The organism is Actinoplanes sp. NPDC026623 (assembly GCF_040638275.1).
GTDB lineage: Bacteria > Actinomycetota > Actinomycetes > Mycobacteriales > Micromonosporaceae > Actinoplanes.
In genome coordinates, this window is record NZ_JBEZXZ010000010.1 from 12,043 (window position 1) to 67,616 (window position 55,574).

Below are 55,574 nucleotides of genomic sequence, written 5' to 3' on the forward strand. Positions count from 1 at the left end.
GGCCGGACAACCGGCCGGGCGGCGTATTCTCGACAGTCGTGAGTGCAGCCGACTTTCCCGAACAGCTCAAGACCCTCGACGCCACCCTGCGCAACATCGAGAACGTCCTCGACGTGGACAAGCTGCGCCGTGACCGGGTGGAGCTCGAGGAGCAGGCCTCCGCCCCCGACCTGTGGGACGACCAGGCTCGGGCCCAGGAGGTCAACTCCCGGCTCTCGTACCTGACCGGGGAGATCTCCCGGATGGAGCGGCTGAGGCAGCGCATCGACGACGCGGAACTGCTGCTCGAGATGGCCCAGGACGCGGAGGACGAGGGCTCGATCGCCGAGGTCGGCCAGGAGCTCGTGTCGCTGACCAAGGCCGTCGAGGAGATGGAGGTCCGCACCCTGCTCTCCGGCGAGTACGACGCCCGCGAGGCCGTCGTGGCCATTCGCGCGGGCGCCGGGGGCGTCGACGCCGCCGACTTCGCCGAGATGCTCATGCGGATGTACCTGCGCTGGGCCGAGCGCCACGGCTACCCCACCGAGGTCTACGAGACGTCCTACGCCGAGGAGGCGGGCCTCAAGTCGGCCACCTTCGCCGTCAAGGCGCCCTACGCGTACGGGACGCTCAGCGTGGAGTCGGGCACCCATCGGCTGGTCCGGATCAGCCCGTTCGACAACCAGGGACGCCGGCAGACCAGCTTCGCCGGCGTCGAGGTGATGCCGGTGGTCGAGCAGACCGACCACATCGACATTCCGGACAACGAGATGCGGGTGGACGTCTACCGTTCGTCGGGGCCTGGTGGACAGAGCGTTAACACCACCGACTCCGCCGTGCGCCTCACGCACATTCCGACGGGCATCGTCGTGACCTGTCAGAACGAGAAATCTCAGCTTCAGAACAAGGCCTCCGCGATGCGCGTGCTCCAGGCGCGACTGCTCGAGCGCAAGCGCCAGGAGGAGGAGGCGAAGATGGCCGGCCTCAAGCAGGACACCACCGGATCGTGGGGCGATCAGATGCGCAGCTACGTCCTGCACCCGTACCAGATGGTCAAGGATCTGCGCACTGAGCAGGAGACGGGCAACCCTTCGTCGGTCTTCGACGGTGAGCTCGACGAGTTCATCGAGGCCGGCATCAGGTGGCGCAAGCAGACCCAGATCAAGGGCTGATCGGCGGGCGACACGCCGCCTGAACGAACGGTCAGGCGGCGCCCGCCGGGACGGTGGACTCGACTGCCCGCATGGAGGACCGCCGCCCTCTGCGACACCCTCCGCGAGAAAATCCAGTGACCGCCGGGGTTGGAGTTTTCGTTACACCGCGTAGACTCACGACCCGTGATTCAGCTTGAGAACGTGACGAAGACGTATCCGAAGGCGTCTCGGCCGTCGTTGGACGATGTCAGCGTCGGTATCGAGAAGGGTGAGTTCGTCTTCTTCATCGGCCCTTCGGGTTCCGGCAAGTCGACGATCATCAAGCTCCTGCTGCACGAGGTGGCACCCTCGCGCGGCCGGGTCGTGGTGAACGCGAAGGATGTCACCACGATGCGGTCGTGGAAGATCCCGCACTTCAGGCGCTCGATCGGCTGCGTGTTCCAGGACTTCCGCCTGCTGCCCAACCGCACCGCGTACGAGAACGTGGCGTTCGCCCTCGAGGTGATCGGCAAGACCAAGGCCGTCGCCCGCCGGGTGGTGCCCGAGGTTCTCGAACTGGTCGGCCTCGGCGGCAAGGAGCACCGCTACCCGCACGAGCTGTCGGGGGGTGAGCAGCAGCGTGTCGCCGTGGCGCGGGCGTTCGTGAACCGGCCGCTGATCCTGCTGGCCGACGAGCCCACCGGAAACCTCGACCCCGACACCTCCATCGAGATCATGCGGCTGCTGGACCGGATCAACCGGACCGGCACCACGGTCGTGATGGTCACCCACGACTCCAACATCGTTAACCAGATGCGCCGCCGGGTTATCGAGATCGAGAGCGGACGGATCGTTCGCGACCAGGCCCGCGGCGTCTACGGCTGACAGCCGGGCCCCGCCCCCCATTGCTTCTTGATGTAAGCCGCGGAGTCCCGGAAGGAACCCCCGATGCGTTTCAAGTACGTCCTCAACGAGGTGCTGGTCGGACTGTGGCGCAACGTCACGATGACCATCGCCATGATCATCACCATGTCGGTCTCCCTGACCATGCTCGGCGCGAGTGTGCTGATGTACATGCAGGTCGACCAGATGAAGACCTACTACTACGGTGAGATCGAGGTGTCGATCTTCCTGCGTGAGGACGTCACCGAAGCGCAGCGCACCGCGATCAACCAGGCGATCGAGACCAACCCCCTGGTGCTCAGCAAGACCTATGAGACGCGCGAGCAGGCGTTCGAGAAGTTCAAGGTGCTCTGGCGTGACTCGCCCGACTTCGTGAAGTCGGTCGGCCCGGACAGCCTGCCGGAGTCGTTCCGGGTCAAGCTGCGCGATCCCGAGCAGTACCAGGGCTTCTCGTCGCAGATCAAGGACCTGCCGGGCATCCAGGACATCGTCGACCAGCGCGAGTTGCTGGACAAGGTCTTCAAGATCTTCAACGCGATCCAGGTGATGGCCCTGGTGGTCGCCGGCTTCATGGCGATGGCGGCGCTGTTGCTGGTCGGAAACACGATCCAGGTGGCGGCCTACAGCAAGCGGCGCGAGGTCGCGGTCATGAAGCTCGTGGGCGCCTCCAACTGGTTCATCCAGGCGCCGTTCGTGCTCGAGGCGGTGGTCGCCGGCCTGGTCGGCGCGGTCCTGGGCTTCGGGTTCATCTTCGTCGGCAAGATCGTGCTGCTGGACGGCAGATTGCAGGCGCTGACGAACGTGCTCACGCCGATCCCGAACGGCAACGTGTGGCTGATGCTGCCGCTGCTGGCGGGAGTCGGCGCCGGCGTCAGCGCGATCACCGCGTGGATCACTCTGCGGTTCTACCTGAAGGTCTGAGGCCTTAGGTTCCCTGATCGCCGCGCGTCCCTTCCGGGGGATGCGCGGCGATTGTGGTTTTCCGGCGTTTAACGGCCCGAACTCGCGAATTGTCACTAATAGTCGGAGTACGGTGACTCTTCGTGGAGCCCTCTCGTCGTCGACACAGCCGGTTCACCGTCGCCCTCGCCACCTGTCTGAGCGTGCTCTGCACCGCCGGATTGGCGCTGGCCGCGCCCGCCTCCGCCGCCGCCGACCCGAAGGACGACGCCAAGCGCGCCAGCCGCGCCGCGAACCGGGCGGAGGCGATCCTCGAGGCCGCCACCGTCACCGCCCGCAGCGCCGCCCGGCGCCTCGAGGCCGTGACCGCCGCACTGCCCGCGGCCCGCAACAAGGTGGCGGTCTCCCGCGGCATCGTGGTCGCCGCCGCGGTCGAGGCCGTGACCGCCCGCCGCCGGGCCGACATCGCCCGCGCCGGCTACGGCCGGGCCGCCGCCCGTTTCGACCAGGCGCAGAAGCGCTTCGAGGAGGCGCACGAGCGGGTCGACGAGATCGCCGCCGCGTCGTACAAGGGCGGCAACTTCGCCCTCATCAACGTCCTCGTCGGCGCCCGTGGCCCACAGGACGCCATGGACCGCCTCGGCCTGGTCGACCAGGTCATGCAGAAGCAGCAGGAGAGCGTCGATGCGTTCCTCGTGGCGAGCCGGGAGGCGCGCATCGAACAGGACAGGGCCGGGCTCGCCAAGCGGGCGGCCGAGGACGCCGAGCGGAAGGCGGCCGCGCAGTTCGTGGCCGCCCGGGTCGCACAGGCCACCGCCAAGCAGGCCCGCGCCGCCGTCATCCGGCTGGCGCAGAGCCGCCGCGCGGCCCTGATCGCCGCCCGGTCCCAGCGCAGCGCCGTCCTCGCCAGGTACGAGGCCGCCAAGGCCGAGGAGGCGCGCATCCAGGACGCGCTGCGCGGCCTCGACTCCAAGACGGGCGGCGGGCCGTACCTCGGCGGCAAGCTGCTGATGCCCGTACACGGGTGGAAATCCAGCGACTTCGGCACCCGATACGACCCGTACTACCGGGTCTGGCAACTGCACGCGGGCACGGACTTCGCCGCCGGCGGCGGCACCCCGATCCACGCGGCGGCCAGCGGCCGGGTCGTGCAGGCCGGCTGGAACGGCGGGTACGGCAACTACACGTGCGTCAACCACGGCCGCAGGGACGGCAGGAACTTCTCCACCTGCTACGGCCACCAGTCCAAGATCCTCGTGCACGTCGGCGAGTACGTCCGGCGCGGCGAGGTCATCGGCCGGGTCGGCACCACCGGCGCGTCCACGGGCTTCCACCTGCACTTCGAGACGCGCTTCGGCGGCACGCCCAGGAACCCGCTCAACTATTTACCCGGATGCCTCTGCTGAGGGTGCGCGGGTAACATTCGAGGGGTCCGGCCGATCGGCCGGACCTTTCGTTTTGACAGCCGCAGGGAGCGCCGATGCCACGCGAACAGGGGCGCAAGGTGGTGGCCTCCAACCGCAAGGCACGGCACGACTACGCCATCCTTGACACCTACGAGGCCGGCATGGTGCTGACCGGCACCGAGGTCAAGTCGCTGCGCGCCGGCCGGTCGTCGCTGGTCGACGCGTTCGGCCACGAGAACAACGGCGAGATCTTCCTGCACGGGATGCACATCCCGGAATACACGCAGGGCACCTGGACCAACCACGAGCCCCGCCGCGTGCGCAAGCTGCTGCTCAAGCGCGACGAGATCCACAAGCTGATGGGCAAGCTCCGCGAGGACGGCCTCACGCTGGTGCCGCTCTCGGTCTACTTCAACAACGGGTACGCAAAGGTCGAGCTCGGCCTGGCCAAGGGCAAGAAGTCCTACGACAAGCGCCAGGACCTCGCCAGCCGGGACGCCCAGCGCGAGATCAACAAGGCGATGGGCCGCCGTAGCAAAGGCATGGACTGACGGGTAATGTCGCCGCGGCCCACCCGTCGCGCGAAGGGACCGCAGTTGTCCGCAAAGCACTCCACCCCCTTTCCCCTGCGGCGATACAGCTTCATCGGCGGCGCGTCCACCCTCCTGGTGGTCCTGGTCGCCTGGGTGGCCGTGCGAGCGGTCGGACCGAGCCAGCAGGACGGCCTCACGCCGCTGATGATGCAGCCGCCGATCGCGGTGGCGGAGAACGAGCCCTCGGTGATCCCCTGGGGCTCGCCGGAGGCGTCGGAGCCGGCGTCGGAGTCCGTGGCGTCTTCCCCGTCCGCGTCGAAGAGCAGCACCCCCACGCCGTCGAAGTCGACGATCCGCCCGTCGACGATCGCGCCGAAGCCGACCGAGAAGGCCACCACCAGGCCGCCGGTGAAGACTCCGCCCACGCCGGCCGCGTCCTTCACCGCGCGGTACACGACGGGGGCAAGCTGGGACCGGGGCTTCACCGCCTGGGTACGGGTGACGAACACCGGCAAGACCGCCCGGAACTGGACCGTGACCCTGACCTACGACTCGGGGGCCGACGTCCGCATCGGCAACGCCTGGAACGCCCACCTCGAACGCAAGGACGGCGCCAACGTGCTGACCGGCGGACCGCTGGCGCCGGGCGCCTCCTTCAGCTTCGGCTTCGAGGCAAGCAAGCAGGTCAGGAACAAGATCAAGCCCACCGGATGTACGGTCGACGGCGCGCAGTGCCAGCTGGACTGATACCGGAGTGAACCTGCGGCCCGGACACGTTAGAGTTGTACGGGTACACAACTTGGGGGTGACTGGTTTCGACTTCGTACGTGGAGACAGGGGAAGCGAGCCGAGGAAGCCGACGTCGTCTCGAGAATCGGTCGTCGGAAATTTATAAGCGCCAAGCAGAACAGCGCTGACTCTTACGCTCTCGCCGCCTGAGGCGAGTAGCGGAGTCTGTCGGTCTGGGAGTACCTCCGGCCCAGTAACCGGCATCAGCTAGGAGGTTGGCCAACCGGACCCGGTCGCGGGGTCCGCACGGCGAGATTAATCAGCGACTGGGCCCGTCACGGCAACTTGCTCACGTGATCGCCGGGGCCGAGTAGAGACATAGTGAGCTGCGCTCGGAGAAGCCCTGACGAAACACCGAAGGACCCGGGTTCGATTCCCGGCACCTCCACGAGAGGCAGGGGCCCCGTGTTCGCGGAAAGCGCGGACCGGGGCCTCTCGTCATGTCTGCTCCGGGGGCCGGGCCCCCGGAGACCCCGCGGTGCGATGGTGGCGGTAGTCGCGTTGGTCGCGCTGCCCGCTTGGTGGTAGTGGTGGTCGGGTCGGTTGTGCTGCCGGCCTGGTGGTTTTGGTCATTGGTGGTGCTGGCGGGTTGGTCGTGGTGACCGCTTGGTGGTTTGGCGGTGGTCATGGTGACGAGGTTTGGTTCAGGGCTGCCTGGACGATCCGGACCGCCTCGGCGGGATCGATGCCAACGCTGGCGATGACCGCCGCGTAATCGCGGGCCGCGCGGTGGGCCTGCTCGCCGGCGGCCGAGACGAACGAGCCGGCCCGCCCGCGGGTCTCGATCAGCCCCGCCTCCTCCAGCTCCCGGTATGCCCGGCCGACGGTGTTCACGGCGAGGCCGAGGTCGGCCGCGAGCCGGCGAATCGTCGGCAGTCTCGTGCCGACGGCGAGCGAGCGGTCCTGGACCGATGCTCCCGCACTGCTCCCGCGCGGTCATTCAGTCGCACCCCGCTCCGCCGATTGATGGGTCGTAATCGGAAGAGTCCCAGCGGGGGGTTGGTGAGTATGACGGCGTCGGGGCCGAGCGGCATGCCGCGCCGTCGCCTGCGCACCGTGCGGGCCGGCGCGACGCTCAGCATGCTGACGCCTCTTGTCTGCCTGCCCTACCTCGCCACCACCTGGTCGCACGGGCACCGCCCGGCGATGGTGGTGGACTGCCTGGCCATGCTCCTGGTCTTCGCCGCGGCCGCCGCCGGCGCGCGCGCCATCGAACGATCGCGGCACCGCGCCTCCGTCGTGCTGGCCGGGCTCATCCTCAACGTCGCCGGATTCACCGTCCTGAGCCTGCTCGACGGCGGGGTGCGGACCCCGCTCGGCGCCCTGCTGCCGCTGCTGGTCATCCTGCTGGCGGTCGGCATGCCGGTGCGGCCGTTCCTGATCGTCGCGGCGCTCGCCGCGGCCGGATACTGGGCGACCGCGCTGGTCGGCGGCCCCGACCAGCTCGGCTACGCACTCCTCTACACCATCCACGTCGGGGGCGTCTCGGCGCTGACCATGCGGTACTCCGCGGCGATGGTGTCGCTGAAGCGCCGCCTCAGCGACCTGTCGCGGATCGACCCGCTCACCGGCTGCCTCAACCGCCGCGGCTTCGAGGAGCGCCTGGCGGCCGAGCTCGCCGAGGCCGACCGCACCGGCGCCGGCGCCGTCCTGCTCCTCGTCGACCTGGACGGCTTCAAGGAGATCAACGACCGGTACGGCCACCAGGCCGGCGACGACCTGCTGGCGTGGACCGGCCGCACCCTCGCCGACCAGCTGCGCACCCACGACGCCGTGGGCCGCGTCGGCGGCGACGAGTTCGCCGCGGTGCTCGGCGGCATCGACGCCGAGGGCGTACCCGTGGTGCTCGAACGCATGCACGCCGCCCTGCAGGACGTGGCCGCCGCCGGCATCGGATATGCCTGCTACCCGAGCGAGGCGAGCACCCCGGAGGCGCTCCGGGAGCTCGCCGACCAGCGCGTCTACCGCGACAAGGCGGACCACGACCGGCAGGTGCCGGCGGAGGCCGCCGTCGTCGGCGCCCGCGTCGACGGCCCGCGGCGCCAGTCGGCCACGGTCTCCCGGTACGAGCGGCGCCGCCGCGCGATCGCCGACTCCGGCCGGGTCACCATCTTCACCTCCGGCATCGCGCTGGTCTACGTCGCGCTGCTGACCGCGAGCCACCCGCACCGCTGGTTCATGGCCGCGCTGCTCGGGGTCTCCTGCTCCGCGGCGTTCGCCACCCTGGCGATCTCGGGCTGGCTGGCCCGGAACCTGGCCGTCGGCAAGATCACGACCCTGGTCGGCGTGGTGCAGTTCAGCCTCTGCGTGGCCGTGATCGGCCTGGACGGCGGCGTCGCCGGCAACCTCGGCTTCGGCATGCTCACCACGATGCCGCTGGTCGCCCTGGTCACCCCCCAGGTTGGCCGCGTCCTGCTGCCCCTGACCACGGCCTGCTACCTCACCACCGCCGTATTCGTCGGCGGCACCACACCCTGGTACGTGGCCGCCCACCTCGGCGGCGCGCTGATCGTGTCGCTGGCCTTCGCCGGCCGGGGCCGCATCGCCGCGGCCCAGCGCCACCGGCTGCGCGAGCTCTCCAGGGTCGACTCGCTGACCCAGTGCCTCAACCGGCGCGGCTTCATGGAGCGCTCCGCCGCCGAACTGGCACACGCCAAGCGCACCCACCGCGACCTGACGCTGCTCATCCTCGACCTCGACCGGTTCAAGGAGGTCAACGACGCCGGTGGCCACGCGGCCGGCGACGAACTGCTGTGCTGGGTGGGTTCCATCCTCAGGGAGCGGTTGCACCCGCACGACGTGGTCGGCCGCCTCGGGGGCGACGAGTTCGTCGTCCTGCTCACGTCGCACGACGCCGACGAGGTCACCGACCTGACCGGCGACCTCGCGACCGCGCTGGCGGAACGCATCGGCGTCAGCGTCGGCGCGGGCACCCTCGGACGCCACGGCGCGGACCTCGACGAGCTTTACGCGCACGCCGACGCGGAGCTGTACCGGCAGAAGCAGGCACGCGGCCGGGGCCGCAGCCGCCGCCCCGCCGCCTCGGGCGGCGGCGTGCTCACCGGTTAGGGCCGGGCACCGGAATCGAGCGTTCCGGTGTTTTCGCGCGTTTGCGTGTTCGCGGGTGCGACCGGACGTCGCCTGGTCGCCTGTTCGCTTAGAGCGTAATTCCGGGGTTGCGGTCCTGCGCCAAGGTGGGCCACCGCGTCACCGCGTGATCAACGGTTCGTTCCACCCGCTGAGTTGTCAGGTAGTCCACTCGGCGAGGAGCCATCAGCACCATGCGTTTGCGCACCGCCCGCCCGATGGCCGTCCGTGCCCTGCTGCCGGCCGCGGCCGCCGCCGTCCTTGCCGCCGGGTCCGCTCTCGCCGCCCCGCCCGCTCTTGCGGCCGGGCCCGCTCTCGCCGTGCCGGCGGCCGTAGCCGGCCGGCCGGGCCCGCGGCTCTCCGTGCCCGTGGGCCGCCTCGCGTCCGCCCTGCACTGCGTCGGCAACCCGGCCGCCAGCGCCCGCGCGGGCCGCACCCCGGTGCTCCTGATCCACGGCACCACCTCGAACGCCCGCGCCAACTTCTCCTGGAACTGGGACCGCGCGTTCGACGCCGAGCGCCGCGCCCGCTGCGACGTCGACCTGCCCGACAGCGGCAACAGCGACATCCAGGTCGCCGCCGAGTACGTCGTCTTCGGCATCCGCCGCATGTACGCCGCCACCGGCTCGCGCATCGACCTGCTCGGGCACAGCCAGGGCGGCATGATCGGCCGCTGGGCGCTGAAATTCTGGCCGGACACCCGCCACATGGTCGACGACTACGTCTCCCTCGCCGCGTCCAACCACGGCACCACCGTGTTCGCCGTCCAGTGCGCGGCCACCCCGACCTGCACGGCGGCAAACTGGCAGCAGCGCACCAACTCGAACTTCATCGCCGCGCTCAACTGGGGCCCGGAGACCTGGCCGGGCATCAGCTACACGCAGATCTACACCCGCCACGACGAAATCGTCACTCCCAACCGCGACGCGACCGGCTCGTCCTCGCTCCCGCCGGCGCGCAACGTCAGCAACATCGCCGTACAGGATCTGTGCCGGTTCGAGACCGTCGAGCATTTCGGCATGGCCTACGACAACGCCGCCTGGCTGCTGGGCATGGACGCACTCACCCACCCCGGCCCGGCGATCCTGCCCCGGACCAGCGCCGCCACCTGCGGCCGGCTGCTCATGCCCGCGGTCAACCCGGTGACATTCCTCAGCGACGCCTCCGCCGCGCTGACGCAGTCCCTCGCCTCAACGGCCGCCGCCCCCATCCTGCCGGCGGAGCCGCCGCTGCGCTGCTACGCGATCCCGGCCTGCCACCGCCCGCCCTTCGCACCCTTCAACGCAGACCGCGGCTGACTCGAACACCCTCGCACCTGCTGGAGCGGCACGAGGCACATCGCCGGTCGCGGCCCGGGGCGTTACGCTCCCTCGCCCCGGCGCCTTTGCTGAAGACCGAATCTGCAAGGGCCGAGAAGACGAACTCTTCAGGATCTCGCGGGCTCGGTCCCGGCCGTCCTTTGTGTGACCGAGCAGAGCGGAGCGCGGATCACCGGCGATCGGTGCCGGGCCACCCACCCGGCTCGGCGGGCGGCCGTACGAGGGTCGGACGTCTCAGGGAAGGTCCTGCGGGAGCTCGATCCCGTCGAGGGCGTTCGGGCAGGCGCAGGTGCGCTCCGTGGGGAGCAGGCTCGCGGCGTCGAGCAGGACCCGCCGGAGCCGTTCAGTGTTCTCGTAGAAGACCCTGAAGACCTCCTCATGGGTGACACCGTGGCCGCTCTCGACTCCGGCGTCCAGGTCCGTCACGAGCGCGATCGAGGTGTAACAGAGCGCGAGTTCCCGGGCGAGAACGGCCTCCGGATGCCCCGTCATGTTGACGACGGTGCCGCCGATCGACGCGAACCAGCGCGACTCCGCCCGGGTGGAGAACCGTGGCCCCTCGACCACCACCATCGTGCCGCCGTCCACCGGGCTGAGCTCCGCGCCGGCGCGCAGGACCGCCTGCCGGCCGGCCGGACAGTACGGATCGGCGAACGAGACGTGCACCGCGCCCGAGTCGTAGAAGGTCTGCTCGCGGCCGCTGGTCCGGTCGATGAGCTGGTCAGGGACGACGAAGGTGCCCGGACCGAGCTCCGGAAGCAGGCCGCCGACCGCGCACGGCGCGATGATCTGCCGTACCCCGAGAGAGCGCAACGCCCACAGATTGGCACGGTAGGGGATCCGGTGCGGGGGGAACCGATGATCGCGACCGTGCCGGGGCAGGAACGCCACCCGCCGCCCGCCGATCTCCGCAACGGTGATCGGATCCGAGGGTGGACCGTAGGGCGTGGACACGTGACGCTCGGTTGCGCCGTCGAGGAGCGCGTAGAGCCCCGAACCGCCGATGACGCCGATGTCCGCCTCTGGGGGTCGCTCGTTCATGCGCAGACCTTATCGGTGGCCCGAAACGCAAGCTAATGTGCGATGCATGGCGTTGACCGAGGGCCTCTCGCGACCAAGGGTGGGCTGCCGTGTTCAGTGAAGAGCAGCGCATCGGAGGTCGGTCTATGGAGTCGATGACCGGTCAGCTACTGGTCGCGACCCCGACCCTCAAGGACCCGAACTTCGACCGCACCGTGGTGCTGCTGGTCGCACACGAGACCGGTGGGGCGCTCGGGGTGGTGCTGAACAGGGCGACCGAGGTGCCGGTGGCCGACGTGCTGGGAAACTGGGGCGAGCTGGCCGGGGACCCGGCGGTGCTCTTCGAGGGCGGCCCGGTCCAGCCCGAGTCGGCGATCTGCCTGGCCCGGACCCGGCCGCAGGTGAAGAAGCGGGTGTCGGGCTTCCACCAGGTGGCGGGATCGCTGGGCACGGTCGACCTGTCGGCGGACCCGGACGGGCTGCGGGACAGCGTCGCGGGGATCCGGGTGTTCGCGGGATATTCGGGATGGTCGCCGGGTCAGCTGGAGGATGAGATCGCCGCCGGCTCGTGGTTCGTGTTCGACGCCCTGCCGGGCGACCCGTTCGTGAACCGGCCGGACGATCTGTGGGCGATGGTGCTCAGGCGCCAAGGCGACATCCTGGCGGCGGTGGCGCACTTCCCGCCGGATGTCTCCCTCAACTGATGGGGCCTGCGCACGGGCGGGTCGGGCAGTGTGTAATATTCCGTGAGTGCCCGGGGAGTTCCGGGGACGGCAAGGGGCTGTGGCGCAGCTGGTAGCGCACCACACTGGCAGTGTGGGGGTCAGGGGTTCGAGTCCCCTCAGCTCCACCCTTGTTTCAGGAGTTCGGACAGGCCATCTATGCCGCATGGGCATGGGTGGCCTTGCTTTTTGCGCCGGGCGTGCACCGCGGCGCCGCTCTGAAGCGGCGCTGCCCATGGGCCGCCGGCACCGCGCCGATGCGCGGGCTACCGGGACGGCCCGTCGCGCGCGGTTTCGCCGAGCACCGTGTCGAGGAGGTCGGCCAGGCCCCGCTCGCTGACAACCGTGGCCGGGTGGTGCTCGTACTGCCGCAGCGCCTGCCGGACGGCCGTCAGCGACGGATCGCGGTCGAGGGCCCAGGTCGCGGCCCGCGGCTTGGAGCAGTGCACCCGGTCCACGGCGAACCGCCAGATGCGGCAGGTCGTGAGCGCCATGAAGGCCGCGTGCGCGGCGTCGTCGGTCAGCGATCGCCACGCTGTCAGCCAGTGCCTGCCGCGGTCGATGACCCACTCGGCCGGGACGGGCGCGATCGTCTCGCCCGGCGGCGCGCCCGCCAGCGCGCGTCCGCCGGACAATGCCATGGACAGCTCGGTGGCCAGGTCGGGGGAGGCCGCCACCCGGCGCTCGACCTCCAGCGTCGGCGACCGGCGATGCCGGCCGAGGTAGAGCTCCAGGGCGGGTGCCCGGGAGGCGGCGCCGGCGGCCTCGGCGGTCACCACGTGCAGGTCGATGCCGGCGGCGGTGCCCGCGTCGGCGCGGCGGACGACGCCCTCGATGGCGGCTGCCTGTGCGTCGGTCAGGCCGCCGTCCACGACGACCAGCAGATCGATGTCGCTGCGCCCGGGCCGGAAGCCGCCGGCCGCCAGCGATCCGTGCACGATCACCGACCGTCCCGCGGTGCCGGCGATGTCGAAGACGGAACCGGCGATGAGGCCGGCGGCGGTCAAGGCGGACGCTTCGGAGCCGCTCGTCACCCGGCAGTTCTATCAAGGATGACGGATCAGTCGGCGCCCGCGCCGAAGCCGGGCCGGCCGGCGGTCCACCGCGGCCGCAACCGGATCGCCCGTCGCGGCCGGGCGCGCTGCTCGATGAGGTGCCGCCGCACCAGCCGGCAGGTGCCGCTCTCGCGGCCACGTACGCGGTGCCGGCCCCGGCCGGTAGCTCCAGGTCCCGCACCGGCGGCATCGACGCCGGTCCCGGTAGACTTCGCTGCCTGTGAGCCGGGTGGAACGGGCTGGATGGTGACGGGGCGACCCAGGGCACCACACGGCGGCGGGGCCGATGAGGGCGGGACGCCGCCGCAGCGCCGTGCATCCGATGCGGACGGACCGGGGCCGCGGCCTCACCCGGTCGGCAACGTGGCCGAGGCGCATGAGGCGGTCGCCCGGATCGCGGAGCACGGGCGGGCCACCCCAGACGGCGGCGCGGGCCCTCGGGACCACGGCCCGGCCCCGCAGCCGGACGACGTCGCGCTGGCCGAGGTCATGCGCCGTCGGGAGCAACTCGGCGATGAGCCTCCAAGGTTCAATATCGCGGCCAATGATGACGCATACGGCTACCTGGATGCGCACACCGACGACCGGCACGGCCCGGGCATACCGTTGCCGAGGGTTCCAGGCAGGAAGACGGTGGAGGGCCGGATCCACGGTGATTGGCCTTGGCACAAACCCGAGAACTGGTCATTCCGATGGTCCGATCCGTCGACCATGAATCGGACCGTCAACGACTACGTCGAACGGAACTGGGACCGGATCCGGGACGATTTGGCACTCGACGGCGGGCACGACGGCACGTTTGACGCAGGGCACCGCGTTGGTCAGGGGTACTACAACGACGGGATGTTCGGGGTCGGGCCGCGGAATTCGCACTATGCCGAGACCAGCTACGTCAAGATTAGGATTCGGCTCGTCCCGGACTCGGATCCGGCGGAATCCTACATACTCACGACCTTCCCGCTGGGGATAATGTGAGCCTATGGACATCTCCCGCCTACCCGAGCCGATGCGTGCGCGAGTGGAGGCACGGAATGCGCTCTCCTCGCTCGACAGGGTTCGCGAGTTCCTCGGTAGCCATGTCCTGGACGCTGACAGCCTCGACGAAGTTCGCGCGGACCTCCGGCGAACCGCACACTTCAGCACCATGCGGCATCGCGGTGACCTGGCCGCCCTCGAGGCCGTCGCGGCCGAGCAGCATGCGCCGGGCACGCTGGCGCGGCTGGTCGGGTGGGAGGCCAACTGGGTGCTCGACGATCCGTCGGACGCCGGTGCCGCCCAGTTTCTCCGGGAGCTGGCCCAGCTGCTCCGCGAGGTGATCGACGACGCGGAGCGCTAGCCGCCGCCTCCGACGTGGACGGCCGGTCAGGGGTGGCGCCGCAGCCGGCGCAGCGCCAGGGCAAGCTGCAACCGCAGCCGTCCCTGCGGCTCCCGCACGTTCCAGCCCAGCAGCTGCTCCGCGTACGTGACGCGGTCATGCAGCGTCGAGTGGTGCACGCCGAGCAGCTCCGCCGCCGCCCGCAGGCTGCCCGTCGAGGCGAGCGCGTGCAGCGTCGTCAGCATCCACGGTGCCGCGGACGCCGCGTGTTCCAGCGCGTCCGCGTCCGGCAGCGCCGGGTGGTCGCCCGCCGCCGCCAGCAGCGCCAGGCCGCCGAGCTCCTCGGCGTGCACCACCCGCGGTCCGGGGTCCTCGTCGGTGCCGTCCGCCGCGAAGCGCAGCGCCACCCGCGCCGCCTCCCAGGAGGATGGCAGGTCCGGCAGCGGCGTCGCCGGGCCGATTCCGGCGCGCCCGGACAGCGGCGGCAGCGGTCCGGACAGCACCCGGATCCTGTCGTCGAGCGCGATCACGTACGCCGTGCCGGCCAGGCCCAGGCGGCGGGCGGCCCGCAGGCGTACGTCTTCGGGGGCCGAGGCGTCCACGACCAGCCCGAGCGCGGCGGACGCGGAGGCGGAGGCGCGGGTCCGGTCCAGGACGGCCCGCACGGCGTCCGCCGCCCTTTCCAGGAGCATCGCCTCGACGGGGCCGGCGGGGCCGGGCCGCTCCAGCCACAGCGTCGCGGTGCCGACCGTGGCCGACATCCAGCATCCGTCCGGCGGCTCGTCCCGCCATTGCGAGCGTCCGTCCTGGGTGACCCGGATCCGGACCCGGCGGGGCGGATCCTGCAGCCGGGCGGGGCAGTTCGCCAGGATCGCGGCGCCCCGCACGATCGGCTGCAGGCCCGCCTTCGCCTCGGCCAGGGCGTCGAAGTACGAGATCACCCGGAGCGCGGCGCCCGCGTCGACGTTGATCGCGGCCAGCCGCAGGGCGAGGTCCGTCATGCTGCCGACGCTAGACCAGGGTTTCGGGCGAGGGGCGGGTACGCCGACAGCGAAACCCGGTCGCGGGGGCCGGTCCGCCGAGCGGAATGGGACCAGAATCGCGAAATGGCCGACTTCGCGCTTCAAGCTCAGCCCACCGACGCCGCCGACTGGCTGGACCTCGCCCGTCGGGCGGAGGAGCTCGGTTTCGACACCCTGACCGCCGCCGATCATCCCGGCTCCTGCGCCGCGCCGTTCGTGGCGCTGGCCGCGGCCGCCGCCGTCACCACGCGCATCCGGCTCGGCTCCTACGTGTCGAACGCCGCCGTCCGCGAGCCGATCCTGCTGGCCTCGGACGTGGCGACGCTGGACGTGGTCTCCGGCGGCCGGGCGGTGCTGGGCCTGGGCGCCGGGCATACGCCCGCCGAGTGGGACGCGGTCGGCCTGAGCCGGCCGGACGTGCGGGGGCGCGTCGCCCGCTGCATCGCCGTCGCGGAGGCGACGATGGCCCTGCTGGCCGGGGAGAAGGTCACGGTCGGCACCCCGGAGCTCACCATGTTCGGCGCCGAGCTGGAGAAGCCGCGGCCGGTGCAGGAGCGGATCCCGCTGACGATCGGCACGGCGAATTCGCGGCTGCTGCGCTGGGCCGGCGAGCACGCGGACACCGTCGGGCTGACCGGCTTCGGCCGCACGCTGGCCGACGGGCACGGTCACGAGGCCCGCTGGCGGCTGGCCGACGTCGACGCGCAGGTGCAGCTGGCCCGCGACGGCGGCGACGCGACCCTGGAGGCCCTGGTGCAGCAGTTCGAGATCACCGACGACGCGGGTGCCGCGCTCGCCGAGAACGCGGGCGAGCTGGGGATGAGCGTGACCGACCTGCAGGCGGTGCCGTTCGTGCTGGTGGGCACGGCGGATGAGATCGTCGCTGCGGTGCGGTCGCACCGCGAGCGGTGGGGGATCACCCGTTACGCCGTACGCCGCCCGGCGATGGAGGCGCTCGCCCCGCTGCTGCCGCGGCTGGCCGAGGCGTAGCGGGTCCTAGTCGAGGAGGTGGCGTTCGACCTCGGCGCGGTAGTCCACATAGATCTGGCGGTAGCGCTCCAGCGCACCGGCGGCGTTGCCCGCGTCGAGCAGTTTCAGGATGTCGTCGTGGCCGACGATCCAGGTCTGCCAGAGCCTGTCCTCCGAGCCCGCCAGGATGCGGGTGGTGCGGGCCACCACCAGGTCGAGCATCGCCTGCAGCTCGCGGTTGCCGCTGGCCTGGATCACGATGGTGCTGAAGTCCGCGCCGGCCTCGCCGGCCGCCAGCACGTTGCCGCTGCGCAGGCCCTCGACGAACTCCTTCTGGCGCTGGCGCATCAGGTCGATGTGGGTCTCGGTCAGGTTCCACACCCCCCATTCGAAGCCGGCGCAGGCCAGGACCCGCATGACGTCGATGAGCTCGAGCGCGTTCTGCTGTGTCACCTTGGTGACGTGCCGGGTCCGGTTCGGGGCGATGTCGATCAGGCCCTCGACCGACAGCTGGGCGATGGCCTCGCGCACCGGCGTGATGCTGACCCCGAGGCGGCCCGCGAGCTCGGCATCCTTGATCAACGTCCCGGGAGGCAGCTCACCGGTGACGATCTCGTTACGCAGTTGGCGGACGACCGCCGCCGTGCGCGTCGGCGGGACCGTGTAGGACATACGGGCAGCCTACCCACAGTGATGGTGAGGGACGAACCGTACCCGGTCCGGGCTTCGCGGTGCATGCTTGGCGCGTGACCGGCGCCGTACCTCTCATCGACCTTGATGTGGCGCCGCGCGTGCCGGCCGGCGTGGCATCGCGGCGTCCGCGGATCGCCGTGCCGCGCCCGGTGCTCCTGCTCGGTGTCCTGGTCGCGGCCCTGCTGGCGCTCGCGGCGGCCGCGCCGCCGCCGCGGGCCCTGCGGCAGGGGCTGGCCGCCGGCGGGACCGCCGCCGCGGCCTTCACCCTCGGGCCCGGCGCCCTCTACACCGCCGCCTTCGGCCAGAACCCCAACAGCGAGTCCGGGGTGCGGCGCTACGCGCTCCCCGGCGGTGCGCAGGTGTGGGCGACCCCGCTCGCGCAGAACGTGCAGAACCTCGTGCTCGACGACGGGATCCTGCTGGCCCGCTCCGGCGCCGAGCCGCGGGTGTCGTTCCTCGACGCGAACGACGGCAGGGTCCTGTGGCACCTGGACTCACCGACCACCTCTGTGGTCACCCTGAGCGGCGGCCGCGCGCTCCTGCGCGCGGACACCGGGGACGGGGGTACGCAGCTTCGGCTCGTCTCCGCCCGTACCGGGGCGACGATCTGGATCCGGGCGTTCGGCGGCGCCGGCGAGATCCGCAACGACGACCTCTTCGAGCACGACCCGGACCGGATCGTGTTCGTCGGCGTCGACGGCCACGTGACCACGCTGCGGTTCGCCGACGGGAGCGTGCTGGGCGAGGGGGACCTGGGGGTGCGGTTGCCGCTGGAGATGGTGGACTACCTCACCGACTTCGCCGGCGTCACCGTCTTCGGCGACCGGCTGTACCTGTCCCGCGGCGACGACGGGCGCACCTCGCTGGCGGCGTTCGGGCTGCCGGGGCTGACCGAGCGGTGGCGGACCGACGGCGGGCCGGCCGGCTACGTGCAGGACTGCGGGCCGGTCCTCTGCATCTCCGACAGCGAGCGGGTGAGCGGCCTCGACCCGGGCAGCGGGGCGGTGCGCTGGTCCGATCCGGCCTGGAGCTACGCCTCGCCGCTGGCCGACGACACGCTGCTCGCCTATGACCGGCAGGACGAGCCGGGCTCGGCGATCCTCGACGCCCGCACCGGCGCGGTGCGGCGCACGCTGGGCCGTACCCAGGTGATCGGCGGCGTGGAGTTGCGCGCCGACACCGAGATCCTCGGGCGGACCTGGGTCCGCGTCGCCGGCCCGGACGGCGTGGTGCGCACCGTCGGCTCGCTGGACACGGCCGCGCCGTACGGCTGCACGGCGCTGGCGCCGTACCTGGCCTGCCCGACGAGCGCCGGGCCGACCACGGTCTGGTCGATACCCTGAGCGGCGCTACTTCTCGGTGGTGTTGCTCAGCACCAGCGGCTTGTTGTAGTCGGCCGGGGCGTTCCACTTCTGCAGCTCCGAGGCGCTGCACGCCGCGACCTTGATCTTGGCGGTGCCGTCGGCGGGGTGCACCTCCGGGTTCGGCGCGTCCAGGTCGGACGGCTGGAGGCAGTTCCCGTTCGTGTCGACGATGCGGTAGCTGGTGACCGGGTCGCCGGTGTCCCCGTACCTGATCCACTCCATCTTCGGTCCGCCCGGCGGGTCGGTGGGGTTGCAGGTCGCCAGGGTGACGAACCCGGCGAGCGTGTCGGGGGTCCGCAGGCAGTAGATCGGGGAACCGGCGTGTCCGGAGCGGATGGCGCCCCGGACGGCGCCCGCCACGGTGTGGGAGATCGGCGGGAGCGACCACTTCTGGTTCCAGGAGACGGCGCTGGGGTCGGGCGCCTGCTTGCAGTACCAGGCGATCATGTAGGCCTTGCCCACGTCGTGGTCGGTGACGTCGAGGCAGCGGCTGAACTGCTTGTAGTTCACCAGCTGGCCGGTGGCGGCCGACGCCATGCCGGCGCCCACCTCGGCCCGCGGCCGGAACACCTGCTTGTCGTTCGTGTTCCCGCAACCGCCGATGACGAGAGGGCCGGCGACTCCGGCGACCTGGAGGTTGAGGCACATGCCCTCGAGGACTCCCGAGCTGGAGGTCGAGTGGAAGTTCGAGTCGTCGCCCAGGCTCCACTGCTGCGAGCGCGCGATCGGCACCTGACAGGGCTGGAACTTCACCGGCTGGTTGGCGACGTGCGGCGTCGGGGCGTCGAGGCACAGGCCGCCCGGAGCGCCGCTCGTCTCCGACCCGACCAGCCTGATGTTGATGTCCTGGGTGTACGCGAAGCGCTGGTCGCGGGGCACACCCGCCGTGCAGTTCGACATGTTGACCGGCTCGCCGGCGGCCGGCGTCGAGTCGGCGTCCATGCAGAACCGGCTGGGGTTGGTGGGTGCCGCGAGCTGGATCGCGCCGCCGGTGATGTTCGCGTTGGTCGTCTTGAACGTGTAGGTGGCCTCGATCGTGCGCGTTCTGGGGCTGCCGAGGGTGAGCGCCGCGGTCGGCGAGTCTGTGCCGGTGGAGGTCAGCACCGCGGTCTTGGGGATGACGGTCGGCGGGCAGGACAGCGGCGTGGGGGTGCTGCCGCTCGGGAGGCCGTAATAGACGATGCCGACGCGGTACCGCAACGTGGCGGGCGCCGTTTCGGTGTCCTGCAGGCCGCCGCTGTCCTGGCTTCCGGTGATGGTGCAGGGAGGCAGCTCCTCCAGGACGCCCGTGGGGATACCACCCGGTGCCGAGGGGGGAAGGGCGGCCGCGCGGACCTGGCCGAGGGCGACGTCGAGGCCCGCCTGGGCGGCGTCGAGCGACACGGTGCGGGCGTCGACGATGCGGGTGCTGGTGACCTGGCTGACGACCACCGGCACGAGGGTGGCGGTCATCCCCATGGCGATCATGGTGACCAGCAGTGCCATCGGCATCGAGCCCTCGTCGCCGGCCGTCTCGCGCCTGGTCCGGAACCGGAGCCTCACGGTGTCGGTCTCCCTTCGCTGCAGCCGTTGGTGGCGGGCGTGTTGTCGGTGGTGTTCAGCGCGGTGAAGGTGGTGTCGATCTGTGCGGTTCCGACGCCGGTCATCGTGGTCAGCTGGATTCGCAGCCGCTGGAACACGGACTTGAAGTCGGCGCCGACGGCCCCGCCGCTGGGTGTCGCGGTCGGGCTCGCGTAGGGCATGGCGCCGTAGTCCTGCTTGGTGAAGAACGGGGCGAGACCCGCGCCCGAGGTGACGATCTGCGAGGCAATGGTCTGTCCCGGCGTACCGGGCGCCGGCGGGGTGCCCAGGGTCCAGGTGAGGAGCTGGAGCACGCCCTGCGCGTCGCTGCCGGGCGGCCCGGACACGAGCCGGAGCTGGTTGCACTTGGTGGGGTTGGCGCCGGCGAACTCGACGTACCAGGTGGAGCCCGTGCCGACGCTGGAGATCCACGAGGCGTACCGCAGCTCCCGGTCGAAGCGCTGGAACGCCCGGCTGAGCTCGTTCTGGGCGTCGTTCAGCGTCTCCGTTGCCGAGACGGTGCGATAGACCTGGAGGATCGCGGTCGTGAAGACGACCATCATCACGGACATGATTCCCATGGTGACCAGCATTTCCACCAGCGATGTCCCGGCGTCGTCCGGACGCCGCGGGTCCGCGGGACGGTCGAGCCTCATCACGTCACGGTCCAGACGAACATCAGGTGACCCGTGCTCTGCTGGTTCGTTACGGTGAGTCTCACCTGGTATTTACCCTTTGTGTTCGGGGTGCCGCTGACCACGCCGGTCTTGGCCACGATCGTCACGCCCGGCGGCAGGTTCACCGCGGTCCAGTTGTTCTTGTTGTCAGTGGCGCCGACCCCGACGGCGGTGAAGGACACCGAGCTGTCCACGGGGGTGCTCCTGTCCGGGTTCGCCGGATCGGGCGACGTGATCACCACGTCGTTGCCGTCGTGCGGTGCCACGCCGAACACCATCTGCGAGGTGGTGCTGCCGTTCGCGCTGTCGGTGACCGTGATGGTCGTTATGAACCGGGTGCCGGCCGTGGGAGTGCCGGATATCGTGCCGGTGGCCGAGTCGATGGTCAGACCGTCCGGAAGGTCGACGGCCGCCCATTTCAGGGGCAGCTGGCCGTTCGTGGCGGTCAGCGTGAAGCTGACCGGGGTGCCCATGGTCAGGGCCGGCGGGGTCTGCGGTACCACCACCGGCGGACCGACGAGGATCTGCCACTGGAAGGAGACCGGCGCCGAGTCGCGCGGAGGCGTTCCCGGGGCGATGACGATGATCGTGGTCGTGGTCGTCTGGATCGTCGTCGGGGTTCCGGTGATGAGACCGGTCGCGACGTCGAGCGTCAGGCCGGCCGGGAGCCCGGTCGCGGACCAGGTCATCGGCGCCTGCCCGCCGGTCGCCGCCAGCTGCAGGCTGAGCGGTACGCCGGTCCGGCCAATCTGGTTACCGGGGCTGGTCACGACCGGGGGAGCCAGGATTGTCCAGTTGAACTGGGCGGTGTCGGCGCGGTTGTCGAAGTCGGTCAGGGTCAGCAGGACCGTCTTCGCGCCGAGCGTCGTCGGCGTGCCGGTGATCAGGCCGCCGCTGGTCATCGTCAGGCCGGCCGGGAGCCCGGTCGCCGACCAGATCAGCGGCAGCGTGCCGGTGCCCGCGACCGCGGAGAGCTGCAGGCTCACCGCGCCGCCCAGATAGCTGAACTGCGCGCCGGGGTCCTGGACCAAGGGCGGCGGACGCTTGCCGAAGACCGGGTCGGCGCCCACGCTGGCCAGTATGGACGCGACGTAGACGCAGTTCTGCCCGGGGCACGTGCGGTGCTTCCAGGTGATGGCAACCAGGGCGCGCAGGAACGCGGCGCCGGCGGGAACCACCGCGGGATCCGCCGGCGCGACGCAGTCACCGACGGCGGACGTGCCGGCGGCGAGCTGGGACTGCCAGCAGCGGCCGACGTACCAGTTCTGCTGGTAGGTCTGCTTGTTGATCGTGACCTCGTTGGCCGTCGTCGGCAGCGCCGCCGCCTGGCCCTCCGTGGACGTGCTCGGCAGCATCGGGTCCGAGGCGATTCGCATGGTGTCGAGGTGCCGCTTCACCGCGGGCGGCGCGTCCGCCCACTGCTGGCCGACCTGGGTCGCGCCGCGGCCGGTGAGCAGCGCGGCCGGGTTCAAGGCACGGACCCGCTCGAGGGCGTCGGTGGCGAGCTGGATCGCGACCTGATTGCCGGTCTGCCGGTTGCTGACCGCAAGCGAGTTGACCAGGAACGGCGCCACACTCGCCATGACCGTGCCGATCACGGCCAGCGCGACCAGCACCTCGAGCAGGGAGAAGCCGCCGTCGCCGGCCGTGCGCCGCGGCGGTGCATGCGGTGCGGGTCGATTGGTCGGCATGCCCTGTTCCTCGCTGCTCCGGAGATGACGCCCCCCTATCGGGCGGGGACGCCACCGCTTGAGGTTTCCGCGGCTGATCATGCGGTCCGCCGCGGTGGTGGTGCGGCCGGATCGACCTCGATGAGCAGCCGGCGGTCGACGCCGGCCTCGTCGAGGATGCGCTCGACGGCGGCGATGGAGAGCCAGTCGATGACGTCCTCGCCGTGCACGATCCGGTACCACCGGGTCCGCCGGCGGCGTACCACCTCGACCCGCCAGGCGCCGTCGGGTGTCTGCATGCCGCCCTCGACGTCCGTCACGTTCAGTCCGACGTGACGGTGGGCGCTCCGGCACCGGGCGGCGGTGCCACGAAGGCCTTGACGGTGAGGCTGAGGCTCATCGGCCGGTCGGCGCTCGTATCCTCGCTGTCATCGTCGCTCAGGTCGGCCGTTTCGATCAGCACCGCCCGCTTCTGCGCGGAACCCTGCAACCGTTCGAGGAAGGCGCCGAGCCGGGCCGCGCTGCCCTCCGCGGTGAGCTGGATCGGCAGGGCCCAGACCCCGGGCGCGGAATCCTCCGCCTCGGGCTGGCCGACGGTGACGCCGCTGACGTCGACGTCGACCACGTTGCCGGACGCCTGCAACTGGCGCAGGAACGCCGGCACCCCGGAGTCCGGGGGCAGCGCGGTCGCGAGAGCGTTGTACTCCTTGGTCAGCTCGTCGATCCCGGCCTGGTCGGCCGCCAGCTTGGCGTTCTGCTTGCGCAGCTTGTCGGCCTGGGTGACATACGCATCGGTCTGCTCATCGAGGTCGACGGCCTCGGTGTGCTGTGGTTTGACCAGCAGCAGCCAGGTGAGGACGACGAGCAGGGCGACGACGGCTACGCCGGCGATCACCCACAGCCGGTCGGCATGGCGGGTACGCATCAGTTGCCTCCGGTGGCCTGGCAATCGGTGGTGAACCGGCCGCAGAGTGCCGCCTGCGTGATGTCGGCGTTGAGGCTGAACGTGACAAGATTGTCGCTCTCCGCCACCCTCGTCACGCTGGTGACGTAGGGGTTCGCCAGCACGGTCTCCTTCGCGAGGGCGTCGACATAGGCGGCGACCGCGCGCTTGTCCGGTCCGGTTCCGGTCACCACGAGAGATCCGATCAAGGGCTCGTTGCTCGTGCCGGGCAGCGGGTTGGACCCGGTCGCGCCGTCCTCGGCCGTTTTGAGCCGCCCGCTCACGCCGCCGACCAGCACGCCCGACCGGGTGCCGGTGTGGCGCACGGTGTCCAGCATCGCGTCCCAGTCGAGGTCGTTCGCCATCACGGCCTCGAGCTGGCCGCTGAGCGTGGTGATCCCGTTCTGCACCCGGACCGTCTCGGAATACTCGGCCTGTTCGCGCTGCAGGTCCGCGACCGTGACGCTGGCGGCCTCGAGGTCGGTCTCCGCGGCCTGCTTCTGCTGGTACGCCGCGGCGAACCAGGCGGCGCAGAGCCCGGCGACGATGACGATCACGACGGCGACCCAGAGCCCGGCGCGGCGGGCCCGCCGCGCGGCGGTGATCTCCTCGGGCAGCAGGCTCGCCGAGATCGTCAGGATCCGGTTGACCCGCTGCGGGGACACCGCCGGGTCGATGGGCAGCAGGGTGGTCATCAGGCTGCCGCTCCCAGGGTGAGGCCGATCGACACCGCTGCCGACGGCACGAAACTGTCGAATCCGCGCTGGCGGGCCTCGCGGGTGTCGCGCAGCCGGCCGGCGGCGTCGGCGTACATGACCTGCACGCCGAGTTGCTTCTGTATGTGGTCGGCGAGGCCGGGCATCAGGGCCGTACCGCCGCACAGCGAGACCCGGGTGACCTGCTTCTGCCGCTCGCCGGAGGCGAGGTAGGTGAACGAGCTGCGCAGCTCGTTGACCAGCGGGCGGATCGCGTCGGCGACGGCGGCCGCGGTGTCCGGATGGTCGTCGCCGTGCAGCCCGTAGCGGCACTTGAGCGCCTCGGCCTCGGGCGCGGGGATGCCGAGCCGGGTGGCGATGCTCTCGGTGACCTCGGCACCGCCGCGCGGCACGGTACGCACGATCAGCGGCTCGCCGTCGGCGTGCACGACCACGCTGGTGACCTCGGCGCCGATGTCCACGATGGCCTCGACCTGCGCGTCCAGCCGGGAGGCGGCGCGGAGCATCGCGAACGAGGCCAGGTCGACGTCGACGACGTGCAGGCCGGCCTTCTGTACCGCCTGCACCAGCGCCAGCACGGCGTCCTTGGGCATGGCGATGAGCAGGCCGCGCACGGTCGGGTTGTCGCCCGGCTCCTCGAGCGGGCGGAAGTCCAGCAGCGAGCGTTCGACCGCCAGCGGCAGCATGTCGCGCACCTGGAACGGCAGCGACTTGCGCATCTCCTTGGCCGGCAGGTTGGAGACGGACACCTCGCGGACCACCAGTTGCGGGTTGGTGACGCCGAGCATGACCCGCTTGGTGTTGAACTTGCAGGCGGCCCAGAGCTGCTTGAGCGCGGAGGTGAGCGCGAGCGGGTCCTCGAGGATGCCACCCTGGACGGTGCCGTGCGGAAGGGGCACCTGGCCGAAGTTGGTCAGCGAGTACTCGTCCTTCGCGCGGCGGACCTCCACGGCGCGGATGGACGACGAGCCGATGTCCAGCCCGATCGGATTGACGCCAGCCATCGGTTTCCTTCCTTGCCTCAGGCGGTGGGGATGAGCAGGGACGTGTACCAGTCGGTGATCGGCGCCGCGGCGAAGACCGCCAGGAACGCGCCGGCGAGCATGTAGGGGCCGAACGGGATGCGGCTCCTGCGTCCGGCCAGCCGGGTCGCCATCAGCACGACGCCGACGAGGCCGCCGAGCAGGAACGCCGCGAACCCGCCGACGGCCACCGGGCCCCAGCCGAGCCAGCCCAGGTAGAAGCCGAGCAGCGGGGCGAGCTTGACGTCGCCGCCGCCCATTCCGCCGAAGTGGGCGAGCCCGCGGTAGAGGATCCAGAGCAGTGCCGCGGCGGCCAGCCCCCGCACGATCGGGGCGGGGCCGTCGCCGAGCAGCGCGGCCGGCACGAGCAGGGCCAGGGCGACCAGGTAGGACGGCAGCACTATGGCGTTCGGCAGCCGCATCACGTCGAGGTCGATGAGGGCGAGCGCGATCGCGATGGCGGCGAGGTAAAGGTATCCCGGCAGCGCCCAGGTGGGGCCGAACTTCGCCGCCACGGCCACGAAGAGCGCGGCGGTGCCGGCTTCGACGAGCGGGTAGCGGATGCTGATCGGGGCGCGGCAGTCGGCGCAGCGGCCGCGCAGCAGCAGCCAGCCGAGTACCGGCACGTTGTGCCGGTTGCGGACCGCTGCGCCGCACTGCGGGCAGTGCGAGCCGGGCCGCAGCAGGGACTCGTCGCGGGGTACCCGGTGGATCACGACATTGAGGAACGAACCGACCGCGAGGCCGAGCAGGGTCACGATGCTGAGCAGCATGGGCTGATACACGGCGTCCTCCTCGGCGGTGGGAATGGGTGGCGTCACCGGCCGGTGACGCCACCCGTGGTGCTACTGCCCGATCAGCAGGTGGCGGGCATGGGGGTGCCGGAGCCCTCCTTGACCGAGCCGCCGGTCGCGCTGTCGTATCGGTACCACTTGCCGCTGCCGCCGCTGTTCGTCGCGCAGAGCTTGTAGGTGCCGCCGCCGGCCGCCGGGGCGACGTAGGTCATCTTGGTCTTGTCCGACAGGGTGATCGTGGAGTCGGTGCCGCTGCCGATCTTCGGAAGCGTCATGACCGACGCCGCGGCCGCGCCGTTGTTGTCCACGGTCTGGCTCGCGGTCGGGTACGCGTTGCCGTTGTTGGTGTAGAACTGCTCCACCGCGCTGACCGCGCCGCGCACGTCGGACTGGGCCGACTTGTCGGCCGCGCCCTGCCGGTAGTTCAGGTAGACCGGAACGGCGATGGCGACCAGGACGCCGATGATGACCACGACCACGAGGAGCTCGATGAGGGTGAAGCCCTCGTCCTGCTTCTTGGCGCGCAGCCGGGCGATGATGTCCTGCATTGGGGGTGCCTCCAGTAGGCGTCAGGGGTGGGGCGGGTGTCGGTGTTGCTGTTCGGGCTCGGGCGCCCGACGTCGACCGGAGTCCGGCCGCTCCAGAGGCTCAGCCCTGGATGTTCTGGTAGATGGTGAACATCGGTAGGTACAGACAGATCACCATTCCGCCGACCACGGTGCCCATGACGAGGACCATGATCGGTTCGATCGAGGCGGTCAGGGAGTCGGCAGCGCTGTCGACCTCCCTGTCATAGAAATCGGCAACCTTGTCGAGCATCTGACTGATCTGGCCGCTTTCTTCGCCGACCTCGATCATCTGCGTGACCATCTCGGGGAAGACCTTGTGGCTGCGCAGGGCCGAGGACATCGGGTGGCCGTCGCGTACGGCCGACTGGACGTCACGCATGGCCATGTTGATGACCTCGTTGCCGGTGGTCTCGCCGACCACCGACAGCGCCTGCATGACGGGCACGCCGACGTTGAGCAGCAGGCCGAGGTTGCGCGAGAACCGGCTCATCGCGAGCTTGCGGAACAGCGACCCGAAGACCGGCAGCCTGAGCTTCAGCCGGTCGACGGCCAGCCGGAAGTCCTCGCTCTCGCGGGACTTGCGCTTGTAGAAGATCGATCCGGTGATGCCGATGGTCAGCACCAGCGGCCCGATCCACCACATGTTGTGGCTCGCGTCGACCAGGAACTGGGTGATGCCGGGTAGCTCGCCGCCCAGGTTCTTGAACATCTGTTCGAACACCGGAACGATGAAGATCAGCACGGCCGCGATCAGCACGAACGTGAAGCTCAGCACGATCGCCGGGTAGGTCAGCGCGCTCTTGATCTTGCCGCGGAGCGCGGTGTCCTTCTCCAGGCTCTCCGCGACCTGCTCGAGGGCGCGGTCGATCATGCCGCCCGCCTCGCCGGCGCGGATCATCGCGATCATGAGACGGGGGAAGACCTTGTCGTGCTTGGCCATGGCCGACGAGAGCGACACGCCGCCCGCGACGTCCGTGCTGATCTCGGCGGTCGCCCTCTTGATCGGGGCCGAGGCGGTCTGCTCCTCGAGGATCGACAGCGAACGCAGCAGCGACATGCCCGAGGCGGTCATCGTGGCGAACTGGCGGGCGAAGACCGCGAGGTCCTTGAGCTTGGTCCGGTTGCCCAGGCCGGGAATCTTGAGGTCCTGGTTGAGCCCGCGACCCGCCTGGCTCATCTCCAGCGGCACCTCGCCGCGCCCGCGCAGGATGTGCGTCGCCGCGGTCTCGTTCGCCGCCTCCAGGGTGCCCTTGGTCTTGTGGCCCTGCGCGTCGATGCTGCTGTAGTGGAACGTCTTGGTCGCCGCCATGTCACATCCGTCCGATCAGCCGCTTGAGCTCTTCCGGGGCGTGGCAGATCTCGAGGGCGGTCTGGACCGTGATCAGGCCCTCGCGTACGCGCTCGGCCAGGTGCTGGTCGAACGCCAACATGCCGTCGTTGCCGCCGGCCTGCATGAATGACGGGATCTGGTGTGACTTGCCCTCGCGGATCAGGCTCCGGATGGCGGGCGTCGCGGTGAGGATCTCGCAGACCACGGTCCGGCCCTTGCCGTCGGCGCGCGGCGCCAGCGCCTGGGTGACGACGCCCTGCAGGCTCGCCGCCAGCTGCGCGCGGATCTGGAGTTGCTGGTGCGGCGGGAAGATGTCGATGACGCGGTCGATCGTCTGCGTCGCGCTCTGGGTGTGCAGCGTCGCCAGCACGAGGTGACCGGTCTCGGCGGCGGTCAGCGCGGTCGCGGTCGTCTCGAGGTCGCGCAGCTCGCCGACGAGGATGATGTCGGGGTCCTGGCGCAGCGCGTGCTTGAGCGCCTGCGGGAAGGTCTCCGTGTCGGAGCCGACCTCACGCTGGTTGACCAGGCTGCGCTTGTGCGGGTGCAGGAACTCGATCGGGTCCTCGATGGTGATGATGTGCGCCGAGCGGGTGCGGTTCGCCAGGTCGAGCACCGAGGCGAGCGTGGTGGTCTTGCCGGAACCGGTCGGGCCGGTCACCAGCACCAGGCCCCGGGGCAGGTGAGCGAAGCGGGTGACGGACTCGGGCATGCCCAGCTCGTCCAGCGGTTTGATCTTGTGCGGGATGGCCCGGAAGACGGCGCCGCACGAGTTGCGCTGGATGTAGAGGTTCCCGCGGAACCGGGAGACGCCGATGATGCTGTGCGCGAAGTCCAGCTCCTGATCGCGCCGGAAGGTCTCCCACTGGTCCCCGGAGACCGCCGCGCGGGCCAGCAGGGCGGTGTCGGCGGAGTTGAGCTTGCCGTAGCCGGGCAGCGGGCCCAGGCTGCCGTCGACCCGGATCATCGGCGGGGAGCCGACGGTCAGGTGCAGGTCGGAGCCGCGGGACTCGACGAGGGTGATCAGCATCTGGTCCAGCACCGCGAGGTCGCCCGCGCCGGGCACGGCCGGGTCTGCCGGTGCCGCCTGATGCGGAACCTCGTGATCGAGCGTGTACATGGCTGCACCGGCAATCTCGTCGTGAAATCTGACGCCCTTCCCATTCGGCATCGTGATGCACTGGTTTAGGGTCTTTTTCGCCAGAATCGCGCGGACCGCGGCGCGGCGAGGTAGCCTGCGCCCGCCCGAGGGTCAGACGGCGACGCGGGATACCTCGCGCAGTGACGTGAGCCCGCCCGCGGCCTTCGCCAGCCCGTCCGAGCGCAGCTCGTACATGCCCTGGTCGAGGGCCACCTCGCGGATCTCGTTGGAGGAGGCGCGGCGGATGGTCAGCGTCTCGATCTCGGCGGAGATCGGCATGACCTCGTGCAGCGCGATCCGCCCGCGGTAGCCGGTGTTCGCGCAGTTGCGGCAGCCGACCGGCTGGTAGAGCGCGTCCGGGACCCGGAGGTCCTGCATCGGCCAGCGGGCGCCCTCCAGCTCCTCCTCGGTCGGCAGGTACGCCTCCTTGCACCAGTCGCAGAGCCGGCGGGCCAGCCGCTGCGCCAGCACGCAGTCCAGCGACGAGCCGACCAGGAACGGCTCGATGCCCATCTCGGTGAGCCGGGTGACCGCGCCGGGCGCGTCGTTGGTGTGCAGGGTGGAGAGCACGAGGTGGCCGGTCAGGGACGCCTCGGTGGCGATCTGCGCGGTGTTGCCGTCCCGGATCTCGCCGATCAGCACGACGTCGGGGTCGGAACGCAGGATCGCCGGCAGCACCGCCGCGAAGGTCAGGCCGGCCTTCGCGTTGACCTGCACCTGGTTGACGCCGCGCAGCCGGTACTCGACCGGGTCCTCGACCGTGATGACGTTGATCTCGGGCTTGCTGATCCGGCCCAGGGTGGCGTACAGGGTGGTGGACTTGCCGGAACCGGTCGGACCGGTGACCAGGACCATGCCGTGCGGCTTGGTGAACGACTCCTCGAAGCGGTTCAGGTTGTGCTGGGTGAAGCCCAGCTTGGCCAGGTCGAGGTCGATGCCGCCGGTGTCGAGCACCCGCAGGACGATCTTCTCGCCCCACACGGTCGGCAGGGTCGCCGTCCGCAGGTCGACCTGGCGGTCCCGGATCACGACCGTGATGCGGCCGTTCTGGGGCACCCGCCGCTCGGTGATGTCGACGCCGGACATGATCTTCAGGCGTGAGGTCAGCGCCGCCATCACGCCGCGCGGCACCGTGTCGAGCTCGTGCAGGACGCCGTCGATGCGGTAGCGCACCCGCATCTCGTCCTCGGTCGGCTCCAGGTGCAGGTCGGAGGCGCGGTTCTGGATCGCCTGCTCGATCAGGTTGTTGACGTAACGCACGATCGGGGCGTCGTCCGCGCTGGTCGCCTGCGCCGCCATCGGCTGCTCGTCGAGTGACTTGTCGGCCAGGTCACCGAGGTCGCTGTCCTCGCGCTGCAGCCGCTCGATGATCCGGCGGACCTCGCTGCGGGCGACCACGACCGGGCGGATCGTCATGCCGGTGGAGGCGCGGACGTCGTCGAGCGCCACCACGTCGCCGGGGTCGGTGACGCCGACGACCAGCTCGCCGTCGGCCATCGACAGGCCGAGCACGCGGTGGCGCAGCACGACGGGCATCGGGATGCGCTTGAGCGCGGCCGGGTCGGGGGAGTAGCCGACCAGGTCGAGGGTGTTGATGCCGAACGCGGTCGCGGCGGCCGAGGTCAACTGCTCCTCGGTGACGACCTGGTCGTTGATCAGGACCGCCCGCACCGACCGGCCGCTGCGCTGGGCCTCGTCGGCCGCGGCGTCCACCGCGACCGGGTCGATGCCGATCTGCTTGAGCGCGTCGAGCAGCGGGCGGAAGGTCTGGTCCACGTTCGTCCCATCGGTCACCTTCCGCGGTTCCTGAGGCACTCAGGTCTGACGGAAAGTCCGGCGGTAGGCGGTAGGGGGCACCCCGATGGTCGCCTGCAGGTGCTGGCGCAGGGCCGTGGCGCTGCCCAGCCCGGAGCGCCGGGCGACCGCGTCGACGCTCAGGTCGGTCGATTCGAGCAGCAGCCGGGCGTGCGCGACCCGCTGCCGCAGCAGCCACTTCTGCGGGCTCAGCCCGGTCTCGTCGCGGAACCGGCGGGTGAACGTGCGCACGCTCATCCGGGCGTGGCCGGCCATCTCCGGGAGGCTCACCGGCTCGGCCAGCCGGCGCAGCGCCCAGGCCCGGGTCGGCTCGGTGCCGCTGCCCTGCGCCGCCGGCACCGGCTGCTCGATGTACTGCGCCTGCCCGCCGTCGCGCCACGGCGGCACCACGCAGCGGCGGGCGGCCTGATTGGCCACCGCGGCACCGTGGTCCTCCCGCACCACGTGCAGGCACAGGTCGATGCCGGCGCCGACGCCGGCCGAGGTGAGCACGTCGCCGTCGTCGAGGAACAGCACGTCGAAGTCCCAGTCGACGCCGGGATAGAGCCGCCGCAGGCGCTTGGCCCAGGCCCAGTGGCTGGCCGCTGCGCGCCCGTCGAGCAGGCCGGCCGCGGCCAGCACCGAGGCGCCGGTGCAGATCGAGATGATCCGGGCGCCGCGCGCGTGTGCGGCGCGCAGCGCGTCGGTGACCGCCGGGTCGACCTCGCCGGTCCGCAGCGTCGGTCCGCCGCTCACCCCCGGCACCAGGACGGTGTCGGCGGTGGCGAGCGGGGAGAGGTCGTGGTCGGCCACGACCTGGAAGCCGCCGCGCTCGGGGCGCACCGGCCGCCCGCCCGGGCTGCAGGTGGTGACGGTGTAGAAGGGCGTGTCGTCGGCGTCCCGGGCGGCGCCGAAGACCTGCGGGGGCACCCCCAGGTCGAAGCCGACCACGCCGTCGAGGGCCACCATCGCGATCGCATGCGTCATGGCCTGATTCTTGCGCATCATGGCTTCCCGGCCACTCGTCCGACCGGCTCACGGTCCGCAGAATGATCGTGTGATCAATCGCCGCCCCCACCCCGCCTGGTTCGTCGCAGCCGTCGCCCTCGTCGCCCTGGTGGGCGCGGCCGGCTTCCGCGCGACGCCGTCGGTGCTGCTCCGGCCCCTGCACGACGAGTTCGGCTGGTCGCTGGGCACCATCTCCGCGGCCGTCTCCGTCAACCTGCTGCTGTTCGGCCTCACCGCCCCGTTCGCGGCGGCGCTGATGGAGAAGTTCGGCATGCGCCGCGTGGTGGCCGCCGCGCTGGTGCTCGTCTCGGCGGGCAGCGGCCTCACCGTGTTCATGCAGCAGAGCTGGCAGCTGATCCTCTGCTGGGGCGTGCTCGTCGGCCTCGGCACCGGCTCGATGGCGCTCGCGTTCGTCGCGGTCGTGGCGAACCGCTGGTTCGTGGCCCGGCGCGGCCTGGTCGTCGGCGTGCTCACCGCCGGCGGCGCCGCCGGCCAGCTCGTCTTCCTGCCGCTGCTGGCCCGGCTGACCGCCGGCCACGGCTGGCGGGTGGCGGCACTTACGGTGGCGGCCGCGGCGCTGAGCGTCGTGCCGCTGGTCTGGTGGCGGCTGCGCGACCGGCCCGCGGACCTCGGCGTGACCGCGTACGGCGCGGGCCCCGGCGACGTGGCCGCGCCGCCGGCCGCGGCGCCGGGCGGTGCGGCCCGAACCGCGCTGCGCGCGCTCGGCCAGGCCGCGCGGACCCGGCCGTTCTGGCTGCTCGCGGGCGGATTCGCGATCTGTGGCGCGACCACCAACGGGCTCGTCGGCACCCACTTCATCCCGGCCGCGCACGACCACGGCATGACCGAGACGACCGCGGCGAGCCTGCTGGCACTGGTCGGCCTCTTCGACATCGTGGGGACGATCGCCTCGGGCTGGCTCACCGACCGGGTCGACAGCCGCCTGCTGCTGGGCGGCTACTACGCGCTGCGCGGGCTGTCCCTGCTGGTCCTGCCGTCGCTGTTCGCCGCGACCGCGCACCCGAGCATGGTCGTCTTCATCCTCTTCTACGGCCTGGACTGGGTCGCGACGGTGCCGCCGACCGTCGCGCTCTGCCGCGAGTACTTCGGCGCGAGCGGGGCGGTCGTCTTCGGCTGGGTCTTCGCCTCGCACCAGTTCGGCGCGGCGATCGCGGCGACCTCGGCGGGGCTGGTCCGCGACCGGCTCGGCGACTACGACGCGGCCTGGTACGCCGCCGGCGCCCTGGCGCTGGGCGCATCGCTGCTCTCGCTGATGCTGCTGGCGGGCCGCCGCTCCCGCGACGTCGGCCCGGCCGGGCCCGGCATCGGCGTGGCCTTCCCGCCGGCGCCGGCCGCGCCGGCGGCCATCACATGACGATGAGGCCGCAACCGGTATGACCGGCAGGCATCGATAATTGTCTCTCCATGGCTACGGTGTGGACACCCGCCCCACCACCCCCAGGGAGGTCATCGATGCTGCGTAAGAGACTGTCCGCCGCGCTGGTAGCCGTCGCGATGCTGGTCGGCCTGCAGGTCGGCACCGCCGCGCCGGCCGCGGCGGCGGCCCGGATCCTGTACTACGACGCCAGTCAGGCGCAGGAGTTCAAGGCCGTCGTCAACCAGGGCGCACAGATCTGGAACAGCCGGGTCACGAACGTCCAGCTCCAGCCGGTCCCGGCGGGCCGAACCCCGAACATCCGGGTGTACGCGGACGACGGCTGGCCGCGCACCTACACGACGTCGCTCGGCAACGGGCGCTGGTACATGGGCCGGGAGGCCGTGAATGACGGCTACTACCAGGCCCGGATCGCGGCGCACGAATTCGGCCACATCCTCGGCCTCCCGGACCGCCGCACGGGCCTGTGTGCCGATCTCATGTCGGGCAGCAGCGCGCCGGTCTCGTGCACGAACGCGTACCCGAACGCCACCGAGGCGGCGACGGTCAACAACAACTTCCGCTCGTCGGTCGCCGTACCGGCCCGCGAATTCGCCTGGGCCGGCTGACGCCACGCGCCCGGGCCCCGCACGCGGGGTCCGGGCCGGCGGACCGTCTACTCGCTCAGCTCGACGACCTCGAGCAGGCCGCTGAGCACCAGGATCCGGCGCACCGCCGGGCCCGGCCGGGCCAGCCGGAAGGCGATTCCGGAGTCCCGCGCTCGCTGGAAGCCGAAGGTCAGCGACCCCAGCCCGGAAGAGTCGATGAAGGACAGTCCGGACAGGTCCACCACGATGGTCCGGGGGCGGCTCTCCAGGGCCTCCTCCAGCGCGACGCGGACCTGGCCCACGTTGAGGACGTCGACCTCGCCGCGCAGGACGACCGTCACCACGTCGTCTCCGCGTTCGAGACTCGTCACAGTTTCCTCGGACACCGGTACCTTTCCGTTCGGCGCTAGCTTCCGCTGTGGTGGCGGTTCCACGTACGGTAGTCGGGACCACGACAGTAGACGGCCGAGTCACCTGGGGAGGGCGGCGTGCCGATCCAGGGTGGCCTGCCGCCGCGCAATCCGCACTTCGTAGGTCGTGAAGGGCTCCTCGCCGAGGTGCGGGAGCTGCTCGGCAACGGCCCGGTGGCCCTGCTCCCGTCGCCCGGGCACGAGGTCGGTGGCACCGGGCGCACCCAGCTCGCCGTCGAATACGTCTACCGCTACGCCACCGCCTACGACCTGGTCTGGTGGATCCCGGCCGAGCAGACCGCCGGCATGCGCGCCGCCCTCGTCGGCCTGGCACAGGAGCTCAACCTGCCCGAGGCCCGGGACATCAACACGACGCTCGGCGCGGTGCGCGACGCGCTGAGCCGGGGCGAGCCGCACCGCAACTGGCTGATCGTCTTCGCGAACGCGAACCGGCCCGAGGACATCCGGCCCTACCTGCCGAGCGGCGCCGGGCACGTGCTCGTCACCTCGCGGAATCCCCGGTGGACCGCCGAGGTCGCGCAGGCGGTTCCGGTCGCGGCCTTCGACCGTACGGACAGTGTGGACCTGCTGCGGCGGCGCGGGCCCGAGCTGTCCGCGGCCGACGCGGAGCGGCTGGCCGAGCGGCTCGGTGACGTGCCGATGGCGCTCGACCAGGCGGCCGCGGTGCGCAAGGCGGCGGGCTGGACCGCGGCCGAATACCTGCGCCGCTACGTCGATCGGGCCGCCGAGCTGGCGTTCCCGACGCCGATCCGGGTGGCCTGGGGGCTGTCCGCCGATGCTCTGGGCGAGGCCTCGCCGGCCGCCTACGAGCTGCTCGAGCTCTGCGCGTTCCTGGGCAGCGCGCCGGTGTCGTGGGAGCTGCTCTGGGCCGCGCGGGGTCAGGTCACCCCCGAGCTGGACCGCACGGTCCGCATCGAGCGGCGGCTCAAGGCCGCGCTGCGCCTCATCGGCCGGTACGGGCTCGCCGACCTCGATCCGCCCGGCGAGAGCGTGCTGGTGCACCCGCTGGTCCGCGGCATGGTCGGCCAACAGCTCAGCTCGGAGCGGCACGCCGCGCTGCTGCACTCGGTGCGCGCGATGCTGGCCGCGGCCGACCCCGGCGACCCGGACAACCCGGCGCACTGGCCCCGGTACGCGGCGATCGTCGCGCACCTGGTCCACTCCGACGTGCTCGGCGGCGACGCCGAGGAGATCCGGCAGCTGGTGATCAACTGCATCCGCTTCCTGTACGCGCGCGGCGACTGGGACTCGAGCCGGGACCTGGCGTCCCAGGCGGTGGCCCGCTGGAGCGACCTCGGCGAGGCCGACGAGCAGACGCTGCTGGCCTCGTTCCACCTGGCCAACGCCCTGCGGGCGGTCGGGCAGGTGGACGAGGCCCGGGCCCTGAACGCGCGGACGCTGCGCTCGCAGCGTGAGGCGCTGGGCGCGGACGACGAGACCACCCTCGCGACGGCCAACAGCGTCGGCGCCGACCTGCGGATGCAGGGCCACTTCGGCCAGGCCCGCCAGCTCGACGCGGACAACCTGGTGCGCTACCGCCGGCTGTTCGGCGAGAGCTTCCCGACCGCGCTGCGCTGTGCCAACAACCTCGCGGTCGACCTGCGGCTGCTCGGCGACTTCCGGGGCGCCAGGGCGCTGGACGAGCAGGTGCTGCGGCACCGGCAGATGATCTTCGTCGAGGGTCATCCGGAGACGCTGTCCTCGCGGGCCGGCCTGGCGTTCGACCTGCTCGGCCTGGGCGACTACGCCGGCGCGACCGAGCTGTTGAACGGCGGGCACGCCGAGGCGCTCGGCGCCGGGCACCCGATGGCGCTCTGGGTCGGCCGGTTCGCGGCGATCGCGGCCCGGCGCGGCGGGCTGCCGCAGGCCCGGCAGCTGGCCGAGGCCAACGTCGAGCTGTTCCGGCAGCGGTTCGGCGACCTCAACGTCGAGACCCTCGGTGCGCTGGTGTCGCTGGCCAACTGCGCCCGCGACGACGGCGACCTCGCCGAGGCGCACCGGCTGCTGGAGCGCGCGGTCGGCGACTACCGGACGGCGCTCGGCGCCGAGCACCCGTTCACCCTGGCGGCGGCGGCCGATCTGGCCGGTGTGGTGCGCGCCGACGGCCGTTTCGCGCAGGCCCGGGCGATGGATTCGGAGGCGCTCGGCGGGCTGCGGCGCAGCGTCGGCCTCGACCACCCGTTCACGCTGAGCTGCGCCAACGGCCTGGCGGCCGACCTGATCGCGGTCGGCGAGGCGCAGCTGGCCAGGGAGGTCGCGCTCGACACGCTCGCGCGCTCCCGCGTGCTGCGCGGTGCCGAGCACCCCGACACGCTGGCGTGCGCGTTCAACGTCTCGCTCGACACCGGGGACGAGCTGTCGACGCACCTCGCGATCGAGGAGCTGCGGAAGTTCTGCGGTGACGGCCACCCGCTGCTGGCCCGCGCCCTGACGGGGACCCGCCTGGAGACCGAGATCGAGCCGCCGCCGCTCTAGGGCGCGCCTAGGACGAGAGCGCCGACTGCCGGTTCAGCAGCGCGGTCAGGTCGCCGGCCGGCATCGGCCGGGCGAAGTGGTAACCCTGCGCCTGCGCGCAGTCGAGCTCGCGCAGCCGGTCGGCCTGCGTCGCGTCCTCGACGCCCTCGGCGACCGGTGCCAGGTTGAAGGTCCTGGCGATCTGCAGCACGGCCTCGGCCACCGATGCGCCGCTGCTCTGCTGCATGGCCTGCACGAACGACCTGTCGATCTTCACGACGTCGACGGGCAGCCGGCCGAGGTGGCTCAGCGACGAGAAGCCGGTGCCGAAGTCGTCAAGCGCGATCCGGACGCCGAGCGTCTTCAGCGCGCTCAGCACCCGCGCCGACTCGGTCAGGTCGACAAGCGCGACCGACTCGGTCAGCTCCAGCACCAGCAGCGACGGCGGGAGGCCGGTGCGCTCCAGCACGGAGCGGACCTCGTCGACCAGGTCGGGGTTGCCGAGCTGGCTGGCGGAGAGGTTCACGTTGAGCTCGAAGCCGGGCTGCTGCGCCTGCCAGTAGGCGGCCTGCCGGCAGGCCTCCTCGAGCACCCAGCCGCCGAGGCGGGGCAGCAGGCCCAGCGACTCGGCCAGGTCCAGGAAGGCGGCGGGCGGCAGCAGGCCCCGCTCGGGATGGTTCCAGCGGACCAGCGCCTCGACGCCGACCGTGCGCTCGCCGAACAGGTCGACGATCGGCTGGTAGTGCACCTCGAACTCTTCGTCGTCGAGTGCGCGGCGCAGGTCGGCCACCTCGCGGCGGCGCTGCTCGGCCTGGGCGAACTGGGCCGGGTCGAAGCGGCGGGCGACGCCCTTGCCCTCGCCCTTGGCCTGGTAGAGGGCGAGGTCGGCCTCGCGCATCAGATCGTCGACAGCGGTGCCGCTGCCACGGGTCAGCGCGATTCCGGCGCTGGCCGGGATGGTCAGCACGGCGTCGCCGATGATGAGCGGCTGTGACAGGTCGCGCAGGATGCGGTTCGCCACGGTGTCGGCGATCTGGTCGTCGACGAGCCGGGGGAGCAGCACCACGAACTCGTCGCCGCCGAGGCGGGACACGGTGTCGTTGCTTCGGACGTTCGCGCTCAGCCGCTCCGCCGCGGTGCGCAGCAGTTCGTCGCCGGTGGCGTGCCCGTAGGTGTCGTTGACCTCTTTGAAGCCGTCCAGATCGACGATGATCACGGCGGTCATCGTGTCGTCGGCGTCCGCGAGGGCGTCGACGGCGTGGTCCATGAACAGCTTGCGGTTGCCGAGCTCGGTGAGCGGATCGCGGAAGGCCTGCCGGGCCAGCTGGGCGCGCTGCCGGGTGAGGTCCCGCACGAGGCTCTCGTTGGTGCGCGCGCCGAGGAACTGGCGGAGCAGGATGATCGCGGCGACGGCGAGGATCAGCCAGGTCAGCCCGGGGCTGATGGTGCCGTGCCAGGCGGACCAGAGGCCGGCCATGGCGACCGCGGACGCGACAGGCACGTACTGCAGCAGCGGCCAGCGGCCGGCCAGGACGATCACGCCGGTGCCGAGGAGGGCGACCGTGGCGAGGCCGATGATCAAACGTGGCAGGCCCGCGTCACCGGGTTCGAGGCCGTCCGACAACACCGGCCACGCGAGCAGCAGCAGCGACGCGAAGATCATGGTGTCATCGACACCGCGGCGCACACGATCCATGGTCTTGCCGATCCGACCCATGACTCACCTCCAACGGTGGTCACATCGGTGCCGCGCCGCTTTATCTGAGCGAACTTACGAAGAAAGCCAGCCCGCGAGCGTGACCGGATCGACGTTGCGATCGTCCAGCGCGAGGTAGGCGGCCGCGACGATCTCCGGCTCGGCGCCCAGCCCGCCTGCCAGGGCGAGACCCGCCCAGGCCGCGCGATCACCCGGATCCAGGATCACGCTGCTCCGGTACGCGTGAGCGGCCGCGTCGAGGTCGCCCCGGAGGTACGCGGAATCGCCGCCGGCGGTGTCGACCGGCTCGCCGCGGAGCACGGCGTGCGCCTGGTCCAGCCGGGCGCTCGCCTCCAGCGCCCGGCGCGGGGCCCGGTGCAGATGCGACGCGACGAGGGGCGCGGGGTCACCGCGGCGCCACGCCCCGGCGAGGGCGGCCGCGTCCGCGGGCTCGACGCGCAGGTTCCGCAGCCGCCAGCGCAGGCGGTGGTCCGCGTTGGCCCCGGCGGCGAGCCGCGCCACCTCGGGCGCGACCGGGTCGTCCAGCCACGGCAGCGCCTCGGCGCGCAGCGCTGTCACGAATCGGATTCCCGCCGCGGTGAGCCCGCCCCGGCCGAGCAACTCGTCCGCCGCGGCGACCACGGCCGAGCGCCACCTGGCGAACTCGAAGGCCGCCAGCGGATCGCCCGCGCCGGAGCGCCGGAAGCGGGCGACGTTCAGGTAGGCGTACGCGCCGTGCAGGATTCCGGACGCCGGGCGCGGGTCGTCGCGCCACGGGGAGTAACCGAGGGCGTCCGGGTCGTCGTGCAGGTCGAAGAGGTAGTTCACGGCGTTCAGGACGCTGTGCTGGGTCTCGTGCAGCAGCCCGACCGCGAGCGCGGTGGCATCGGCGGGCTCGGACATCGCGACGGCGCCGAACGCGTCCGCCGAGCTCGCGCTGATGCCCCGGGCGGCCGGATCCGCCTCGACGGGGACGACGCAGTCCAGGACCGCGGCCAGCACCGCGGCCTGCGGCCGCACCCGGCCGACCAGCAGCCGCCAGGCCTCGGCGAGCAGGTGCTGCCAGCGGGCCACCTGGGCGTCGGTGAGCCGGGCGGCCGGCGTCAGCCCGAGCCGGGCCCGCAGCGGATCCCGATCCTCGATCCGCACCGAGATCGACAACCCGTCGTGTGCCGCGGTTAGCCGCCGCTCGGCCCGGCGCGGCGGCCCCGCGGCCAGGTCCGCCAGGTATCCGACGCCTGCCTCTTCGGGCAGACTTCCGACCCGCAGCGCGCTCAGGCAGCCCGCCGCCCATACCCCGGTCAGCGGCCGGGCGAGCATCTCGCGGACCCGCGGGGGATCCGCCCGCTCCTGCGCCACCAGGCTCGCGAACTCACCGGCGGGCGCGACCGCGGCGATCTCGCGCAGCAGCAGCAGGTGGCGGCTTAGCTGGGCCCGGCGCAGCTCACCGACGGTGGCGGCGTCGGGGCGGCCCGCGCCCAGCGCGGCGAAGGCGGCGTCACTGAGCCGGTGCGGTCGCGCGCCGGCGATCCCGGATCGCGTCATGATCGCCTCAGAGCGCCGAGTTGAAGCCGGCGATGGGCTCGCCCGGCCGGGCCAGGTCGTCGGCCAGCCGGCGCAGGCAGTGCGCCAGCGCCGAGTCGTCCACCGGATGCGGCGCGGTGTCCGCCGCCAGTTCCGCGAGCGACAGCCCGGAAACGTCGATCATGGCGGATCGCCACTCGGGTGTCGGACCCGTGGTGTTCGTACCCCCGTCCACGGACACCTACTCTCAGTATTCGTCAGCACTGTTTGCCGACCGACAAGTATCAATGTATTACCGCAACATTACGGCGGTCGTCGGGTCGGGTGATGTCGGGGAGTTGGCGGAGGCCGCGCTCGCCCGAGTTGACGTGGCGTGATCTCATAGGGACGCCAACACAGCGAAAGTCGGCAACGGAGGACAAACTGTGCTGGGTCGGAATGTGGAGGACGCGGAGGAAAACGTGCGGGAGCAGGTCGACGAGGCGGTCGAGGAGACCGCCGACACCGATGCGGCGCCGGGGCCATCGGAACAGCCGGTGATGCCCTCGCCACCGTTTCCCACGTTCCAGAGCCGCCCGACGCTGTCGCATCAGGTTCCGGGAGTCGGCTTCGAGAGCGGGCGGGACAGCCGTGCCCGCTGAGGATTCCCGGCCGAGCCTGCCTCGGCGTGGCCCCGCGCCGCCGGTCGACCAGATGGACAACGCCGAACTGGCGCGCCTGATCGAGGCCGAGCACCCCTACCGCGGCAAGGCGCTCTTCGAGCTTTCGGACCGGATTCCGGTCGACGACGACGCCGCGACGAAGGTGGCGATGCTGAGCCGGCTGACCTCGCTGCGGACCGCGCGGCTCTTCGACCGGGTCTCGCTGGCGTGGTCGGCGATCATCGCGCTGCTGGCGGCGGAGACGCCGCACGCGCGGTCCTCGGCCTACGAGGCGTTCTACGCTCTCGGGCCGGAGGAGCAGGCCGACATGCTGGACTACCTGGAGGTTACGGCGATCGAGGAGGCGCACCCCCGGATCGGGTAGGCGGCGCGGACCCGGTCGGGCCCGCGCCGGCGGCGAGCGTCAGGCCTCGACCTTCACGGTCTTTTTGAACGCGACCCGGTCGCGGACGGCCTTTGCGTCGGGTTTGGGCTCCGGGTAGAACCAGACCGCGTCCGGGGTGACAGTCCCGCCGGCCTCGAGGGTGTAGTAGGAAGCCTTGCCCTTCCACGGGCAGACGGTGTGCGTATCCGAGGGGCGCAGCACGTCCTCGCGCAGCGCGGAGCGCGGAAAGTAGGTGTTGCCCTCGACTACCACGGTGTCGTCGCTCTCGGCGATGATCTCGTCGTTCCAGATGGCCTTCGGCATACCCCGAACGTAGCGCGCCTCCCGGGCACTGTCCGATACGCGCGATTTATTCACCTCCCGTGGGTGAAACGTGGTGAGTCGTCCCCACATTGCCCGCGTCCTGTATGAAGATCTAGAGTCGATCCGCCACGATTCCCCACGGAAGCGGCCGCCATGAACCGCCAGAGCACGCTGCCGAGCGCCCGCGAGCAGGCCCGTCGCACCCTGCTGCTCATCGGCGCGCCCGCGGCGGCGCGGCTGATCGTGGACGTGCACGGTGCGCTCTTCGACGGTGATCTATCCGTCGCGGCCCTGGCCGGGCTGCTGCGCGACGAGGAACGGGAGTTCGCCGCCGGCGTGCCGGCCGCGTACCGGATCTGCCCGGCCCTGCTGCCGGACCTGACGGCGGCCCGCGGCCAGATCACGCTCTCGACCTGGCCGGTGACCGGCCGGATCGCGTCGCCGGCCACCGACGAGCTCGCGGCGGTCGTCCGGATCGCCGAATTCATCGCCATGCGCGAAACCGCCGGGCCCGCGGCCGCCGCCCTGCTGCGCCGGCTCGCCGAAAACGTGCCCGGCGGCACCGAGGCGTACGCGGTGCAGAACCCCGCGGCGCTGGCCGACGCGGCGCGGACCGCCCTCGCCGGGGTGGCCGTCACGCCGCTGCCGGACGGGACCGCACACCGCTGGGACGGCCTCGAGGAGCGCCAGCGGCTCTTCGGCGTGCCCGGCCTGCCGCACCAGCGGGGTCGCCGGTGAGCGGCGCGCTCGACCGGCTGCGCGGCGGGGCACCGCCGAAGCGGCACAACGCCCGCACGATCGCCGCGCTCACCAGCAACCCCGGCTGCACCCGCCGCGCCGTGCTGGACGCGGCCGGGGCCGACAAGCCGAAGATCGCGCAGCAGATCGGCTTCCCCGGCAACTTCGGGCAGTCCCGCTTCGCGCTGGCCCGCGGCAACGGCTTCGAGGCGATGCTCAAGGCCGACGACTGCGCGCTGCTGCTCACCGTGCTCGGCGACTGCCTGCGGCTGGAGCCCACCGGCGTCTCCTACGACGACCTCGGCGACGACGCGGACGACACGCTCGCGGCCCGGCATGCGCGCACCCGCAGGCTGCTCGCCGGTGCCGCCGGTGCCGCGCTCATCGACCACCCGCTGCTCACCCTCGACGTCGCCGGCCAGCGGGTCTTCCTGGAGCCGGACCTGATCGCCTTCCAGGTCGAGGGCCGGCTGCACGTTGTCGAGATCAAGTCGTTCGCGATCGTCGACGGGCAGGCGGACAGCGCCAAGGTCTCCGCGGCCGCCGTGCAGGCCGCCGTCTACGTGCTCGCGCTGCGCCGGCTGCTCGAGGAGCTGGGCCACGACCCGGAGCTGGTCAGCCACGACGTCGTGCTCGTCTGCACCGAGAACTTCTCGCTGAACCCGGCGGCCGTGGTCCTCGACGTCCGCAAGCAGCTCGCCACCCTCAAGCGCCAGCTCACCCGCCTCGCCTCGGTCTCGGCGCTGGCCGCCGCCCTGCCGGCGTCGGTCAGCTTCGACCCGGCGCTGCCGCCCGCCGACCTGATCGCCGCGCTGAGCGAGATCGAGGCAAGCTACGCGCCGGAATGCCTGTCGACCTGCGAGCTGGCCTTCTACTGCCGGCACGAGGCCGCCGGGAGCACCGCGGCGCTGGGCCGGCCGGTGCAGGACGCGCTCGGCGGCATCGGCGCCGTCGACGAGGTGCTCGCGCTCGCCGCGGGCACCCGGACCCCGACCGCGGAACAGGCCGAGGCCGCCGAGCTGCTGCGGGCCGCGGCGCGCCTGCGGGCCGAACTGATGAGCAATTTTCCACCCGGCCCCCGGCCGGAGGGGTCCGGACCGTCGATCCCCGCCGGGCGCTGCGGCCCGGGCCACGTCGAAAAAGGCTCGCCCTGAGCACGCTCACCGCGCTCGCCCGCGCGCAGGCGTACGCCGAGGGCCGGGCGCAGCGGATCGCGACCGTGCGCCACCTGCACGTGCACCCCAGCCCGCTGGTGATCATCCCGCTGGCGATGGCCGGCGAGGCGAACACGCCGCTGGCGGCGATGGTCGGCACCACCGCGGGAGAGCCCCGGCTGCTGACCGTGGCCCAGCCCCGAAACCGGGACCACCGCTTCGCGTTCGCCGCGGAGCTGGCCGACGTGCTGGTGCGCTACGTGGACGGCTTCGCGGGCGCGGCCGAGCCGATCGCGGTCGACCGGGGGCGCGACGTGCGGTACCGCTTCACCGACGCGCCCCAGCTCTGGGTGCCCAACACCGGCGGCGTCGACTTTCTGCGCCTGTTCGGCCGGTCGACGCGCTTCCGCGGCACCGAGGGCGAGTACGCGGTGCCGCCCTCGGTGCCGCTGCTCGGGCGGTGGCTCACCTTCTTTGCCAACTCCGCCGAGGTGCCGGGGTCGTCGTTGCTGCTCAACGCCGTACAGGCGCTTGGCCTGCACTGGGCGACCGGGCAGAGCAGCGCGGAGGACGCCCAGCTCGCGGCCCTGCTGGGGTGGATCTCCCCGCCGCCGGGGCGTACCGGCGCCGAGGCGGCGCTGGCGGCCGAGGACCCGGCGGTGTCCCCGCCGGCCGGACCCGCCACCGACCCGTCGTTCGACAACCACGTGCTGGCGCCGCTGATCTCCTCGGCCTCCCCGGATGTCGCGGCGCTGACCGAGGTGCTGCACGCCCAGCTGCTGCCGACCTGGGAGCTGATGTGGCGCGCCCTCGACCTGCTGCGCGGGTTGCCGGCCGGCTCTCGGGTGGCCGGCCGCTGGGACGGCGACCGCGACGCCTACTCCGGCTTCGTGCAGCACCTGGCCGACGGCGGCCCGCCCCAACCGCGGCGCGACGGCGCGGTCGCCGCCGCGGCCCGGCTGCACCGCCTGGAGAACGCCGCCACCCGGTACGCGGTGCAGCGCGCCTTCGACGACCCGCTGGTGATGGCCGAGTACCGGCTGTCCGGCGCGGCCTTCGTCGGCCAGGTGACGCTGGCCAAGGCGGACCGGATCGACGACAGCGGCAAGCGGCCGGTGCTGCGCCCCCGCATCATGGTCGTCACCCCCGAACCGGTACGCGTCGAGAAGGGCGCCGCGCTGACCTCGCCGGCCCGGCCGGGGCAGAAGGCGCTGGTCGTCTCCGTGACGGCGGTCGACGACGCCAGGACCGAGGTGCTGCTGGAGCTCTCCGGCGGGATGGGCCGCAAGCTGGTCGCCGAGCCCGGCAGCGTGCCGGAGGTGGGCGAGCGGCTGCTGCTCACCACGCTGAGCGAGGCCTACCGGCCGGGCGGCGCCTTCCCGGACAGGGACCAGACCCCGTGGACACACGGCGGCCCGCCGGCCTCCGAGCCGGACGGCGCCTAGGGTCACGCCGCGCCGGCCCGGTTTACGCCGCGGCGCGCCGGGCTGAGGCCGTGCCGTGCCGTGCCGGGTTCATGCCGCGCTGCGGCGGCCCGTGTCCAGTGGCCGGTGGCGGCCCGCGCCCAGGCCGGAGCGGATCGTGCGGGCCGTCTCGGCGCGGCCCAGGCCCGCCCGGCGGGCCGCCGCGGTCAGCTCGCCGGTCACCGTCGCCGCGTCCAGCAGGCCCGCACCGACGAGCCGGCCGAGCGCGAACGCCGCGCGGTTGAGGGTGTCGTTGCGGGTGCCCACGGGTGAGCGGGCCACGCGGGCCGTCTCGGCCTCCAGGGCCACCGCCGCATAACGGCCGGGGTGGACGATCACGTCCGGGCCGTGCCGCGCCGGCGACGGCGGATCCGGGCCGGCGACCAGGTCCCGCAGCGACGCCGGGACGGCGGGCGGATCACCGGGGCGGATCACCCAGTAGTAGGCGGTGCCGTGCGCGTGCCGTGACGGAGGCGCGATCACGTAGCCGCCGGACCCGCGCCAGTCGACCCCGGGCAGCAGGCGCACCCGGTTTCCGTATCCGATCGGGGAGAACCAGAAGTGCCAGCCGCCGCCGCCCGTCCGGACCTGGGGCCCGCGCGGCATCTCGCCGCCGAGCAGATGACGCAGGCCGTGCCAGCCGCCGGGGGAGTCGACGTCGGCGACGTCCATGACGACGCCGGTGCGCAGCCCGACATTGGCCGCCGGCCATCGCGCCCACCACTGCTCGATGCGCCGCGGATCGACGCTGGCCTCGGTCAGGCCGTGCCGCAGGCGCGGATGCTTGCCCGGCCGCTCGCAGCCGGCCCGCCCGCAGGAACAGGACCCGTCGGCCGCAGGCGTGTGCACCGGCAGGACCGGGATCCCGTGCCGGGCGTAGGCGAGCGCAACGTCGAGAAGCATTGGCACAAGTGTACGAAGGAAATCAGGTTGGCGTCAGTGCCTTCAGCACGTGTGCGATGTGGTGTGACGTGCTCCAGGCCATCCAGCTTGCCGAACTGCCGCCGCCGCGCGCGCTGCGGGCCTGCCGGGCGATCTGCGCGTCGCCCCAGGAGAACCGGGCGCCGGCCGCGGGCCACTGCGGCGAGTCGACAAGGGTCCGGCACAGGTCGTGACACCTGTCGTCGCTGCGGCCGCCGCGCCGCGCCCAGCGGTAGATCCACCAGTCCCGGTCGGCGGTGTAGCGCAGGGTGGGTAGCTGCCGGTGGCGGACGCCGAGCCGGCGTATCGGAGAGGTGACGCCGTAGTCGGCATAGCCGATGCCGGGTTCGCTGAGCCGGGACCAGACCTGGGCGTCGAGCCGCCCGACCGTGACCGGCTCGTCCGTCGGCAGGTCGTCGAGGTTCGGCGGCATCGCGCCGGCGGCGACGGTGACCGACCGCCACGGCGACGCCCGCGCCCAGCGCAGCACGTTACGGGCCCGCTCCTCGAACCGGTTGGCGTGCGCGGTGCAGGCGGTCTCGGCCAGGTCGATCACCAGGTCGACGCGCTCCACGTCGAGGCCGGCCCCGGCCAGCATCCGATCGGTGAGGACGGTCGCGGTGAGCGCGTTGCGGGCGTCGAGATGCGGCTGCAGCCGCAGGACCGCCCGGGTGAGGTGCATGCGCGCGGCCAGGCCGTGCTCCAGCAGTCGGCGAGGACTGTCGTACGCCCGGAGCACGGGCAGCATCGCGACGCCGACATCGGCGAGCTCCTCGGCGATGTCCAGGGGCGGCGAGGAGAGCGGATCCCAGGGATCCGCGATGGCGCCGAGGTCCACCGCGATGGCGTACGTCCTGGGCGGTATCTTTCGGACAAGCTGGGGAAGATGCTCGGTGGGGGAGACCTCGATGATCGGCAGCACCCGGCTCGCGGCTTCGGCGTCGAGATGGTGCAGGGCGGCAAGCTCTCCACGGCGAGGCCGCAGAATCGGCCGGTAGACACCATCGGTCATTTACTCAAGGTAGCGTCGGATACCCGACGTGTAACAATGTGGACGCGTTTACTCACACCTCGTGATGATCCGGTGCTCCCGGTGCGACGGGATACGGTGCGTCGGTGACCCTGTCTCCCGAGACTCCCGGCGCCGAGGCCGCCCGCGTGGTGGATGCGGTGCTGCGGGACCTGGCATCAACCGACCACCGCGGCATCGTGGTCGACTCGCCACCCGGAGCGGGCAAGAGCACCCTGGTCGTCCGCGCGGCGGGCGTGCTGGCCGCGGCCGGCGCCTCCCTGATGATCGTGGCGCAGACCAACGAACAGGTGGATGACCTGATCGCCCGCCTGGGCGCGGCCTCGCCGAACCTGTCGGTCGGCAGGCTGTCGGCGGTCGACTACGTGGCGTCGGAGCGGGTCCGCTCCCACCCGAGCTGCCGCGTGGGTGCCAAGGTGGCGGACCTGGGCGGCCCTCCGGTGACGATCGGCACGGCGGCGAAATGGGCGACGGTCACCGAGGGCACCTGGCCCTGGGCGATCGTCGACGAGGCGTACCAGATGCGCTCGGATGCGCTGCTGCGCGTGGCGCCCCGCTTCGACCGGGCCCTCTTCGTCGGCGACCCCGGGCAGCTGGACCCGTTCTCGACGGTGGAGGTCGACCGCTGGACCGGCCTGTCCTGGGACCCGATGCAGAGCGCGGTGGCGGTCCTGCTGCGCCACAACCCGGAGCTGCCGGTGCACCGGCTGCCCGTCTCGTGGCGCCTGCCGGCGTCGGCGGCGCCGGTGGTCGCGGCGGCGTTCTATCCGTTCACGGGCTTCCGCTCGGGCACCGGGCCCGGTGAGCGGTCGCTGAGCTTCGCCGGACCGGCCACCGCCGGTCTCGACGCGGTCCTGGACACCGCGGCGGCGACCGGCTGGGGCCTGCACGAGCTGCCGGCGCGCTTCACGGTACGCACGGACGCCGAGGCCGCGGCGGCGTGCGCGCACATCGCGGCCCGGGCACTGTCCCGCGGGGCGGTCGCCGAATCGGAGGCGGGCTCGGCGCCGCTGACCGCGTCGCGGATCGCGATCGGCGCGGCACACCGCGACCAGGTCGCGGCGATCCGCTCGTTCCTGCCGGAGCACGCGCGGGAGATCACGGTCGACACCGCGAACCGCCTGCAGGGCCGGGAGTACGACCTGACCGTGGTGCTGCACCCGCTGTCGGGGCGCCGGGACGCGACCGCCTTCCACCTCGAGTCGGGGCGGTTGTGCGTGCTCACGTCGCGGCACCGGCACGCCTGCGTGGTGGTGGCCCGGGCGGGCATCGCCGAACTGCTGGACGCGCACCCGTCGACGGAGCCGGTCCACCTGGGCGTACCGGTGAAGTTCCCGGACGGCTGGGAGGCGAACCAGTCGATGCTCGCCCACCTGAGCGGAGCCCGCCCCTGAAGCGTCGCGACCCGTCGGCTGCCGAGCCGGCCGGATACCGAGGTGGTATCCGGCCGGCTCAGCTTCGAGACGATGCCTGAATCGCTGTCCTTCGACTCAGGACTTGGTCGAGGCGCTGCAGTACCAGGAGCCGTACGGGACGCCACCGCTGGAGCGGAACTCACACGCGCGCACGGTGAGGTTCTCGCTGATGTCGTAGTTGCAGTGGCGAACCTCGGTGCCGTCGTCGCCGATCTTGGTGTCGTCGTTGCAACCGGTGCGCAGATCCACCCAGTGGTACCCGTCGCAGTTGACGTTGGCGCAGACGTACGACTGGAGAACGCCGTGCACCGCATAGCCGTCGGCATCGGTGTCATAGACGTAGAGCCAGTCGCCGTCCGGGTAGAACGACGTGATGCCCCAGCTCTTGTCGACGGCCACGGCGGACCCGCTCGCGGAGGCGGAATTCGCCGCACCCACGACCATGATCGCGCTCGCCGCCAGGGCCAGACCGAGCTGTGCCATTCTCATGAGCCTCATGATGAGTTCCCTTCGCGCCGGCGTTCGATGGAGACGAGAGTCAGCTCGCCGGCCGAAGATCTTTTTAGTGGCGGGATTGATTGATCTCGACAAAGCGGAAGGTGAATCAATCAATCCCGTACATGCCGCTCAGCGGCTCAGCCACGCCTTGATCCGCGGTGCGCAGCCGCGCTCGGCCGCCGCCCAGGACGTGCCGAACGCCTCACCGGAAGCCTGCGCCGGGCCGCGCCCGCCGTGCGCCATCCGGTCGAAGAAGTCGAGCATCCTCGCCTCGCCGAACGTCTCGCTCAGGCAGCGCATCGCGAAGAAGCCCATCCCGTAGTAGCCGCTGCGGTCCACCGACGAGCGCGACCACTGCAGATCGAGCTGCCGGGTCCACCCGATCTTCGCCGCCACCGCCCGGGCGTCGCCGGTCCGGTCGTACGCCGAGACCGGCCGGCCGGTCCACGCCACGTACTCCGCGATGCCCTCGGTGGCCCACTCCCCGACCCGGGTCGACGGGCCGAAACGGGTGGCGATGTGCGCCATCTCGTGCCGGAGCACGGTCTCGCCGCGGGCGTCGGCCCGGACCTTCGTCGTGTCGATGACGATGAAGCCCGACGTGCTGCTGGGGCGCAGCGCATATCCGAGGACGTCGCGGTCGGTGAAGGCCGAGAACCACGTGCGCCACTCCCGCCGGCCGGCCAGGAAGACGAGATAGCTGCCCATCCGCGGCTCGGTCAGCACGAACCGGTCCGCCACCACGGCCGCACGCTCCGCCGCGGCCAGCCACGCCGCCGGCCGCAGCCCGCCCCGCGGCGCCGCCACGATCACCCGGCGGCCGGCCGCGAAGGCCAGCGTGCCGCGTTCCCAGGGCGTCGGACGGCTCGGCAGCCGCGCCCCGGTGTCGAACGAGAACCGCACGAGCAGGGCCCGGTCGCCGGTGACCCGCCAGGCGGTCCGCGCCGTCAGCAGGTCGGTGCTCAGCTCCGGCGGGACGCCCGCCGCGGCACGCCCCCGGGTGCAGGTCGGCCCGGTGAAACAGACCCGGATCCTGACGTCGGTGTCCCACACCGGGCCGGTCTGCCAGGCGGCGGGCCCGGCCGGGTCGGTCACCCAGCCGGAGATCCGCAGGCCGCGGAGGTTGCGGTAAAGGCGGTGCATCTCGATGGTCAAGGACGGGTCGACATCGCGCAGCCAGCCGCGCTCGTCGCCGGCGATCAGCGCGTCGGCCTGCCGGCCGAGCGCGAACCGGATCACCGCGCGGGCGTGCGTGGCCGGCGACCCGCGCGGCGCCGCCGCATCGCCGGCCCGCGCGGCGTGGGCGCCGTCCCGCTCAAGCCGGTGATCTGGACTGGGCACGCCCAGACTTCCGCAGGCCAGGACGACAACCAGGACGAGCACGGACCAGAGGTACGGCGACCCGTGCCGTCGCCGCCTGTAATGCCCAGGCGCACCCACAGTGTTGGACATTACCGCTGAGGTCTGACGACTTCAGCCGCCCGGACGTCCACGCCGGACGCCGCCGTGACCGAGGGGCAACGGACCGTCGTACCACTTCGGTATCCTGAACAGGTCCTCGGGCGGGGTCGACGCAGGAGGGTTGCGATGGGCGACGGATCGATAAACGTGGAGACCGGCGGGCTCGACCGGTTCGCGGGCGACGTGAGCTTCTACGCCGACGAGGTCGACCCGCTCGACATCGACCGGGCCCGGCGGTCCTTCTCCGCCGGCATCACGTTCGGCCAGAAGAACGCCAGCGTGCCGCTGCTGCGGACCAAGGAAAACTACGCCAAGGCCCTGGCCAACTCCCTTACCAACCTCACCCGCTTCGTGGAGGCGGCGAAGATCCTGGCCGACGCCGCCGAGCAGGCGGCGCGGGAATTCCGGGCGGTGGACGACCGGTCCGCGAGGAGCATCGACAACATCAACTACATGCTGACGACCGCCACCGAGCGCGCGCAGGCGGCCCGTGACGGCGGGACGACACCATGAGCGACGGGGTCTTCGTTCCGGGCGGGGGCACGCCCTGGGCGGCCTACAACACGCCACGGATCTGGGCGATGGTCGAGGGCGAGGACAACCCGGAGTCCTGGCGCCAGGTCGCGGCGCTGGGCGCGATGGCCGGACTCCTCAAGGACCAGCGCAGCCGGTTGGAGTCCGCAAAGGAGTCCCTGGCAGAGGCCTGGCCCCCGGAGCAGAGTCCGGCGGCCAGCGCCTTCGTTGGGTTGATCGACGACCTGTTGTTCAACATGCAGAAGAACAAGGACGTCGCAGATGCAAACGCCGGCGCGTTGGGCCAGATCCTCGAAGAGTTGCGGCAGGCGAAGGCTGATATAGCGCCACTTTACGAGGCCTATCTGCAGAAAAAGGATGACTGGGTCCCGGCCTGGTGGGACGACGCCGAGGACGAATTGGACGATGCGGCCCGTGAGCGCATGCGTCGTGCGGAAGTGGTCATCGCTCACCCCGACAACGCCATAACCGCGCCTCCGGCCTATGAGCTCAAGCCCGACTTCACCAGGACCAAGATCGACAACGAGGGCGATCCTCGGAATCGGTCCAATTCGAGCGGCCAATCCGGTCTCAACGGTCGTGGGTCAGCGGCTGCCGGCAACGACGTCGACGTCCCGCACGACCCGCCGCCGCCCCTGCCGGGGCAAGATCCTTCAGGGTTCGGCGGAGCGACTCCGTCGGGTCCCTCCGGGCCGGGGCTCGCCGAGGTGGCGTCGCCACCTCCCGGATTGCCTGGCAATCCGTTGGCACCGGTGCCGTCACCGCCGTCCGGATTGCCCCCAAGCCCCAGCGGCGGCGGCTTGGTGATCGGCGGCGGGACGCCCTTCGGCCCTCCCATACCTGGGCCGGGGCCAGGGGGCGGTCGCGTGCCTTTCGGTCAACGCGTCGGAGGAGCGGCTCTCGGGCGAGGTGGCGTGTCGGCAGGTAAGCCCGTGACGCCTTCCTGGCTGCCTCCCGCCTCAGGCCAACCGACACGCGGAGGTTCGAGCGCCGGCCGGCCCGGCGCGACTCGTCCTGGAGCCGGCCGTCCAGGCACAACGAGTCCGCTCATGGGCTCGTCCGCGGCGCCGATGACGGGCGGTCGCCATTCGGGCGGTAAGCGCGGCGACGCCGCACCGTTCGATCCCGACAACCCCTGGGTGACCGCAGAGGGCGTCGATCCCGTGATCGAGCCCTCCAGACAAGAGCATCGTCACGATCCTGGTCCCGGCGTCATCGGATGGCATGAGTGAAGCGAGCGGTAGCTGTCGGAGTCATCTCCTGTCTGATGACACCTTTGCTGGGTGTCTCGCCCGCGCGGGCCGACCAGCGCAGGGACTCCCAGTGGTATCTGAAGTCTCTGCACGTTGCGCAGGCCCATCGCATCACCGAGGGCGCAGGCGTCACGGTCGCAGTGGTCGACACCGGGGTCCAAGCGGACCATCCCGATCTCGACGGAGCTGTGCTGAGCGGCTTCAACGCGTTGGGGTCCGGAGACGGCCGCGAGGATGCCCAGGGCCATGGCACGGCGATGGCCGGAATCATCGCCGCACGCGGCAGGAGCGGTGATCGTGGGATTCTCGGAATTGCTCCCGCCGCCAAGATTCTGCCCATCACGCCGGCCGCCAGCCCCCTAGTCGTAACGGACGGCATCAGGTGGGCGGTCGACCACGGCGCAAAGGTGATCAACCTTTCGATCGGGGTGATCGATGACGAAGGACTCGCAGCCGCGATCAAGGAGGCAGCCGCTGCCGACGTCGTGCTCGTAGCCGCGACAGGGAATGACGGCGAGCAGGGCATCAAGGGTGATTACCCGGCCGCCTACCCGGAGGTGCTCGCCGTGGGAGCCACCGACCGCGATGGAAAGAGCGCGGCTTTTTCGCATCGCGGGTCGCAGCTGGACCTGGTGGCGCCCGGCGTCGACATGACTGTGGCAAACGGTGCGGCCGACGGCGACTACAGCGTTGTAAACGGCACGAGCACGTCGACCGCGATCGTGTCGGGTGCTGCTGCCCTGATCAGGGCGAAGTATCCGGAGCTGTCGGCGGCCCAGGTCGTCAAGGCCTTGGAGTCCGCCGCGGTGGACAAGGGGCCGGCCGGGCGCGACGACGCATACGGCTACGGCGAGTTGGATCTGGTGGCCGCGCTCGATGTAGCCGCCTCCATGACACCCGGCCCCGCGGCCTCATCGGCCGTCCCGGCGCCCGCCTTCGAGCCGATCCGCGAGGACTCGATCATGCCGCAGATCTCGGCCGTCGTCTGGGGCGTCCTGGTGATCGGCGGCGTGATCCTGGCGCTGGTGTCCCGACGGCGTCGTTCCCGGTCCGGCTGATCCGCCGCCGTCACCAGGGTCAGGGCTTGAGCCAGCCCGTGATCACCGGCCGGCAGGCGCTCTCCACCGCGTCCCACGGCCTGTTCAGCGCCGAGCGCGAGGCCTCGGCCGGCGACTCGCCCCGCCGGACCACCTCCGTGAAGAAGTTCAGCAGCCTGGTCTCGCCGTACTTCTCCGCGATGCAGCGCATCGCCAGGAAGCCCATCGCGTAGAACCCGAAGCGTTCCTCGGGGTCCGTCGACCATTCCAGGTCCAGCCGTCCGCGCCAGCCGGTGTGCTGGACGTGCCAGCGCGCGTCCAGGATGAGCTCGTACGACTGCACCGGCACGCCCGCGTACGCGATGTATTCGGCCATGCCCTCGACCGCCCAGTCGTCGCCGGTGTCCAGCGTTCCGAGCAGTGTCGCGATGTGTCCCAGCTCGTGCCGGAGCAGGCACTCGTCGCCGAAGTCCGCGTCGATCCGGGTCGCGTCGACCACCGCGAACGCGGTCGATTCGCTGGTGCGGTCCACGAAGGCGGCCGCCTCGTGGTTGGTGCCCACCGCCCTGTCCCATTCCTGCTTGCCGGCGAGGAACACGAGGTATCTGCCCGGTTTCGGGGTTGTCAGCGTGTAACGGTCTGCGACCCGCGCGGCCCGCTCCGCCGCGGGCAGCCATTGTGCCGGTGTCGCCCCGTCCAGGTTCTCCGGCGCCGCGATCACCACCCGCCGGCCGGTGGCGAACGTCAGCGTCGCGTTCTTCCACGGCACCGGGCCGTCCGACGCGAACTGCTTGAAGCCCGTCAGGGTCGCGCGGCCGGCGATCACGGTCCAGGTGGTGCGGGCGGAGATGACGTCGTCGAGCGGCACGTACGTCTCCGGGGTGCGGGCGCAGACCGGCGCGGCGAAGCACACCCGGATCTGGATCTCCGTCTCCCACTGTGCACCCTGTTCGACGCCGCGGGTGCGCGGGAGCCAGCCCGACACCTGCAGTCCGCGCAGGTTCGCGTACAGGCGGTTCCAGTCTTTGGACAGGGCCGGGTCGACGTTGCTCAGCCATCCGGTCCGGTCGCCGCGCAGCAGCGCGGCGCCCTGCCCGTCGAGCGTGGCGCGGATCGCCCGCTCGGCGCCGCGGGACCGGGCCGAGGTGGCGCGGGCGTGGGTCAGGCTGAGCGCGAAGAGGCCCCCGCAGAGCAGGGTCAGCACCCCGAGCGCGGCCACCCAGCGGTCGACTCGCCGGGTGGACGGCTGCGCGGTGCGGGCCTCGCCGATCACAGCCGGGCACCCTACCAACCGCGGTGCGCGGCGACGAGGGGCCGAGCACTGTCAGTAGCTGTTTGCACGACGGTCACCGGCTCGAAATGTGGGAGCGGTCTACTGTCGGATAGAGGACAGATCCGCGATCTCACATGCAACTTGCACGTGCGGTTCGCCGTGCAAGTTGCATGTGATGCGGGTCACGGACCTGCTGCTTCGACGCCGCGGCAACAGTATGACCGTCCTGCTTGTTTTCATTCATGGACGTATTTGGAAACTGGTCTGGATTGTCTTCCAGTCGATCTCCGCGAGTGGAACTCTCTAGCCAGGCGTAGCGCCAGCGACACGGACGGTGGTGGTAGCGAATGCGTCCAGACGTTCTGGTCGGTCCTAGCGAATGGGTGGTCGAGCAGTTCGGCGACAAAATTGCCGCTGAACTCTGGACCCGAGTCCCCGAAGCCTTGAGCACGGCGATCGACCGCGAGGTCAACGCCCACCCGGCCACGACGACCACCACCGAACGAGTGCTGGCCAACCCGCGCTGGCCCTTGCCGTACGAGGAACTGGTCCTCTTTCTCGGCACGCTGCCCGGCGCTGAGGTGATAAGCGTACCCAAATCCGTCTACCAATTGGTCGTCATCAACGGCCATGTGGTGGTGCCGTGGTGCTACGGCCAGTCGGCGCGCATGTCCATGCGTGACGCCGAGGTGGATCGCTCGTTCGGCCGGCTCGCCCGCGAGCTGCTGCGCCGTTTCGGTCCGCCGTGGCGTCGTTCCCAGGTCGAGGCTCCGCTGCCGCTGGACGCCGTCGACGAGCGTGAGGTCTCCAAGATCTGCGCCGCCATCGCCATGATCGAGCCGACGCCCGAGGTCGTGATCGCCGGGTACGCGGGTGCCGCCAATCTCGGTCTGCTGCGCGCCTGCCTCGGCGAGATCAAGTCGTCCTCGAACGGCCTGCTCAGCTGGAGTCACCTGGACGACCTGCCGCTGCCTCCGCCGGTCATTCCGCGGCCCCGCCGCATGCGTTTCCCGTAACTCGTAGCCAGGTCCAGACGCCCGTCGCCCGCCTCCGGTGGGCGACGGGCGTCTGTGAGGCCGTGCGGCGCGGAGATCCGGCTGGGAGGCTGAGGCATGGCTTCCTACGTGGTGACCGGCGGCGGGCGCGGCGTCGGCCGGGCCGTCGTCGAACGGCTGGCGGGCGCGGGCGGCGACGTCGCGGTGATCGAGTTCGACGACGCCGCCCTCGACTGGGCCGGCACCCATCCGGCGGCCGGGCGGATCGTGCCGGTGATCGGCGACGCCGCCGATCCGGCGGTCGCCGAGCGGGCGGCGGCCGCGGTGCCCGCGCCGTTGGCCGGCTGGATCAACAACGCCGCGGTGTTCCGGGACGCGTGGCTGCACGAGGTGCCGCCGGACGAGATGCTCGATCTGATCGGCCTCAATCTTCGTCCGGTGGTGGTCGGCAGCGCCGCGGCCGTCCGCGCGTTCCTGCCGCAGGGGCCGGGCGCGATCGTGAACGTCTCCTCGCACCAGGCGCAGCGCGCGGTGCGGGGCGCGCTCGCCTACGCCACGGCGAAGGCGGCCGTCGAGGGGCTGACCAGGGCGCTCGCGGTCGACTATGGACCGCACGGCATCCGGGTCAACGCGGTGGCGCTCGGGTCGATCGGCACCGAACGCGCCGAGGCGCACGTCGCCGGGCTTACCGAGGCCGGCGCCGAGCACTTCGCGCGCGAGATCCGGTTGCTGCAGCCGCTGGGGCGGATGGGGCGGCCGGCGGAGGTCGCCGACGTGGTCGCGTTCCTGCTGTCCGACGCGGCGAGCTTCCTCAACGGCGCGGTGCTGCCGGTCGACGGCGGCCGCGCGGCGCTGGGGCGCGACCCCGAGGAGGCGGCGTACGTCGGATAACCTGCGAAGAATGTCCCAGCCGCATCAGGAGTCGCCAACGGTC

At 71.7% G+C, this 55,574-nt stretch carries 55 protein-coding genes, 1 tRNA gene, 1 other RNA gene and 1 pseudogene (1 of these 58 running past the window's edge); 30 read left to right on the forward strand and 28 right to left on the reverse strand.

The genetic code is table 11. The features are described from left to right. The first annotated feature begins 38 nt into the window (after nt 1–38). The 7 genes from prfB (at nt 39) to ssrA (ending at nt 6,034) form a co-directional block, all read left to right on the forward strand. Complete coding sequence (gene prfB, locus AB0F10_RS04890; RefSeq protein WP_360620478.1) at nt 39–1,151, forward strand: peptide chain release factor 2; 1,113 nt, start codon at nt 39–41, stop codon at nt 1,149–1,151. Between the two features lie 165 nt (nt 1,152–1,316). After that, nucleotides 1,317–1,997 (forward strand): cell division ATP-binding protein FtsE, encoded by a 681-nt coding sequence (gene ftsE, locus AB0F10_RS04895; protein WP_184997442.1) that lies wholly within the window; start codon nt 1,317–1,319, stop codon nt 1,995–1,997. A gap of 63 nt (nt 1,998–2,060) precedes the next feature. Beyond that, a complete protein-coding gene (ftsX, locus tag AB0F10_RS04900) occupies nt 2,061–2,936 on the forward strand; it encodes a permease-like cell division protein FtsX (protein WP_360620479.1) in 876 nt (291 codons plus the stop codon). 122 nt (nt 2,937–3,058) lie between these two features. After that, entirely contained in the window at nt 3,059–4,321 is a 1,263-nt protein-coding gene (locus AB0F10_RS04905; RefSeq protein WP_360620480.1) for a peptidoglycan DD-metalloendopeptidase family protein, read from the forward strand. Nucleotides 4,322–4,395: 74 nt separating this feature from the next. Continuing rightward, on the forward strand, nt 4,396–4,872 hold the full coding sequence (smpB, locus tag AB0F10_RS04910; protein WP_360620481.1) for an SsrA-binding protein SmpB: 477 nt from the start codon (nt 4,396–4,398) through the stop codon (nt 4,870–4,872). A 45-nt stretch (nt 4,873–4,917) separates the two neighbouring features. Next, nucleotides 4,918–5,601: a cellulose binding domain-containing protein gene (locus AB0F10_RS04915; protein ID WP_360620482.1), complete on the forward strand. Its 684-nt coding sequence runs from the start codon at nt 4,918–4,920 to the stop codon at nt 5,599–5,601. Nucleotides 5,602–5,655: 54 nt separating this feature from the next. Beyond that, nucleotides 5,656–6,034: a transfer-messenger RNA gene (gene ssrA / locus AB0F10_RS04920) on the forward strand. 233 nt (nt 6,035–6,267) lie between these two features. Here ssrA and AB0F10_RS04925 read toward each other — a convergent pair. Further along, nucleotides 6,268–6,537: pseudogene (locus AB0F10_RS04925) on the reverse strand (GntR family transcriptional regulator); the annotation flags it as partial. 114 nt (nt 6,538–6,651) lie between these two features. Here AB0F10_RS04925 and AB0F10_RS04930 point away from each other — a divergent pair. Continuing rightward, on the forward strand, nt 6,652–8,712 hold the full coding sequence (locus AB0F10_RS04930) for a GGDEF domain-containing protein (protein ID WP_360620483.1): 2,061 nt from the start codon (nt 6,652–6,654) through the stop codon (nt 8,710–8,712). Between the two features lie 212 nt (nt 8,713–8,924). After that, a complete protein-coding gene (locus tag AB0F10_RS04935; protein WP_360620484.1) occupies nt 8,925–10,028 on the forward strand; it encodes a lipase in 1,104 nt (367 codons plus the stop codon). Between the two features lie 255 nt (nt 10,029–10,283). On the opposite strand, the gene AB0F10_RS04940 is transcribed toward AB0F10_RS04935, so the two are convergent. After that, on the reverse strand, nt 10,284–11,090 hold the full coding sequence (locus AB0F10_RS04940; RefSeq protein ID WP_360620485.1) for an S-methyl-5'-thioadenosine phosphorylase: 807 nt from the start codon (nt 11,088–11,090) through the stop codon (nt 10,284–10,286). Between the two features lie 125 nt (nt 11,091–11,215). Between AB0F10_RS04940 and AB0F10_RS04945 the strand changes: the two genes are divergently transcribed. Then, complete coding sequence (locus AB0F10_RS04945; protein ID WP_360620486.1) at nt 11,216–11,773, forward strand: YqgE/AlgH family protein; 558 nt, start codon at nt 11,216–11,218, stop codon at nt 11,771–11,773. 73 nt (nt 11,774–11,846) lie between these two features. After that, nucleotides 11,847–11,919 (forward strand) — tRNA-Ala (locus AB0F10_RS04950). Between the two features lie 138 nt (nt 11,920–12,057). On the opposite strand, the gene AB0F10_RS04955 is transcribed toward AB0F10_RS04950, so the two are convergent. Then, nucleotides 12,058–12,825: a nucleotidyltransferase domain-containing protein gene (locus tag AB0F10_RS04955; protein WP_360620487.1), complete on the reverse strand. Its 768-nt coding sequence runs from the start codon at nt 12,823–12,825 to the stop codon at nt 12,058–12,060. A 384-nt stretch (nt 12,826–13,209) separates the two neighbouring features. Between AB0F10_RS04955 and AB0F10_RS04960 the strand changes: the two genes are divergently transcribed. Then, entirely contained in the window at nt 13,210–13,821 is a 612-nt protein-coding gene (locus AB0F10_RS04960) for a hypothetical protein (RefSeq protein WP_360620488.1), read from the forward strand. 169 nt (nt 13,822–13,990) lie between these two features. After that, nucleotides 13,991–14,182 (forward strand): hypothetical protein, encoded by a 192-nt coding sequence (locus AB0F10_RS04965; RefSeq protein WP_360620489.1) that lies wholly within the window; start codon nt 13,991–13,993, stop codon nt 14,180–14,182. Between the two features lie 26 nt (nt 14,183–14,208). On the opposite strand, the gene AB0F10_RS04970 is transcribed toward AB0F10_RS04965, so the two are convergent. Next, complete coding sequence (locus AB0F10_RS04970; protein ID WP_360620490.1) at nt 14,209–15,162, reverse strand: helix-turn-helix domain-containing protein; 954 nt, start codon at nt 15,160–15,162, stop codon at nt 14,209–14,211. A 105-nt stretch (nt 15,163–15,267) separates the two neighbouring features. Between AB0F10_RS04970 and AB0F10_RS04975 the strand changes: the two genes are divergently transcribed. After that, on the forward strand, nt 15,268–16,173 hold the full coding sequence (locus tag AB0F10_RS04975; protein ID WP_360620491.1) for an LLM class flavin-dependent oxidoreductase: 906 nt from the start codon (nt 15,268–15,270) through the stop codon (nt 16,171–16,173). A gap of 6 nt (nt 16,174–16,179) precedes the next feature. On the opposite strand, the gene AB0F10_RS04980 is transcribed toward AB0F10_RS04975, so the two are convergent. Further along, entirely contained in the window at nt 16,180–16,824 is a 645-nt protein-coding gene (locus AB0F10_RS04980; RefSeq protein ID WP_360620492.1) for a GntR family transcriptional regulator, read from the reverse strand. Nucleotides 16,825–16,898: 74 nt separating this feature from the next. Between AB0F10_RS04980 and AB0F10_RS04985 the strand changes: the two genes are divergently transcribed. Beyond that, nucleotides 16,899–18,188: a PQQ-binding-like beta-propeller repeat protein gene (locus tag AB0F10_RS04985; protein WP_360620493.1), complete on the forward strand. Its 1,290-nt coding sequence runs from the start codon at nt 16,899–16,901 to the stop codon at nt 18,186–18,188. Between the two features lie 6 nt (nt 18,189–18,194). Here the strand turns inward: AB0F10_RS04985 and AB0F10_RS04990 are convergent, their stop codons facing one another. From AB0F10_RS04990 to AB0F10_RS05050, 13 genes are all read right to left on the reverse strand, one after another. Further along, a complete protein-coding gene (locus AB0F10_RS04990; RefSeq protein WP_360620494.1) occupies nt 18,195–19,751 on the reverse strand; it encodes a ricin-type beta-trefoil lectin domain protein in 1,557 nt (518 codons plus the stop codon). Continuing rightward, a complete protein-coding gene (locus AB0F10_RS04995; protein ID WP_360620495.1) occupies nt 19,748–20,425 on the reverse strand; it encodes a hypothetical protein in 678 nt (225 codons plus the stop codon). Before AB0F10_RS04995 ends, AB0F10_RS04990 begins: the two co-directional genes overlap by 4 nt. Next, nucleotides 20,425–22,137, reverse strand: a complete 1,713-nt coding sequence (locus tag AB0F10_RS05000) for a putative Ig domain-containing protein (protein ID WP_360620496.1) — start codon at nt 22,135–22,137, stop codon at nt 20,425–20,427. The genes AB0F10_RS04995 and AB0F10_RS05000 overlap by 1 nt, the downstream gene beginning before the upstream one ends. Before the next feature lie 77 nt (nt 22,138–22,214). Continuing rightward, a complete protein-coding gene (locus tag AB0F10_RS05005) occupies nt 22,215–22,436 on the reverse strand; it encodes a hypothetical protein (protein WP_360620497.1) in 222 nt (73 codons plus the stop codon). Nucleotides 22,437–22,438: 2 nt separating this feature from the next. Next, nucleotides 22,439–23,041 carry a type 4a pilus biogenesis protein PilO gene (pilO, locus tag AB0F10_RS05010; RefSeq protein ID WP_360620498.1) on the reverse strand — a complete coding sequence of 201 codons (603 nt, stop codon included), beginning with the start codon at nt 23,039–23,041 and terminating at the stop codon, nt 22,439–22,441. Further along, a complete protein-coding gene (locus AB0F10_RS05015) occupies nt 23,041–23,754 on the reverse strand; it encodes a hypothetical protein (protein WP_360620499.1) in 714 nt (237 codons plus the stop codon). Before AB0F10_RS05015 ends, pilO begins: the two co-directional genes overlap by 1 nt. Continuing rightward, nucleotides 23,754–24,779, reverse strand: coding sequence for a type IV pilus assembly protein PilM (gene pilM, locus AB0F10_RS05020; protein ID WP_360620500.1), 1,026 nt, complete (start codon nt 24,777–24,779; stop codon nt 23,754–23,756). The genes AB0F10_RS05015 and pilM overlap by 1 nt, the downstream gene beginning before the upstream one ends. A 17-nt stretch (nt 24,780–24,796) precedes the next feature. Then, nucleotides 24,797–25,582: a prepilin peptidase gene (locus AB0F10_RS05025; protein WP_360620501.1), complete on the reverse strand. Its 786-nt coding sequence runs from the start codon at nt 25,580–25,582 to the stop codon at nt 24,797–24,799. Between the two features lie 71 nt (nt 25,583–25,653). After that, on the reverse strand, nt 25,654–26,139 hold the full coding sequence (locus tag AB0F10_RS05030; RefSeq protein ID WP_360620502.1) for a prepilin-type N-terminal cleavage/methylation domain-containing protein: 486 nt from the start codon (nt 26,137–26,139) through the stop codon (nt 25,654–25,656). A gap of 100 nt (nt 26,140–26,239) precedes the next feature. Further along, a complete protein-coding gene (locus tag AB0F10_RS05035) occupies nt 26,240–27,469 on the reverse strand; it encodes a type II secretion system F family protein (RefSeq protein WP_360620503.1) in 1,230 nt (409 codons plus the stop codon). 1 nt (nt 27,470) lies between these two features. Next, a complete protein-coding gene (locus tag AB0F10_RS05040; RefSeq protein ID WP_360620504.1) occupies nt 27,471–28,607 on the reverse strand; it encodes a type IV pilus twitching motility protein PilT in 1,137 nt (378 codons plus the stop codon). Between the two features lie 132 nt (nt 28,608–28,739). Continuing rightward, nucleotides 28,740–30,422 carry a GspE/PulE family protein gene (locus AB0F10_RS05045; RefSeq protein ID WP_360620505.1) on the reverse strand — a complete coding sequence of 561 codons (1,683 nt, stop codon included), beginning with the start codon at nt 30,420–30,422 and terminating at the stop codon, nt 28,740–28,742. A gap of 21 nt (nt 30,423–30,443) precedes the next feature. Next, nucleotides 30,444–31,409, reverse strand: a complete 966-nt coding sequence (locus AB0F10_RS05050) for a helix-turn-helix domain-containing protein (RefSeq protein WP_360620506.1) — start codon at nt 31,407–31,409, stop codon at nt 30,444–30,446. A 19-nt stretch (nt 31,410–31,428) separates the two neighbouring features. Here AB0F10_RS05050 and AB0F10_RS05055 point away from each other — a divergent pair, with 19 nt between their 5' ends. Further along, a complete protein-coding gene (locus tag AB0F10_RS05055; RefSeq protein WP_360620507.1) occupies nt 31,429–32,805 on the forward strand; it encodes an MFS transporter in 1,377 nt (458 codons plus the stop codon). Nucleotides 32,806–32,903: 98 nt separating this feature from the next. Continuing rightward, nucleotides 32,904–33,434, forward strand: coding sequence for a snapalysin family zinc-dependent metalloprotease (locus AB0F10_RS05060; protein WP_360620508.1), 531 nt, complete (start codon nt 32,904–32,906; stop codon nt 33,432–33,434). A 47-nt stretch (nt 33,435–33,481) separates the two neighbouring features. Here the strand turns inward: AB0F10_RS05060 and AB0F10_RS05065 are convergent, their stop codons facing one another. Continuing rightward, on the reverse strand, nt 33,482–33,799 hold the full coding sequence (locus AB0F10_RS05065) for an STAS domain-containing protein (protein WP_360620509.1): 318 nt from the start codon (nt 33,797–33,799) through the stop codon (nt 33,482–33,484). 102 nt (nt 33,800–33,901) lie between these two features. On the opposite strand from AB0F10_RS05065, the gene fxsT reads away from it, so the two are divergent. Then, nucleotides 33,902–36,319, forward strand: coding sequence for an FxSxx-COOH system tetratricopeptide repeat protein (gene fxsT / locus AB0F10_RS05070; RefSeq protein ID WP_360620510.1), 2,418 nt, complete (start codon nt 33,902–33,904; stop codon nt 36,317–36,319). A gap of 7 nt (nt 36,320–36,326) precedes the next feature. Here the strand turns inward: fxsT and AB0F10_RS05075 are convergent, their stop codons facing one another. The 3 genes from AB0F10_RS05075 to fxsA are packed head-to-tail and all read right to left on the reverse strand — an operon-like array spanning nt 36,327 to nt 39,702. Next, a complete protein-coding gene (locus tag AB0F10_RS05075) occupies nt 36,327–38,015 on the reverse strand; it encodes a bifunctional diguanylate cyclase/phosphodiesterase (protein ID WP_360620511.1) in 1,689 nt (562 codons plus the stop codon). Nucleotides 38,016–38,069: 54 nt separating this feature from the next. Next, complete coding sequence (locus AB0F10_RS05080) at nt 38,070–39,539, reverse strand: aKG-HExxH-type peptide beta-hydroxylase (protein WP_360620512.1); 1,470 nt, start codon at nt 39,537–39,539, stop codon at nt 38,070–38,072. A 7-nt stretch (nt 39,540–39,546) separates the two neighbouring features. Next, nucleotides 39,547–39,702: an FxSxx-COOH cyclophane-containing RiPP peptide gene (fxsA, locus tag AB0F10_RS05085; protein ID WP_360620513.1), complete on the reverse strand. Its 156-nt coding sequence runs from the start codon at nt 39,700–39,702 to the stop codon at nt 39,547–39,549. Nucleotides 39,703–39,958: 256 nt separating this feature from the next. On the opposite strand from fxsA, the gene AB0F10_RS05090 reads away from it, so the two are divergent. Further along, a complete protein-coding gene (locus tag AB0F10_RS05090) occupies nt 39,959–40,159 on the forward strand; it encodes a hypothetical protein (protein ID WP_360620514.1) in 201 nt (66 codons plus the stop codon). 52 nt (nt 40,160–40,211) lie between these two features. After that, the gene (locus AB0F10_RS05095) at nt 40,212–40,544 is read left to right on the forward strand and encodes a hypothetical protein (protein WP_360620515.1); all 333 of its coding nucleotides are present in this window, start codon (nt 40,212–40,214) and stop codon (nt 40,542–40,544) included. 39 nt (nt 40,545–40,583) lie between these two features. Here the strand turns inward: AB0F10_RS05095 and AB0F10_RS05100 are convergent, their stop codons facing one another. After that, on the reverse strand, nt 40,584–40,868 hold the full coding sequence (locus tag AB0F10_RS05100) for a DUF427 domain-containing protein (protein WP_360620516.1): 285 nt from the start codon (nt 40,866–40,868) through the stop codon (nt 40,584–40,586). Between the two features lie 153 nt (nt 40,869–41,021). Here AB0F10_RS05100 and AB0F10_RS05105 point away from each other — a divergent pair, with 153 nt between their 5' ends. Genes AB0F10_RS05105 through AB0F10_RS05115 form a run of 3 tightly spaced genes read left to right on the forward strand, consistent with a single transcriptional unit; the run spans nt 41,022 to nt 44,205 of the window. Continuing rightward, nucleotides 41,022–41,606 carry a hypothetical protein gene (locus tag AB0F10_RS05105; RefSeq protein ID WP_360620517.1) on the forward strand — a complete coding sequence of 195 codons (585 nt, stop codon included), beginning with the start codon at nt 41,022–41,024 and terminating at the stop codon, nt 41,604–41,606. Then, entirely contained in the window at nt 41,603–42,760 is a 1,158-nt protein-coding gene (locus AB0F10_RS05110) for a hypothetical protein (RefSeq protein ID WP_360620518.1), read from the forward strand. Before AB0F10_RS05105 ends, AB0F10_RS05110 begins: the two co-directional genes overlap by 4 nt. Then, on the forward strand, nt 42,757–44,205 hold the full coding sequence (locus tag AB0F10_RS05115) for a hypothetical protein (protein WP_360620554.1): 1,449 nt from the start codon (nt 42,757–42,759) through the stop codon (nt 44,203–44,205). The genes AB0F10_RS05110 and AB0F10_RS05115 overlap by 4 nt, the downstream gene beginning before the upstream one ends. Before the next feature lie 69 nt (nt 44,206–44,274). Here AB0F10_RS05115 and AB0F10_RS05120 read toward each other — a convergent pair whose 3' ends face one another. Together AB0F10_RS05120 and AB0F10_RS05125 are read right to left on the reverse strand one after the other, a co-directional pair. After that, complete coding sequence (locus tag AB0F10_RS05120; protein ID WP_360620519.1) at nt 44,275–45,126, reverse strand: bifunctional DNA primase/polymerase; 852 nt, start codon at nt 45,124–45,126, stop codon at nt 44,275–44,277. 22 nt (nt 45,127–45,148) lie between these two features. Further along, nucleotides 45,149–46,156, reverse strand: coding sequence for a beta family protein (locus AB0F10_RS05125; protein WP_360620520.1), 1,008 nt, complete (start codon nt 46,154–46,156; stop codon nt 45,149–45,151). Between the two features lie 104 nt (nt 46,157–46,260). Between AB0F10_RS05125 and AB0F10_RS05130 the strand changes: the two genes are divergently transcribed. Then, a complete protein-coding gene (locus AB0F10_RS05130) occupies nt 46,261–47,568 on the forward strand; it encodes an AAA family ATPase (RefSeq protein WP_360620521.1) in 1,308 nt (435 codons plus the stop codon). Between the two features lie 96 nt (nt 47,569–47,664). On the opposite strand, the gene AB0F10_RS05135 is transcribed toward AB0F10_RS05130, so the two are convergent. Further along, on the reverse strand, nt 47,665–48,078 hold the full coding sequence (locus AB0F10_RS05135; protein ID WP_360620522.1) for a hypothetical protein: 414 nt from the start codon (nt 48,076–48,078) through the stop codon (nt 47,665–47,667). Between the two features lie 138 nt (nt 48,079–48,216). Then, nucleotides 48,217–49,470, reverse strand: coding sequence for a hypothetical protein (locus tag AB0F10_RS05140; protein ID WP_360620523.1), 1,254 nt, complete (start codon nt 49,468–49,470; stop codon nt 48,217–48,219). A 204-nt stretch (nt 49,471–49,674) separates the two neighbouring features. On the opposite strand from AB0F10_RS05140, the gene AB0F10_RS05145 reads away from it, so the two are divergent. The 3 genes from AB0F10_RS05145 to AB0F10_RS05155 are packed head-to-tail and all read left to right on the forward strand — an operon-like array spanning nt 49,675 to nt 52,393. Continuing rightward, nucleotides 49,675–50,061, forward strand: coding sequence for a hypothetical protein (locus tag AB0F10_RS05145; protein WP_360620524.1), 387 nt, complete (start codon nt 49,675–49,677; stop codon nt 50,059–50,061). Further along, nucleotides 50,058–51,314 (forward strand): hypothetical protein, encoded by a 1,257-nt coding sequence (locus AB0F10_RS05150; protein ID WP_360620525.1) that lies wholly within the window; start codon nt 50,058–50,060, stop codon nt 51,312–51,314. Before AB0F10_RS05145 ends, AB0F10_RS05150 begins: the two co-directional genes overlap by 4 nt. Before the next feature lie 35 nt (nt 51,315–51,349). Next, the gene (locus AB0F10_RS05155) at nt 51,350–52,393 is read left to right on the forward strand and encodes a S8 family serine peptidase (protein ID WP_360620526.1); all 1,044 of its coding nucleotides are present in this window, start codon (nt 51,350–51,352) and stop codon (nt 52,391–52,393) included. 19 nt (nt 52,394–52,412) lie between these two features. On the opposite strand, the gene AB0F10_RS05160 is transcribed toward AB0F10_RS05155, so the two are convergent. Then, complete coding sequence (locus tag AB0F10_RS05160; RefSeq protein WP_360620527.1) at nt 52,413–53,645, reverse strand: hypothetical protein; 1,233 nt, start codon at nt 53,643–53,645, stop codon at nt 52,413–52,415. A 383-nt stretch (nt 53,646–54,028) separates the two neighbouring features. Between AB0F10_RS05160 and AB0F10_RS05165 the strand changes: the two genes are divergently transcribed. The 3 genes from AB0F10_RS05165 to AB0F10_RS05175 form a co-directional block, all read left to right on the forward strand. Then, nucleotides 54,029–54,661, forward strand: a complete 633-nt coding sequence (locus AB0F10_RS05165) for a hypothetical protein (protein WP_360620528.1) — start codon at nt 54,029–54,031, stop codon at nt 54,659–54,661. 96 nt (nt 54,662–54,757) lie between these two features. After that, nucleotides 54,758–55,531 carry an SDR family oxidoreductase gene (locus AB0F10_RS05170; RefSeq protein ID WP_360620529.1) on the forward strand — a complete coding sequence of 258 codons (774 nt, stop codon included), beginning with the start codon at nt 54,758–54,760 and terminating at the stop codon, nt 55,529–55,531. A gap of 10 nt (nt 55,532–55,541) precedes the next feature. Continuing rightward, nucleotides 55,542–55,574, forward strand: partial view of an AAA domain-containing protein gene (locus AB0F10_RS05175; RefSeq protein ID WP_360620530.1) — the 5' end (the start) only. The gene runs 4,281 nt beyond the window's last position; only the first 33 of its 4,314 coding nucleotides appear in the window; its start codon is at nt 55,542–55,544; the stop codon falls past the right edge of the window.

What these genes read in the sequence shown, in the direction of transcription:
- ftsX (WP_360620479.1), top strand. Translation starts at nt 2,061, where the DNA reads ATGCGTTTCAAGTACGTCCTCAACGAGGTGCTGGTCGGACTGTGGCGC.
- smpB (WP_360620481.1), top strand. Translation starts at nt 4,396, where the DNA reads ATGCCACGCGAACAGGGGCGCAAGGTGGTGGCCTCCAACCGCAAGGCA.
- AB0F10_RS04930 (WP_360620483.1), top strand. Translation starts at nt 6,652, where the DNA reads ATGACGGCGTCGGGGCCGAGCGGCATGCCGCGCCGTCGCCTGCGCACC.
- AB0F10_RS04935 (WP_360620484.1), top strand. Translation starts at nt 8,925, where the DNA reads ATGCGTTTGCGCACCGCCCGCCCGATGGCCGTCCGTGCCCTGCTGCCG.
- AB0F10_RS04940 (WP_360620485.1), bottom strand. Translation starts at nt 11,090, where the DNA reads ATGAACGAGCGACCCCCAGAGGCGGACATCGGCGTCATCGGCGGTTCG.
- AB0F10_RS04945 (WP_360620486.1), top strand. Translation starts at nt 11,216, where the DNA reads ATGGAGTCGATGACCGGTCAGCTACTGGTCGCGACCCCGACCCTCAAG.
- AB0F10_RS04965 (WP_360620489.1), top strand. Translation starts at nt 13,991, where the DNA reads ATGCGGCATCGCGGTGACCTGGCCGCCCTCGAGGCCGTCGCGGCCGAG.
- AB0F10_RS04970 (WP_360620490.1), bottom strand. Translation starts at nt 15,162, where the DNA reads ATGACGGACCTCGCCCTGCGGCTGGCCGCGATCAACGTCGACGCGGGC.
- AB0F10_RS04975 (WP_360620491.1), top strand. Translation starts at nt 15,268, where the DNA reads ATGGCCGACTTCGCGCTTCAAGCTCAGCCCACCGACGCCGCCGACTGG.
- AB0F10_RS04980 (WP_360620492.1), bottom strand. Translation starts at nt 16,824, where the DNA reads ATGTCCTACACGGTCCCGCCGACGCGCACGGCGGCGGTCGTCCGCCAA.
- AB0F10_RS04995 (WP_360620495.1), bottom strand. Translation starts at nt 20,425, where the DNA reads ATGAGGCTCGACCGTCCCGCGGACCCGCGGCGTCCGGACGACGCCGGG.
- AB0F10_RS05000 (WP_360620496.1), bottom strand. Translation starts at nt 22,137, where the DNA reads ATGCCGACCAATCGACCCGCACCGCATGCACCGCCGCGGCGCACGGCC.
- pilO (WP_360620498.1), bottom strand. Translation starts at nt 23,041, where the DNA reads ATGCGTACCCGCCATGCCGACCGGCTGTGGGTGATCGCCGGCGTAGCC.
- AB0F10_RS05015 (WP_360620499.1), bottom strand. Translation starts at nt 23,754, where the DNA reads ATGACCACCCTGCTGCCCATCGACCCGGCGGTGTCCCCGCAGCGGGTC.
- pilM (WP_360620500.1), bottom strand. Translation starts at nt 24,779, where the DNA reads ATGGCTGGCGTCAATCCGATCGGGCTGGACATCGGCTCGTCGTCCATC.
- AB0F10_RS05030 (WP_360620502.1), bottom strand. Translation starts at nt 26,139, where the DNA reads ATGCAGGACATCATCGCCCGGCTGCGCGCCAAGAAGCAGGACGAGGGC.
- AB0F10_RS05035 (WP_360620503.1), bottom strand. Translation starts at nt 27,469, where the DNA reads ATGGCGGCGACCAAGACGTTCCACTACAGCAGCATCGACGCGCAGGGC.
- AB0F10_RS05040 (WP_360620504.1), bottom strand. Translation starts at nt 28,607, where the DNA reads ATGTACACGCTCGATCACGAGGTTCCGCATCAGGCGGCACCGGCAGAC.
- AB0F10_RS05050 (WP_360620506.1), bottom strand. Translation starts at nt 31,409, where the DNA reads ATGACGCATGCGATCGCGATGGTGGCCCTCGACGGCGTGGTCGGCTTC.
- AB0F10_RS05055 (WP_360620507.1), top strand. Translation starts at nt 31,429, where the DNA reads ATGGCTTCCCGGCCACTCGTCCGACCGGCTCACGGTCCGCAGAATGAT.
- AB0F10_RS05060 (WP_360620508.1), top strand. Translation starts at nt 32,904, where the DNA reads ATGCTGCGTAAGAGACTGTCCGCCGCGCTGGTAGCCGTCGCGATGCTG.
- AB0F10_RS05075 (WP_360620511.1), bottom strand. Translation starts at nt 38,015, where the DNA reads ATGGGTCGGATCGGCAAGACCATGGATCGTGTGCGCCGCGGTGTCGAT.
- AB0F10_RS05080 (WP_360620512.1), bottom strand. Translation starts at nt 39,539, where the DNA reads ATGACGCGATCCGGGATCGCCGGCGCGCGACCGCACCGGCTCAGTGAC.
- fxsA (WP_360620513.1), bottom strand. Translation starts at nt 39,702, where the DNA reads ATGATCGACGTTTCCGGGCTGTCGCTCGCGGAACTGGCGGCGGACACC.
- AB0F10_RS05095 (WP_360620515.1), top strand. Translation starts at nt 40,212, where the DNA reads ATGGACAACGCCGAACTGGCGCGCCTGATCGAGGCCGAGCACCCCTAC.
- AB0F10_RS05100 (WP_360620516.1), bottom strand. Translation starts at nt 40,868, where the DNA reads ATGCCGAAGGCCATCTGGAACGACGAGATCATCGCCGAGAGCGACGAC.
- AB0F10_RS05105 (WP_360620517.1), top strand. Translation starts at nt 41,022, where the DNA reads ATGAACCGCCAGAGCACGCTGCCGAGCGCCCGCGAGCAGGCCCGTCGC.
- AB0F10_RS05120 (WP_360620519.1), bottom strand. Translation starts at nt 45,126, where the DNA reads ATGCTTCTCGACGTTGCGCTCGCCTACGCCCGGCACGGGATCCCGGTC.
- AB0F10_RS05125 (WP_360620520.1), bottom strand. Translation starts at nt 46,156, where the DNA reads ATGACCGATGGTGTCTACCGGCCGATTCTGCGGCCTCGCCGTGGAGAG.
- AB0F10_RS05135 (WP_360620522.1), bottom strand. Translation starts at nt 48,078, where the DNA reads ATGAGAATGGCACAGCTCGGTCTGGCCCTGGCGGCGAGCGCGATCATG.
- AB0F10_RS05145 (WP_360620524.1), top strand. Translation starts at nt 49,675, where the DNA reads ATGGGCGACGGATCGATAAACGTGGAGACCGGCGGGCTCGACCGGTTC.
- AB0F10_RS05150 (WP_360620525.1), top strand. Translation starts at nt 50,058, where the DNA reads ATGAGCGACGGGGTCTTCGTTCCGGGCGGGGGCACGCCCTGGGCGGCC.
- AB0F10_RS05155 (WP_360620526.1), top strand. Translation starts at nt 51,350, where the DNA reads ATGACACCTTTGCTGGGTGTCTCGCCCGCGCGGGCCGACCAGCGCAGG.
- AB0F10_RS05170 (WP_360620529.1), top strand. Translation starts at nt 54,758, where the DNA reads ATGGCTTCCTACGTGGTGACCGGCGGCGGGCGCGGCGTCGGCCGGGCC.